The sequence below is a fragment of the Microtetraspora sp. NBRC 16547 genome (assembly GCF_030268965.1).
Taxonomy (GTDB): Bacteria; Actinomycetota; Actinomycetes; order Streptosporangiales; family Streptosporangiaceae; genus Microtetraspora.
Genome location: NZ_BSSE01000001.1, coordinates 115,344 through 173,014 on the forward strand (window position 1 = coordinate 115,344; position 57,671 = coordinate 173,014).

General features: G+C 71.8%; 46 protein-coding genes and 1 pseudogene (2 of these 47 cut by a window edge). 18 read left to right on the forward strand and 29 right to left on the reverse strand.

Features of this window, described 5'->3' with window-relative positions; genetic code table 11:
• Positions 1-1,121 carry the 5' portion of an adenosylhomocysteinase gene (gene ahcY, locus QSK17_RS00485; RefSeq protein ID WP_285702320.1) on the reverse strand. Its footprint begins 307 nt before the window's first position, so only the first 1,121 of its 1,428 coding nucleotides appear in the window; its start codon is at positions 1,119-1,121; the stop codon falls past the left edge of the window.
• Positions 1,122-1,322: 201 nt separating this feature from the next.
• Here ahcY and QSK17_RS00490 point away from each other — a divergent pair, with 201 nt between their 5' ends.
• The 3 genes from QSK17_RS00490 to QSK17_RS00500 all read left to right on the forward strand — a co-directional run bounded on the left by QSK17_RS00490 (position 1,323) and on the right by QSK17_RS00500 (position 3,899).
• A complete protein-coding gene (locus tag QSK17_RS00490) occupies positions 1,323-1,655 on the forward strand; it encodes a MerR family transcriptional regulator (RefSeq protein WP_285702321.1) in 333 nt (110 codons plus the stop codon).
• Between the two features lie 334 nt (positions 1,656-1,989).
• Complete coding sequence (locus QSK17_RS00495) at positions 1,990-3,192, forward strand: sensor histidine kinase (protein ID WP_285702322.1); 1,203 nt, start codon at positions 1,990-1,992, stop codon at positions 3,190-3,192.
• A complete protein-coding gene (locus tag QSK17_RS00500; protein ID WP_285702323.1) occupies positions 3,189-3,899 on the forward strand; it encodes a response regulator in 711 nt (236 codons plus the stop codon). The genes QSK17_RS00495 and QSK17_RS00500 overlap by 4 nt, the downstream gene beginning before the upstream one ends.
• A gap of 87 nt (positions 3,900-3,986) precedes the next feature.
• On the opposite strand, the gene QSK17_RS00505 is transcribed toward QSK17_RS00500, so the two are convergent.
• The 5 genes from QSK17_RS00505 to QSK17_RS00525 form a co-directional block, all read right to left on the reverse strand.
• Positions 3,987-4,916: a cation diffusion facilitator family transporter gene (locus tag QSK17_RS00505; protein ID WP_285702324.1), complete on the reverse strand. Its 930-nt coding sequence runs from the start codon at positions 4,914-4,916 to the stop codon at positions 3,987-3,989.
• 33 nt (positions 4,917-4,949) lie between these two features.
• Entirely contained in the window at positions 4,950-6,107 is a 1,158-nt protein-coding gene (locus QSK17_RS00510) for an SIS domain-containing protein (RefSeq protein ID WP_285702325.1), read from the reverse strand.
• 76 nt (positions 6,108-6,183) lie between these two features.
• On the reverse strand, positions 6,184-6,357 hold the full coding sequence (locus QSK17_RS00515) for a Trm112 family protein (protein ID WP_082776566.1): 174 nt from the start codon (positions 6,355-6,357) through the stop codon (positions 6,184-6,186).
• A 7-nt stretch (positions 6,358-6,364) separates the two neighbouring features.
• Positions 6,365-7,720, reverse strand: a complete 1,356-nt coding sequence (locus tag QSK17_RS00520; RefSeq protein WP_285702326.1) for a phosphomannomutase/phosphoglucomutase — start codon at positions 7,718-7,720, stop codon at positions 6,365-6,367.
• Positions 7,721-7,810: 90 nt separating this feature from the next.
• Positions 7,811-8,176: a DUF3499 domain-containing protein gene (locus tag QSK17_RS00525; RefSeq protein WP_285702327.1), complete on the reverse strand. Its 366-nt coding sequence runs from the start codon at positions 8,174-8,176 to the stop codon at positions 7,811-7,813.
• A gap of 126 nt (positions 8,177-8,302) precedes the next feature.
• Here QSK17_RS00525 and QSK17_RS00530 point away from each other — a divergent pair, with 126 nt between their 5' ends.
• Positions 8,303-8,761: a metallopeptidase family protein gene (locus tag QSK17_RS00530; RefSeq protein ID WP_285702328.1), complete on the forward strand. Its 459-nt coding sequence runs from the start codon at positions 8,303-8,305 to the stop codon at positions 8,759-8,761.
• A gap of 63 nt (positions 8,762-8,824) precedes the next feature.
• Here QSK17_RS00530 and QSK17_RS00535 read toward each other — a convergent pair whose 3' ends face one another.
• From QSK17_RS00535 to QSK17_RS00550, 4 genes are all read right to left on the reverse strand, one after another.
• Complete coding sequence (locus tag QSK17_RS00535; protein ID WP_285702329.1) at positions 8,825-10,294, reverse strand: DUF5719 family protein; 1,470 nt, start codon at positions 10,292-10,294, stop codon at positions 8,825-8,827.
• On the reverse strand, positions 10,291-13,134 hold the full coding sequence (locus QSK17_RS00540) for a glycosyltransferase (protein ID WP_285702330.1): 2,844 nt from the start codon (positions 13,132-13,134) through the stop codon (positions 10,291-10,293). Before QSK17_RS00540 ends, QSK17_RS00535 begins: the two co-directional genes overlap by 4 nt.
• A gap of 174 nt (positions 13,135-13,308) precedes the next feature.
• Positions 13,309-13,566, reverse strand: coding sequence for a WhiB family transcriptional regulator (locus QSK17_RS00545; protein WP_285702331.1), 258 nt, complete (start codon positions 13,564-13,566; stop codon positions 13,309-13,311).
• Positions 13,567-13,759: 193 nt separating this feature from the next.
• Entirely contained in the window at positions 13,760-15,682 is a 1,923-nt protein-coding gene (locus tag QSK17_RS00550) for a hypothetical protein (RefSeq protein ID WP_285702332.1), read from the reverse strand.
• A 168-nt stretch (positions 15,683-15,850) separates the two neighbouring features.
• On the opposite strand from QSK17_RS00550, the gene cofD reads away from it, so the two are divergent.
• On the forward strand, positions 15,851-16,801 hold the full coding sequence (cofD, locus tag QSK17_RS00555; protein WP_285702333.1) for a 2-phospho-L-lactate transferase: 951 nt from the start codon (positions 15,851-15,853) through the stop codon (positions 16,799-16,801).
• Between the two features lie 104 nt (positions 16,802-16,905).
• Positions 16,906-18,189: a coenzyme F420-0:L-glutamate ligase gene (locus tag QSK17_RS00560; protein ID WP_285702728.1), complete on the forward strand. Its 1,284-nt coding sequence runs from the start codon at positions 16,906-16,908 to the stop codon at positions 18,187-18,189.
• A 31-nt stretch (positions 18,190-18,220) separates the two neighbouring features.
• On the opposite strand, the gene QSK17_RS00565 is transcribed toward QSK17_RS00560, so the two are convergent.
• From QSK17_RS00565 to QSK17_RS00585, 5 genes are all read right to left on the reverse strand, one after another.
• A complete protein-coding gene (locus QSK17_RS00565; RefSeq protein ID WP_285702334.1) occupies positions 18,221-20,854 on the reverse strand; it encodes a bifunctional FO biosynthesis protein CofGH in 2,634 nt (877 codons plus the stop codon).
• A gap of 70 nt (positions 20,855-20,924) precedes the next feature.
• Complete coding sequence (locus QSK17_RS00570) at positions 20,925-21,938, reverse strand: DNA-3-methyladenine glycosylase family protein (RefSeq protein WP_285702335.1); 1,014 nt, start codon at positions 21,936-21,938, stop codon at positions 20,925-20,927.
• 323 nt (positions 21,939-22,261) lie between these two features.
• Positions 22,262-23,365: a mannose-1-phosphate guanylyltransferase gene (manB, locus tag QSK17_RS00575; protein WP_285702336.1), complete on the reverse strand. Its 1,104-nt coding sequence runs from the start codon at positions 23,363-23,365 to the stop codon at positions 22,262-22,264.
• A gap of 150 nt (positions 23,366-23,515) precedes the next feature.
• On the reverse strand, positions 23,516-24,460 hold the full coding sequence (locus QSK17_RS00580) for a lysylphosphatidylglycerol synthase transmembrane domain-containing protein (RefSeq protein ID WP_285702337.1): 945 nt from the start codon (positions 24,458-24,460) through the stop codon (positions 23,516-23,518).
• A gap of 10 nt (positions 24,461-24,470) precedes the next feature.
• A complete protein-coding gene (locus QSK17_RS00585; protein ID WP_285702338.1) occupies positions 24,471-25,316 on the reverse strand; it encodes a class I SAM-dependent methyltransferase in 846 nt (281 codons plus the stop codon).
• A 193-nt stretch (positions 25,317-25,509) separates the two neighbouring features.
• On the opposite strand from QSK17_RS00585, the gene QSK17_RS00590 reads away from it, so the two are divergent.
• Complete coding sequence (locus QSK17_RS00590; protein WP_285702339.1) at positions 25,510-26,457, forward strand: lysylphosphatidylglycerol synthase domain-containing protein; 948 nt, start codon at positions 25,510-25,512, stop codon at positions 26,455-26,457.
• On the opposite strand, the gene QSK17_RS00595 is transcribed toward QSK17_RS00590, so the two are convergent.
• The 4 genes from QSK17_RS00595 to QSK17_RS00610 form a co-directional block, all read right to left on the reverse strand.
• Positions 26,427-27,503 carry a glycosyltransferase family 4 protein gene (locus QSK17_RS00595; protein ID WP_285702340.1) on the reverse strand — a complete coding sequence of 359 codons (1,077 nt, stop codon included), beginning with the start codon at positions 27,501-27,503 and terminating at the stop codon, positions 26,427-26,429. The genes QSK17_RS00590 and QSK17_RS00595 overlap by 31 nt on opposite strands.
• Positions 27,504-27,513: 10 nt before the next feature.
• A complete protein-coding gene (locus QSK17_RS00600) occupies positions 27,514-28,443 on the reverse strand; it encodes a glycosyltransferase family 2 protein (RefSeq protein ID WP_285702341.1) in 930 nt (309 codons plus the stop codon).
• A 69-nt stretch (positions 28,444-28,512) separates the two neighbouring features.
• Positions 28,513-29,307, reverse strand: coding sequence for a permease-like cell division protein FtsX (locus QSK17_RS00605; protein WP_285702342.1), 795 nt, complete (start codon positions 29,305-29,307; stop codon positions 28,513-28,515).
• Between the two features lie 152 nt (positions 29,308-29,459).
• Positions 29,460-31,565: a hypothetical protein gene (locus tag QSK17_RS00610; protein ID WP_285702343.1), complete on the reverse strand. Its 2,106-nt coding sequence runs from the start codon at positions 31,563-31,565 to the stop codon at positions 29,460-29,462.
• A gap of 203 nt (positions 31,566-31,768) precedes the next feature.
• Here QSK17_RS00610 and QSK17_RS00615 point away from each other — a divergent pair, with 203 nt between their 5' ends.
• The 5 genes from QSK17_RS00615 (at position 31,769) to QSK17_RS00635 (ending at position 40,338) form a co-directional block, all read left to right on the forward strand.
• Positions 31,769-33,280: a phospholipid carrier-dependent glycosyltransferase gene (locus QSK17_RS00615; RefSeq protein ID WP_285702344.1), complete on the forward strand. Its 1,512-nt coding sequence runs from the start codon at positions 31,769-31,771 to the stop codon at positions 33,278-33,280.
• A 412-nt stretch (positions 33,281-33,692) separates the two neighbouring features.
• Complete coding sequence (locus QSK17_RS00620) at positions 33,693-35,888, forward strand: LCP family protein (RefSeq protein WP_285702345.1); 2,196 nt, start codon at positions 33,693-33,695, stop codon at positions 35,886-35,888.
• A gap of 272 nt (positions 35,889-36,160) precedes the next feature.
• On the forward strand, positions 36,161-38,257 hold the full coding sequence (locus QSK17_RS00625) for an acyltransferase family protein (RefSeq protein WP_285702346.1): 2,097 nt from the start codon (positions 36,161-36,163) through the stop codon (positions 38,255-38,257).
• Positions 38,258-38,317: 60 nt separating this feature from the next.
• Positions 38,318-39,529 carry a glycosyltransferase gene (locus QSK17_RS00630; protein WP_285702347.1) on the forward strand — a complete coding sequence of 404 codons (1,212 nt, stop codon included), beginning with the start codon at positions 38,318-38,320 and terminating at the stop codon, positions 39,527-39,529.
• A 74-nt stretch (positions 39,530-39,603) separates the two neighbouring features.
• Positions 39,604-40,338, forward strand: coding sequence for an acetoacetate decarboxylase family protein (locus QSK17_RS00635; protein WP_285702348.1), 735 nt, complete (start codon positions 39,604-39,606; stop codon positions 40,336-40,338).
• Positions 40,339-40,401: 63 nt separating this feature from the next.
• Here the strand turns inward: QSK17_RS00635 and QSK17_RS00640 are convergent, their stop codons facing one another.
• Together QSK17_RS00640 and QSK17_RS00645 are read right to left on the reverse strand one after the other, a co-directional pair.
• Positions 40,402-41,103, reverse strand: a complete 702-nt coding sequence (locus tag QSK17_RS00640) for a hypothetical protein (protein ID WP_285702349.1) — start codon at positions 41,101-41,103, stop codon at positions 40,402-40,404.
• A 127-nt stretch (positions 41,104-41,230) separates the two neighbouring features.
• Positions 41,231-41,581: a hypothetical protein gene (locus tag QSK17_RS00645; protein ID WP_285702350.1), complete on the reverse strand. Its 351-nt coding sequence runs from the start codon at positions 41,579-41,581 to the stop codon at positions 41,231-41,233.
• A 142-nt stretch (positions 41,582-41,723) separates the two neighbouring features.
• Here QSK17_RS00645 and QSK17_RS00650 point away from each other — a divergent pair, with 142 nt between their 5' ends.
• Both QSK17_RS00650 and QSK17_RS00655 read left to right on the forward strand, forming a co-directional pair.
• A complete protein-coding gene (locus QSK17_RS00650; protein ID WP_285702351.1) occupies positions 41,724-43,715 on the forward strand; it encodes a sensor histidine kinase in 1,992 nt (663 codons plus the stop codon).
• Entirely contained in the window at positions 43,706-44,347 is a 642-nt protein-coding gene (locus QSK17_RS00655) for a response regulator (protein WP_285702352.1), read from the forward strand. The genes QSK17_RS00650 and QSK17_RS00655 overlap by 10 nt, the downstream gene beginning before the upstream one ends.
• A gap of 29 nt (positions 44,348-44,376) precedes the next feature.
• On the opposite strand, the gene QSK17_RS00660 is transcribed toward QSK17_RS00655, so the two are convergent.
• From QSK17_RS00660 to QSK17_RS00685, 6 genes are all read right to left on the reverse strand, one after another.
• The gene (locus QSK17_RS00660; RefSeq protein WP_285702353.1) at positions 44,377-45,258 is read right to left on the reverse strand and encodes a glycosyltransferase family 2 protein; all 882 of its coding nucleotides are present in this window, start codon (positions 45,256-45,258) and stop codon (positions 44,377-44,379) included.
• Between the two features lie 202 nt (positions 45,259-45,460).
• On the reverse strand, positions 45,461-46,219 hold the full coding sequence (locus QSK17_RS00665; RefSeq protein ID WP_285702354.1) for a CDP-alcohol phosphatidyltransferase family protein: 759 nt from the start codon (positions 46,217-46,219) through the stop codon (positions 45,461-45,463).
• Positions 46,197-47,237 (reverse strand): iron-containing alcohol dehydrogenase family protein, encoded by a 1,041-nt coding sequence (locus tag QSK17_RS00670; RefSeq protein WP_285702729.1) that lies wholly within the window; start codon positions 47,235-47,237, stop codon positions 46,197-46,199. Before QSK17_RS00670 ends, QSK17_RS00665 begins: the two co-directional genes overlap by 23 nt.
• Before the next feature lie 158 nt (positions 47,238-47,395).
• Positions 47,396-48,127, reverse strand: a complete 732-nt coding sequence (locus QSK17_RS00675; protein WP_285702355.1) for a phosphocholine cytidylyltransferase family protein — start codon at positions 48,125-48,127, stop codon at positions 47,396-47,398.
• Between the two features lie 119 nt (positions 48,128-48,246).
• Positions 48,247-48,870 carry a DUF5941 domain-containing protein gene (locus tag QSK17_RS00680; RefSeq protein ID WP_285702356.1) on the reverse strand — a complete coding sequence of 208 codons (624 nt, stop codon included), beginning with the start codon at positions 48,868-48,870 and terminating at the stop codon, positions 48,247-48,249.
• A gap of 13 nt (positions 48,871-48,883) precedes the next feature.
• Complete coding sequence (locus QSK17_RS00685) at positions 48,884-50,506, reverse strand: CDP-alcohol phosphatidyltransferase family protein (RefSeq protein WP_285702357.1); 1,623 nt, start codon at positions 50,504-50,506, stop codon at positions 48,884-48,886.
• Between the two features lie 104 nt (positions 50,507-50,610).
• Here QSK17_RS00685 and QSK17_RS00690 point away from each other — a divergent pair, with 104 nt between their 5' ends.
• On the forward strand, positions 50,611-52,017 hold the full coding sequence (locus QSK17_RS00690) for a bifunctional cytidylyltransferase/SDR family oxidoreductase (protein ID WP_285702358.1): 1,407 nt from the start codon (positions 50,611-50,613) through the stop codon (positions 52,015-52,017).
• A gap of 18 nt (positions 52,018-52,035) precedes the next feature.
• Complete coding sequence (locus QSK17_RS00695; protein ID WP_285702359.1) at positions 52,036-53,805, forward strand: CDP-glycerol glycerophosphotransferase family protein; 1,770 nt, start codon at positions 52,036-52,038, stop codon at positions 53,803-53,805.
• A 209-nt stretch (positions 53,806-54,014) separates the two neighbouring features.
• Here the strand turns inward: QSK17_RS00695 and QSK17_RS00700 are convergent.
• Positions 54,015-55,103: pseudogene (locus tag QSK17_RS00700) on the reverse strand (glycosyltransferase family 2 protein); the annotation flags it as partial.
• Between the two features lie 29 nt (positions 55,104-55,132).
• On the opposite strand from QSK17_RS00700, the gene QSK17_RS00705 reads away from it, so the two are divergent.
• Positions 55,133-56,629, forward strand: a complete 1,497-nt coding sequence (locus QSK17_RS00705; protein WP_285702361.1) for an LCP family protein — start codon at positions 55,133-55,135, stop codon at positions 56,627-56,629.
• 184 nt (positions 56,630-56,813) lie between these two features.
• On the opposite strand, the gene QSK17_RS00710 is transcribed toward QSK17_RS00705, so the two are convergent.
• The gene (locus tag QSK17_RS00710; protein ID WP_285702362.1) at positions 56,814-57,536 is read right to left on the reverse strand and encodes a TetR/AcrR family transcriptional regulator; all 723 of its coding nucleotides are present in this window, start codon (positions 57,534-57,536) and stop codon (positions 56,814-56,816) included.
• A gap of 99 nt (positions 57,537-57,635) precedes the next feature.
• Here QSK17_RS00710 and atpB point away from each other — a divergent pair, with 99 nt between their 5' ends.
• Positions 57,636-57,671, forward strand: partial view of a F0F1 ATP synthase subunit A gene (gene atpB, locus QSK17_RS00715; RefSeq protein ID WP_285702363.1) — the 5' portion only. It continues 753 nt past the right edge of the window; the window shows 36 of its 789 coding nt (coding positions 1-36); it begins with the start codon at positions 57,636-57,638; the stop codon falls past the right edge of the window.

The following is a 57,671-nucleotide window of genomic DNA, read 5'->3' on the forward strand; positions in this document are numbered from 1 at the left end:
GGGAAGACCCACTCGTCGACCTGCGGCTTGATGTTGTTCTTGACGATGCCGGGGATGCGGCCCAGCCCGGCCATGTCGATCTCGTTGTCGAAGTGGCCGATGTTGGACACGATCGCCTGGTGCTTCATCTGCGACATGTGCTCGGCGGTGATGATGCCGAAGTTGCCGGTCGTCGTGACGAAGATGTCCGCGATGCCGACGACGTCCTCCAGCGTGGTCACCTGGAAGCCGTCCATGGCCGCCTGCAGCGCGCAGATCGGGTCGATCTCGGTGACGATCACGCGGGCGCCCTGGCCGCGCAGCGCGTCGGCGCAGCCCTTGCCCACGTCGCCGTAGCCGCAGACCACGGCCACCTTGCCGCCGATCAGCACGTCGGTGGAGCGGTTGAGACCGTCGATGACCGAGTGGCGGCAGCCGTACTTGTTGTCGAACTTCGACTTGGTGACCGAGTCGTTGACGTTGATCGCCGGGAAGAGGAGCTGACCCGACTTGTGCATCTCGTACAGGCGGTGCACGCCGGTGGTGGTCTCCTCGGTGACGCCCTTGATCCCCTCGGCGATCCGGGTCCAGCGCTTGTCGCCGGAGACCGTACGACGGAGCGTGTCGAGGATGATGCCCCACTCCTCGGGGTCGTCCTCAGCGGCGGCCGGCACGGCGCCCGCCTGCTCGAACTCGGCGCCCTTGTGGACCAGGAGCGTGGCGTCGCCGCCGTCGTCGAGGATCATGTTCGGGCCGGAGCCGTCGGGCCACGCGAGCGCCTGCTCGGTGCACCACCAGTACTCCTCCAGGGTCTCGCCCTTCCAGGCGAAGACCGGCACGCCGGACGGGTTGTCGACAGTGCCCTCGGGACCGACGACGACCGCGGCGGCGGCGTGGTCCTGCGTGGAGAAGATGTTGCAGCTCACCCAGCGCACGTCGGCGCCGAGCGCGACCAGCGTCTCGATGAGCACGGCCGTCTGGATCGTCATGTGCAGCGAGCCCATGATCTTCGCGCCCTTGAGCGGCTGGGCGGCGGCGTACTCCCTGCGGGTCGCCATCAGCCCGGGCATCTCGTGCTCAGCGAGTCGGATCTCCTTGCGGCCGAACTCCGCAAGTGAAAGGTCGGCGACCTTGAAGTCCATGTGTGTCCCTCCGTATCAGTCGCCTGCGAGTTTAGGCGTCCCGCGCGGCACGACGCACGCCGAGAGGTGCGAACCTGACACAAGAATGTAAGGTTCACGCCTCCAGGGCTGCCAAAGGGCCGTCGCGGTGTCTACCGTTGCCAAGGGGACGTCGCGCGACGGGGCGTCGCCGGGAGTACTGGGAACGGAGCGGGGAGCCCGATGCGGATCACTGAGGCGGCCAAGCAGCTCGGCATGTCGCCCCGCATGCTGCGGTACAGGGAGGCGCTGGGCCTGCTGCCGCCCGTTCGCGACCGGGGCGCGCACCGCAGGTTCGGCCCCGAGGAACTGGAGGCCGTCGGCCAGGCCATGGAGTTGGAGCGCCGGTTCGACGTCTCCCCCGCCGAGCTGGCCTTCGCCCTCCGCGCGCTGTCCGACCCCTCGGTGGCCCAGGCCGTACGCGAACTGGGCGTGCGGATCGGCCGCATCCAGGCCCCCCGCAGGGCGCTCGACTTCGAGAAGGAGAAGGCCCTGCGGTTGCTCAGGAACCGCTGACGTTCCCGGCACGACTCCCAGTGCCGTGACCGGCAAGGTTTGCCTGGAAGGAGCGGTGTCCAGGGTGGTGCATCGCAAGGCGAAGGAGGAGGTCGTAGCGGAGCCTACGGCCGACATTCCCGGGCCCCGCGGAAAGTCCGAGCTTGCGAGGAGTTTTCGTGGGTGGGGCGACAACGCGGCGAGGTGCCGCCCTGGGCGACGCGACGGGGCAAAGATTGCCGGGAGGGGCACCAGCACCCAGGAAGGTCTGCCCGCGGCACAGGCGGCTCGGAAGGCCCGAGTTCGCTCGAAAGAGTGACGACACCGTGTCCCGACCACCGCGACAATTCCTGCCATGGATCTCACCGCGAAGTTCGACCAGGCCGAGCGCAAGGTGGCGGGCCTCGATCTCAGAAGGATCATCGAGTCGCCCTTCCTGGACATCGCCGTCGGCGTCGGCCTCTTCCTCCTCGCGCTGGACCAGCTCGGGGCGTTCGACGGCTACCTCAGCCTCCTCGGGACGCTCTCCGCCGGGCTCGCCACCCTGCCACAGATCTTCCGCCGCCGGATGCCCCTCGTGGTCGTGGGCCTGACCGCTCTCGGCGCGCTCGGTCTGCTGCTCTCTGTAGGTGGCAACCTCTTCGGCCTGAGTCACCCGGTCTACGCGTCGGGGCTGCTGTCCGCCTACACGATCTTCCGCCACGTGAGCCGAGGGGCCTCCTGGCTCCTCTGCGGTGTCACGATCTGCGGTGTCGCGATCGTCCCCGTCCTCCTCGGCGTCTGGTCCCGCTTCCCCTTCGCGATGCCTTTCGTCCTGACCACGGCTGCCGCACTGGCCGCCGCGGCGTTCCTCGCCGACGTACGGCGCAGCCGGACCGAGATACGGCAGGTCCGGGCAGACAACGTGGAGGCACTTCGCGAGCAGGCCGCCATGGGCGAGCGGGCCAGGATCGCCCGCGAGATGCACGACGTCGTGGCCCACTCGATCTCGTTGATCGCGGTACGGGCCGAGGCCGCGCCGTACACCCTCAAGGACCTGCCCGACCCGGTCAAGGCCGAGTTCGCCGAGATCGCCACGGCGGCGCGAGAGACGCTGGGCGAGATGCGCAGGCTGCTCGGCGTGCTGCGGGCCGACAGCGGCGCGGAGACCGCTCTCGATCCACAACCGGGGCTGGAGCGGGTGCGCGAGCTCATCGAACGGCACGGCGGCGAGGTGGACCTCGACATCGTCGGCGAGGAGCGGCCGCTGCCGCAGGCGGTGGACGTCTCGGCCTACCGGATCATCCAGGAGTGCCTCGCCAACGCCCGCACCCACGCTCCGGGCTCCCGGGTCTCCATCGAGCTGGCCTACCAGCCGAACCTGCTGGCCATCAGGGTGGCCGACAACGGTCCCGGCCCGGCACAGGCGGGGTCGCCGAACGATCCGGCGCAAGGCGACGTGGGCGGGCACGGCCTGATCGGGATGCGGGAGCGCGCCCTCGCACTCGACGGCTGGTTCAGCGCCGAGCCGGGGCCGAACGGCGGCTTCATCGTCCGGGCGGGACTGCCGACGGAATGACCGACCACCTGACCGACCACCCGACCGACCACCCGACCAGCCCCGCGACCACGGTCATCGTCGCCGACGACCAGCCCGTGGTACGGCGCGCGTTCGCCGCGATACTCGACGCCCAGCCGGACATCACCGTGGCCGGAACCGCCGCCGACGGAGCGGAGGCGGTGCGACTGGCCCGCGAGACACGGCCGGACGTCGCGCTGGTGGACATCCGGATGCCGGGAATGGACGGCATCGAGGCGGTCCGGCGCATGGTCGCCGACCTCCCCACCCGGCCCATCATGATCACTACGTTCGATCTTGACGACTACGTCTACGACGCGCTCGCGGCGGGGGCCAGCGGGTTCCTGCTCAAGGACGTCACGGCCGCCTCCCTCGTGGAGGCGGTCCGGGTCGTCGCCCGGGGGGAGGCCCTGCTGGCGCCCAAGGTGACCCGGCGGCTGATCGCCGAGTTCGCGCGGCAGCGCCGCAGGCCCGCCAGATCGGAGAGTACGCCGCTGACACCACGGGAGTCGGACGTGCTGTCGCTGATCGCTCGCGGCATGTCGAACGCCGAGATCGCCGCCCGGCTCGTGGTGTCAGAACACACCGTGAAGACCCATGTGGCCCGCCTGCTGGCGAAGCTGGGACTCCGCGACCGCACCCAGGCGGTCGTCTACGCGTATGAGACGGGCCTGGTCCAGGCCGGATCACGCGACTCCCCGGCGTGAACGGTCGACCCAGGTCACCGGAGCACCTCAGGAGCGGCAGAGGCCGGGTCGGCTCACTGGAGCACCGCGGGAGCCGCAGAGGCCGGGTCAGCTCACCGGAGCGCCCTTGGAGCGGTAGAGGTCAGGCTCCAGGTAGATGACCCGGGCCATCGGCACCGCCTCGCGGATGCGCCGCTCGGCCTCGTCGATCCCCTGGGCGACCTGCGCCGCCGTGTCGTCGTGCGCGACGGCGATCTTCGCCGCGACCAGGAGCTCCTCGGGGCCGAGGTGCAGCGTCCGCATGTGGATGACCCTGGTGACCTCCGGGGCGCCCTCGAGCGCCGCGCAGATCTGCTCCTCGACCTCGGGGGCCGCGCTCTCGCCGATCAGCAGCGACTTGGTCTCCAGCGCCAGGACGACCGCGATGGTGGCCAGCAGGACGCCGATCATCAGCGTGCCGACGCCGTCCCAGACGCCGTTCCCGGTGACCACGGCCATCGCCACGCCGAACAGCGCGAAGACCAGACCGAGGAGCGCGCCGAGGTCCTCCAGGAGGACGACGGGCAGCTCGGGCGCCTTCGCCCTGCGGACGAACGAGAACCACGAGTGGTCACCCTTGAGGTGGCGCGACTCCTTGATGGCCGTACGGAACGAGAACCCCTCGGCGATGATCGCGAAGACGAGCACCGCGAAGGCCCACTGGGGCGACTCCACCGGATGCGGGTCGGAGATCTTGTGCCAGCCCTCGTATAGAGAGAACAGGGCGCCGACGGTGAACAGCACGACCGCGACGACGAAGGCGTAGAAATAACGCTCGCGCCCGAACCCGAACGGATGCGTCCGCGTCCGGGCCCGCTCCGCCCGCTTGCCGCCGATCAGCAGCAACGCCTGGTTGCCCGAGTCGGCCACCGAGTGGACCGACTCGGCGAGCATGGAGGACGATCCCGTGAACACGAACGCCACGAACTTCGACACCGCGATCGCCAGGTTGGCGCTCAACGCCGCGACGATCGCCTTGGTACCGCCACCCGCGCTCACAGAAGTCTCCTCACGAATCGACCAGAACGGATCCTATTGGGAGATCCTGGCCCGAAGTTCAGTGATGGCCGACATGGGCGCGGGATCGAGACCATAGCCCAGAGCCAGATAGACGCTGGCGAAATCACCCAGGCAGATCAGCGTGGCCAGCCGCTCGAACGGGTGGTCCCCCTCGGACGCGACCTCCGAGACCGGGACGCCACGGTCCTGCGCGAGCCGTACGGCGGCCTGGCGGCGCTCGGCCACCTGCGGGTGCTCGTCGGTGTCGCGCAGCACGAACAGCCGGAGCCGCGCCTGCGGCCCGGACGACTCGTCGTCCGCGAAATCGTGGAAGATGTCCCGAACGGCGAGGGGACCGTCGAAAACGCCCGCCTGGTTGTGGGCGGCCTCCGGAAGTTCTCCCCAGACGGCGGGATATCCGGCGTGCTCGGCGAGCCGTCCCGCCAGCCGGTGCGCCGCCACGGCCGCGAGCGGTGAGGAACCCCAGATCACCGGGATGCCGTCCGCGAGCTCCATGGCGAGCGTCTTGCCGGGGTTGATGAACGAGTCGCTCGCCGGCCGGCACCGATGCGCGATGTCCTCCAGGCGCGCCGCGGCGGCCTCGAAGACCGGCTCGCCCACATCGGCCAGGCCGAACGCGGACGCGGCGACGAGCAGCGGCACCGCGAGGCCCCACATCGTCGCACGCGGCTGGCCCGCCACGGTCGAGATCGGCACGAAAGGCGCTCCGGCCTGCGCCGCGAGGGCGCTGAGCGGCGTGTCCGGCGGGCCCGCCGCGAGCAGCGTGCATCCGCGGCGCACCGCCTCGGCCCCCACCGCCAGGGCCTCGTCGCCCCGCCCGGTGAACGACACCACCATGACCAGGTCGGCCGCGCCGACCCAGCCGGGAAGCCGGTAGCCGCGGACGGTCAGGACCGGCACGGGCGTGCCCGGCCCGCAGACCGCGTCGAGCACGTCTCCCGCGATCCCGGCGGCGCCCACGCCCGCCACCACCAGCGCCCGCGGCCTGCCCTGGCCGGCCACCGCGGCCGCGCCCGCCTCCACGGCGGCGCGGTACGCGGTGCGCACCTGAGCGGCGGCGGACGCCACGGTCCGCAACATGCCCGACGGGTCGCCGTCGGACAGGTATGCCTGGTCGTCGAGCCTGCTCGGGTCGAACCGCGATGTGGGCGATCCGCCGGGCCGGCTCACGCCTCCTCCTCGCCCTGCGGCTCGGAGTGGCGTTCGCGAATGGCACCGTGCCTGTCGGTGCGCTCGCTCCGGTCGCTCACGCCTTGCGCGCCTCGTCCACGAGCAGGACCGGGATGTCGTCCCGGACGGGGTACACCAGCCCACACGACTCGGACGTGCAGGCCAGCTCGTCGGCGTCCGTGGACGCGCGCAGCGGGGACTTGCAGGCCGGGCAGGCAAGGACGTCCAGCAGCCAGTCGTCGATCTTCAAATCTGTGTCAACTCCTTAGGGCGGCGAGGGCCTCGTCCCGCACGGCCGCCATCTTCTGCTCGTCGGCCGCCTCGGCGTTCAGGCGCAGCAGCGGCTCGGTGTTGGACGGGCGCAGGTTGAACCACCAGTCCCGGCCGCTCACCGTGAGGCCGTCCAACTCGTCGAAGGTAACACCCTCGCGACCCGCGAAAGCCCCCCGCACCGTCTCCAGGGCGGCCGCCTGGTCCGCGACCGTGCTGTTGATCTCGCCGGACGCGGCGTAACGGGAGTATCGCTCCAGGACCTCCGACAGCGGCCGGTCCTGGCCGCCGAGCGCGGCGAGCACGTGCAGCGCGGCGAGCATGCCCGAGTCGGCGAACCAGAAGTCGCGGAAGTAGTAGTGCGCGGAGTGCTCCCCGCCGAAGACCGCGCCCGTGCGGGCCATCTCCGCCTTGATGAACGAGTGACCGACGCGGGTGCGGACCGGGACGCCGCCGTGCTCGCGCACGATCTCCGGAACGCCCTTGGAGGTGATCAGGTTGTGGATGATCGTGGCGCCCGGGTGCCTGGCCAGCTCCCGTACGGCGACGAGCGCGGTGATCGTGGACGGGGAGACGGACTCGCCCCGCTCGTCGATCACCCAGCACCGGTCGGCGTCGCCGTCGAACGCGATGCCGATGTCGGCGTCCTGCTCGACGACGGCCTTCTGCAGGTCGACCAGGTTGGCCGGCTCGATCGGGTTGGCCTCGTGGTTGGGGAAGCTCCCGTCGAGCTCGAAGTAGAGCGGGGTCAGGTCGATGGGCAGGCCGTGGAACACCTCGGGGACCGTGTAGCCCCCCATGCCGTTGCCCGCGTCGACCACCACCTTGAGCGGCCGGATGCCGGAGAGGTCCACGAGCGTCTTGAGGTGGGCGGCGTATCCGGCGAGCAGATCCCGCCCGGTGACGGTGCCCGCCCCGGGCGATCCGCCGGTCCTCGCCTCCAGCAGCTCGGCGGCGCGGTCGCGGATCTCGGTGAGGCCGGTCTCGCTCCCGATCGGCACCGCGCCGGCGCGGCACATCTTCATGCCGTTGTATTCGGCCGGGTTGTGGCTGGCGGTGAACATCACACCGGGCAGGCCGAGGCTGCCGCTGGCGTAGTAGAGCATGTCCGTCGAGCCGAGGCCCGCGTTCACCACGTCGGCCCCGCGCGAGATCGCGCCGCGCGCGAAGGCGGCGGCCAGCGGGACCGACGACTCCCGCATGTCGTACGCGATCACCAGGGACCGCGCCCCCGTCACCTCGGCGAAGGCCGCCCCGACCGCCTCAGCGGTCCGCTCGTCGAGCTCCTGCGGCACGACGCCGCGGACGTCGTACGCCTTGAAGATCCTGGTGAGGTCGCCCACCGCAGCCCCCCGCTCGTTTCGTATGCCGGGCCCGAGCCTACAAGGCGCCGCCGACAGGACGCGTGTGATCCACTGCCGGCCGCGCCACCGTCACCGCTCGCGATTGGGCTGCGCGGACTTGAGGACTCGGAGGTGGCCGCGACGGCCGACCTCGACGGCCTGGCCGATGGGTTCGCCCGCGGCGGGCGCGGGACGGGCGGCCTCGCGAACCGCGTTGGCGAGCGCCTCGAGATCGTCCCCGCTCGGGGAGCCGGGCTCGGACGGGAGCCGCACGACCTCCCACCCCCGGGGGGCGGTGAGCCGTTCCGCGTGCTCGGCGCACAGGTCGTAGCAGTGCGGCTCGACGTACGTCGCGAGAGGGCCGAGAACCGCGGTCGAGTCGGCGTAGACATACGTGAGTGTGAAGACGGCAGGCTGCCTGCAGGCGGTACGGGAACAGCTGCGGACGGGGCTCACGGAGGGACCGTATCCGGTCCGCGTTCACATTGCCACCACCCCGCCACTCTTAACGAGCGTGTCGCCACAATCCGGACACCGCCTCGCCCTCCCTACGGCTCGCTCCCGCTCCTTTAAGCTGGCCGCGTGAGCGAGCGAAGCGGAGATTCCCGGCGGCGGGTGCGGCGGCGCGACCGGCACGGTCGCGGGATGCGCGGTCCACTGGCGCCGTCGCATGTCCCGATCGCGAAGTCGCGCGGCGAACGCTTCGACGATCTGGTCCTCGACGCGGTGGACCGGCTCAAGCCTCGATGGGGCAGGCAGCTCGCGACGGTGGAGTTCGCGGTGGAGGAGGTGCCGCTGCCGAACGAGCTGATCGACGGCCCGGCGCGGCTCGACACCGACCCGATCCCCTTCGGCAGGGCGGAGTCGGCGGCGGGCTCGGATCCCGCGGTCGTGGTCGTCTACCGCCGCCCCCTGGAGGCCAGGGCGCGCGACCGTGACCAGCTGGGCGCGATGGTGAGCGACGTCGTGGTGGAGCAGGTCGCCAGCCTGCTCGGCCTCACTCCGGAGACGATCGACCCCGGCTACGACGACCGGCACTGACCGGCACTGACCGGCGGACCCTGACCGGCGGACCCCGACCGGCTCCGGGCTACTGGCTACGGGCTACGGCAGGACGACGCCGGGCCATTCCACGGTGGCCGGCACGATCGCCCACGTCCTGGCCAGCGCGAGTGGCTGCGCGGTGAGCAGCACGCCCTGGCCGGTCTCCTCGCTCAGCACGCGCGCGCCGTACACCGGACCGGATCCGGGGGCCGGAACGATGTGGACGGCGAAGCCGGAACCCGCGCCGGGAGGCGGGGTGAGCTTGATCTCCTTGCTCCGGGCCGCGGGCAGCGTCACCTCGACCGGCGCGGTCGGGGCGCCGTGCTGGGGCAGGAGCTGGATCCGCACCGTCGCCGCGGTGAAGGGCGCGGACAGCACCAGGCGGGACTCCTGCTTGCCGCCTCCCCTCCCGGGTCTCTTGCCGGGACCGCCGTCGGCCACCACGCTGCCGAGGTCGATCGGCGCCGCGCCCGCGGTGAAGGCCACGTCCTGCATGGACCCCGTCCCCGTCATCTTCATGCCGGCGACGATGGGCTCGTCCGAGGTCAGGACCAGGGCGCCGGGCTGCCCACCGACGCCGGTGGTCAGGTCGAGCGTGGTCGTGGAACCGGCGGGAACCTCCACGGACTCCTTGTTCTTCAGCGCGTAGGAGCCGTCCTTCAGCACCGCCTTCACCTGCACGACCGTGTCCCGCTCGCCAGGTGCGGCGACGTACAGCTCGCGCTGGCCGGCGAGTCCCGGGATGCCGGGCACCACCACCCGGGTGGACGGCGGCGCGGCGATGGGGAGCCAGTCCACTCCCTTGCCCTCGCCCAGGGACTCCCTGATCGCGGCGGCCACCCGGCCGCCGCTGGTCGTCACCTGCACGGCCATCACCAGGGGCGACGGCGCCAGGTCCCGCAGCTTGACCTCGCGGTACTCGCCGGGTTTGACGACCAGCCCGTTGCCGCGGTCGGAGAGCACCGGCCCCTCGCCCGCGTAGATCATGACGGCGACGTCAGCCGGGGCCGCGTCGGAGTTGGCGAGGTGGAGGGTGACGTCGGCGGCGGCGGGTCCCGGGCCGATGAACCAGGCCTCCGCGCCGGGCTCGACGCAGCGCACGCCGGACAGCCCGCGCTGGGCGCCCGATGTGACCTGGGTGGTCTGCGCCGCCTCCAGGCCCGCCGCCATCGCGCCCATCCCGTCGACTGTGACCGGGCGGGTGCGCACCGGCACGTTCTGCCGCCACAGCGCGCCCACCTTGTCGAGCGTGGCCAGCGGCTTGCCGCCCTTCATCGGGGCGACCGTGGCGGCCCCGCCGTCGTTCCCGCTCGGCGTGCCCTGCCCGCCCAGGGGTGTGACCGCGGTCATGCGGCCGCCGCCGGGGTCGGGGCAGACCATGGACACGGACTCCACCGCGACCTTGACCTGCTGGGCCGCTTTCTCCGGGACGGGCGCGGGACGGCTGACGAAGGCCACGCCGTACAGCGCCCCGAGGGCGACCAGCACCAGGGCGAGCAGCCCGAAGCGGTTCTCGATCAGGCCCTTCATGCCGGCACCTGCTCCTCGGGGTTCCTCGAACGCCTCCGGGAGGGCCGGGTCGGCTCCGGGGCGTCGCCGTAGTCTTCCACCTGCTCGGCCGTACGAGCGCCGGGCGAGGCCAGGACCAGCACGAGCGCGACGAGCGCCGCCTGCACCCACAGCCAGGTGCGGTGCAAGGTCTCGCCACCCGAACCGGGCGGGGGCACCGTGACGGTCCCCGCCACCCGCCACAGCCCGCCGGTCGGCGAGAGACTCACCCGTTCCAGTGCTGGTTCGGAGTCCAGCGCGCGCTGCAACGCCGTATCGACGGGCCCGGGCACGGTGACGAACTGGATGCCCTGGGCGGCCAGGGTCTGGACGTCGGCGCCGCCCCTGCCGGAGGCCAGCCCCGCCACGGCGGTGCCGACGCGGGCGGTTTCCGCCGCCGGGGAGCGCAGGTCGGACTCGCCGATGTACAGGGCGCGCCCGGGCAGGATCGTGTACGCGAGGCGGCCGCCCTCGGGGCGCAGAAGCAGCGTGCGCTCGCCGTTCGGCGACCAGGCCGCGGCGAGCGGCGGCACGGGGTCGGGCAGGTCGCCGCGCAGCGGGCCGCCCGCGCCATTGAGAATCCACAGCCCGGCGGCCGCCAGCGGCGTGGCGAACGCGACGACGACGATCAGCAGGGCGCCCATCCTGCGCAACCCGCCCGCCGCGCGGAACTCGGCGATCCGGTGCGCCGTGAGCGCGGTGGCGACGAGCAGGCCGGTGGCGGCGAACGCGAGCGGGACGCCGGGCCATTCGCCCAGCCGGCCCACCACGATCGCGAGCAGAACGCCGAAGAGCGTGACACCCCAGCCGATCGCGACGATCGTCTGGTGGCGGCGCAGCAGCAGCGCGCCGAGCGCGACGGCGACCAGCCCGGCGGTGACCCAGACAGGCGGCGTGCCCGGGCCGCCGGGGTTGAGCATGAGCAGCGCCTCGGCGCCCAGCCGCGGGTCGGCCAGCGCGGGGTCGGCCAGCCCTGCTTCGAGCAGGATGCGGCGCGGCTCCCGCACGATCTCGGCCAGCCAGGGGAACAGCAGGACGATCGGCGTGCCGAGGCCGATTCCCAGGGACAGTCCGACCCCCCGCCGGACACCGGCGAACGACACGGCGGCGAGCCCGCCCAGGATGGCGACCACGACGTAGACGAGAGGAGCGAAGGCCGTTCCGACGGCGAGGAGCAGGCCGAACCCCCACGCGGCGCGGCGGGACCCGGCGACGACCCGGGTGGCGAGGGCCGCGTAGACCGGGATCAGCACGAGGATCACCGCGGTGCCCACGCGGCCGCTCGCGACCACGCCGGTCGCCACCGGCAGCAGGGCGTACGTCGCCGCCAGCCACACCCGGGCCGGGGTGTAGGAGATCATCCGCCTCGTCGCGACGTACGCCGAGAGCCCGGCGAGCGGCACGCATCCCAGCAGCAGGACGGACACGGCCAGCCAGGTCTTGCCGAGGAAGATCGTGGACAGCGCCGCGAGGACCGCCACGTACGGCGGGGCCCAGGTGTCCGAGCCGAGGCCGGCGGAGTGGTGGTTCTCGATGTAGAGCCGCCACAGGTCGGAGGCGCCGCCGGTGACCGGCACGAGTGCGCCTCCTCCGAGCAGCCCGCCCGCGAAAAGCGACCACTCGGCGGCCACGGTGATGCCGGCGAGCAGGAGGAAGAGCAGCACTCCGGGGCTGGAGGACATCCGCTGGAACAGCCCGGAGTCGGTGAGCAGCTCGTCGCCCTCCTCCTCCGAAGAGGTGTCCATGGCGTGGTGCCGCCCGGCGGAGTCGACCGGCCCCTCACCCGCCAGGTAGCGCTGGATCATGTCGGCCAGCCGCCGCCAGGTGGCTCCGGAGGGGGTGAGCAGCCGCGCGACGGCGGCGTACCCCTGCTTCCTGCCCTTCTTGCGCGCCCTGCGCGCCTGGACGAGCCGCCCGGGATGGCCGAGGACCGAGCCGAGCGCGGCGATCTCGTCCAGGGCGTTCGCCGGTTGCTTGGCCAGGACGAACAGGACCGTGCGGAGCAGCGAGCCGGTGATGTTGCGGAACACGGAGCGGACCAGCGCCCAGAAGGGCAGGTTCGCCATGATCACAAGCAGCGCGTTGCGCCGGTCGATCCGGCGGGGGTGGTCGTCGCTGACGGCGATGCGCCTGCGGCGCCGGGACGCCGCCTCGGCGTGCCAGGCGACGGCGGCGGTCACGTTGAGCACGCGGTGCCCGGCGACCCTGGCCCGCCAGCACAGATCGAGGTCGTCGCGGAACAGCGGGAACCGCGGGTCGAGCCCGGCGAGCTCCTCCCACACGTCGCGGCGGATCAGCATGCCCGCGGTCGAGACGGAGAGGACGTCCAGCACACCGTGGACGCCGTCGTGCTGGCCCTGGTCGTACTCGCGGGGCTCCAGACCGGTGTCCCTGCGCCCGGAGCGGCCGACGGTGACGCCGATCTCCAGCAGGACGCGCCGGTCGAGCCAGTCGCGGAGCTTCGGGCCGAGGATCGCGGCCTTGGGGTTCTCGTCGGCGGCGCGCAGCAGGGCGTGCAGCGCGTGCGCGTCCGGCGCGCAGTCGTCGTGGAGCAGCCACAGCCACTCCTGCCCGCCGGAGGCCCGCGGGAGCCGCCGCACGACCTCGTGCACCGCCTCGCCGAATCCGGTGGACCTCGGCAGGCTCAGCACACTGCTCGGTCCGAACGCCTCGGTGAGGAGCCGGCCGCTGCCGTCGCGGCTGCCGTTGTCGACGCCCGCGACGCGGTCGAGTGGCCGGGATTGGCGGAGCACCGCGTCAAGCGTCTCCTTGAGCCAGCGGGCGCCGTCGTGAGCGACGACGATCGCGGTGACGGAGTGCACGTGGATGAATCCTCGGGGGTTGTCCCACCATCTCAGCAAGTGTCACGAGATCGTGGGGAATATCGGCTTAACGCGCGACAACCCTACGGCACCCCCGGCTCACCCGATCACGGGAGAGCCGAATCGGTCGGCGCGGTTGGCGGGGTCACGCGTCGACCGCGTGACCCCGCCATCTCACACCGCCTGGCGCTTGATCCTGCGCCGTTCCCGCTCTGACAGCCCACCCCAGATGCCGAACCGCTCGTCGTGTTCGAGCGCATACTCAAGGCACTCCGCTCTCACCTCGCACGAGCGGCACACCTTCTTGGCCTCTCGGGTCGAGCCACCCTTCTCCGGAAAGAACGCCTCCGGGTCGGTCTGAGCGCACAGCGCACGCTCTTGCCACCCAAGATCCTCACCGTCGAGCGCCTGTGCCATGACCAGTTCGGCCATTGCACACCTCCCTGTCGCTCGCCAGCCCACAATGGAGCCCCCCATGGAACGCCTTCCTGGTTACCCAGTTATTGGAAGGCGTAACAACATGTCTGTAATTACACGCGCGTGGCGCGTGTGGCGTCAAGCGGCATACCGATACCCGGGGAAAGACCAGCTTTCCCCGGTTTCGCGACCCTTGTGTTCAGCCGTGTCAGCGTTGGGAACCGTACCAAGGGGCCTGCGGATCAGCTCCGTGACCTGCCTGTTCTGTGCTCACACCTTCCTCAAGCTTTGCCTGGGACCGCTCGGGGGCATAGATCGCAGTCGGGTCGATGGTGTCCTCGCGACGCAACGGCCCGCTGAGCGGGTCCCCCTGATAGAGGCTCGCGTCGAAGCGCATGGTCTGGTCGCTCGGAGCGGAGTACCGGGAGGAATCGGGCGTCTGGTCGCTCGGAGCGGAGTACCGGGAGGAATCGGGCGTCTGGGCGTGGCCGAGCGGGTTGTCGTAGTACTCGGGGTAGTCCTGGGGCGCGGTCTGGGATCCGGCGTAGTCCGCCGGCTGCGCGTGCTGCTGGTAGTTCTGCGCCTGCTGGTAGGCGGCGGCGAGTTGCTGCTCGCGGGGGTCCACGGCCTGCTCGTACGGCCGGGACGGGTCGAACCCCTGGGCGGGCTGCTCGAACGAGGACGCCTGCTCGGCCGCCTGGTTGTGGCCGAACTGCCCGCCGGAGTAGCCGGAGAACGACGCCGGGCCCTGCTGGCCGTACGGCTCGGCCTGCTGGCCGTACTGCTCCTGCTGGTGCCCGAACGGCTGGGCCTGCTCGGCGGCCGGGTAGGCGGACTGGCCGAAGCTCTGATCGGTATAGCCCTGGTTGGCGTAGCCGGGGGCCTCGATCTGGGGGACCGGCGGGAACGAGGAGTTGTCCTGCTGGGCACCGAAGGCGCCGTAGCCGGCGGCCTCGCCCTGCTGGCCGGCGTAGCCGTGCTGGTCGAACATCGGGCCCTGCGGAGGCTGCGGGTACCCGCCCGTCGCCTGTGGGAACGCCTGCGGGACGGGCTGCACCGGGGGCTGCGGCGCCTGCTGCACCGGCTGGACCGCCTGGACCGGCGGCGCGGGCTGCACCGGCGGCTGGGACGGCGCGTGCTGCGGCTGCGCGGGCTGCTGGCCTCCCGGGGAGGGCTGCTGGGAGGGCTGCTGCTGGCCGTACGGCACGACGGCGGCGGGCTGCTGCGGCTCGGCGTATCCCTGGGGTTCGGAGCCGTAGCCCTGGGACTCAGGGGCGTGGCCCTGGGAGCCGAAGTGACCGACGGGCTGCGGCTCCTGCGGGGGGTAGCCATGGTTCGCCGGCTGCGGGGCCGGTGCGTACCCGTCCTGGAAGCCCTGAGCGGGCGAGGCGGACGAGGCGGCGTAGGGCTGCGACTGACCGTACGCGGGCTCGTTCTGGGCCTGACCGAAAGTGGGGTCACCCTGAGCCTGACCGAAGGCGGGCTCGTTCTGGGCCTGGCCGAAAGCCTGCTCACCCTGAGCCTGACCGAACGCGGGGTCGCCCTGACCGGCGACGTAGGCCTGTTCGACCTGCGTCGGCGCGTAGGAGGGCGCCCCCGACGCGCCCTGAACCGGCTGCATCAGCTGCGCCTGCTGAGGGTTGTATCCGGCGAAACCCTCGTCCGGGAAGCCGAAGAACCGCTCCTCGGAGCGGGCCGCCCCTCTGCGCGGCACGTCGGCGCCGATGGAGCTCCGGGCGAAGAGCATGCCGACGGCGGCGAGCGCGACCTGGGGCAGCGCCAGGATCAGGTACTCGATCTTGTCACCGAACGACCCGCCGGCGAAGAACCCGCCGATCGTGGCGACCAGGCCGAGCAGGGCGGCCAGGCCGAGCAGGGCCATGGTGCCGAGGTTGACCAGCCGGGCCCGCGCGGTGGGGTCGCCCGCCCGGGTCACCAGCAGCACCGCGGCCGCGGCCAGCGCCGTGTTCAGGGGGCTCACGAACGCCGACAGATAAGCCATGGCCCGCATCGTGAACGACGCCGAGCCGAAGAAGAGGTGGACGACGCCGAAGAGGACGTTGGTGGCGACCACCGCCAGCATGATCCACGCGGCAGGCTCGCGCAGCCGTCCGGAATCTACCTTGAGCACCACTACCCCCAACGCCTTCCAAAAGACACTCGGGGAAGTTTGGCACAAGAGCGACTTTAGTGTCGGTAGACCCAAGAACCTCAGACAACTGCAACTGTTTCTTAGCTCACATTCTGCCCCATAAGAGGCGTGTGCCGCCCGCCTGCCACCTGGTGCGAGACTGGCGGCATGCGCATCGTTTGCCTCGCCGGCGGGATCGGCGGCGCCCGTTTCCTGCGCGGCCTCAAGGCGGCCTGTGCCGCCTCGGAAGAGCCCGCCGAGATCACCGTCATCGGCAACACCGGGGACGACATCACCCTGTTCGGCCTGCGTGTCTGCCCCGATCTCGACACCGTGATGTACACCCTCGGCGGCGGCATCAACGAGGAGCAGGGCTGGGGCCGCACCGACGAGACCTTCACCGTCAAGGCCGAGCTGGCCGCCTACGGCATGGAGCCCCAGTGGTTCGGTCTCGGTGACCGCGACTTCGCCACGCACATCGTGCGTACCCAGATGCTGGCCGCGGGCTACCCGCTGTCCCAGGTCACCGAGGGGCTCTGCGCGCGCTGGCAGCCCGGCGTCCGCCTGCTGCCCATGACCGACGACCGGGTCGAGACCCACGTCGTCGTCGAGGACGAGCAGGGCAGGCGCGCCATCCACTTCCAGGAGTGGTGGGTGCGGCTGCGCGCCTCGATCCCGGCCCACCAGATCGCCCTCGTGGGCGCGGACGAGGCGAGCCCGGCGCCCGGCGTGCTCGACGCCATCCGCGAGGCCGACTTCGTGATCCTGCCGCCGTCCAACCCCGTGGTGAGCATCGGCACGATCCTCCAGATCCCCGGCATCAGGTCCGCCCTCTGCGAGAAGACCGTCGTCGGCGTCTCCCCCATCATCGGCGGCGCGCCGGTGCGCGGCATGGCCGACGCCTGCCTGGCCGCCATCGGCGTCGAGACGAGCGCCCAGGCCGTTCTGGAGCTGTACGGCTCCGACCTCGTCGACGGCTGGCTCGTGGCCGAGGAGGACAAGGCCGTCTCCCTTTACGGAGTGACCGTCGAGGCCCGCCGCCTCCTCATGGACTCCCCCGAGGCGACCCAAGACATCGCCGCCGGGGCGGTCGCGCTCGCCCGCGGCCTCGCCTCGTGACCGCGCGAGAGGATGGACCGTTGACCCCGACCGAGCCCCCTGCCGAGCCCACCACCGTGCCGCCTGCCGTGCCCACCACGGTGCTTCCCGCTGTGCCGCCTGCCGTGGCCCGGATCACCATCACCGGCGTGCCCGGCCTGCCCGAGATCCGGCCGGGCGACGACATCGCCGCCCTGGTGGCGGACGCCGTACCCGACCTGGCCGACGGCGACATCCTCGTGGTGACCTCGAAGATCGTGAGCAAGGCGGAGGGCCGGGTCCGGCGCGGCGACAGCCGTACCGACGCGATCGCGGAGGAGACCGCGCGGGTGGTCGCGCGGCGCGGCGACACGGTCATCGCCCAGACCCGGCACGGCTTCGTGATGGCCGCCGCCGGGGTGGACGCGTCGAACACCGAGCTCGGCACGGTCCTGCTGCTGCCCGAGGACTCCGACGCCTCCGCGCGGCGGATCAGGAAGGGCGTGCGGGCCCGGTCCGGCGCCGACGTGGGCGTGATCGTCTCCGACACCTTCGGGCGCCCCTGGCGCCACGGGCTGACGGATGTGGCGATCGGCGCGGCGGGGGTGCGGCCCCTGGACGACTTCCGCGGCGCGACCGACGCGTACGGTAACCCGCTGCGGGCGACGGTGACCGCGCTGATCGACGAGATCGCGGCGGCGGCCGAGTTGGCCAAGGGCAAGCTCGCCGGGGTGCCGGTCGCGGTCGTACGCGGGCTCGGCGACCTCGTCACCAGCGAGGACGGCCCCGGCGCGCGCGTCCTCGTCCGGCCCGCCGACGAGGACATGTTCCGGTACGGCTCAGCCGACGTCGTCTTCGCCCGCCGGACGATCCGCGAGTTCTCCGGCGCTCCCGTGGACCCGGCGGCGGTACGGCGGGCGGTGGCAGCGGCCGTGGCCGCCCCGGCGCCGCACCACACGACACCGTGGCGGTTCGTCCTCCTGGAAACCGCGGAGGCGCGTACGGCGCTGGTCGACGCGATGCGGGACGCCTGGATCGCGGACCTGCGCGGCGACGGCTTCTCCGAGGAGTCCATCGCCAAGCGGATCAGGCGCGGGGACGTGCTGCGTAATGCCCCCTACCTGGCCGTTCCGTGCCTCGTGATGGACGGCTCGCACACCTACCGCGACGACAGGAGGAACGCCGCCGAGCGCGAGATGTTCGTCGTCGCGACCGGCGCGGGCGTGCAGAACTTCCTGGTCCAACTCGCGGTGGAGGGCCTGGGCTCCGCATGGGTGTCGTCCACGATGTTCTGCCGTGACACGGTGCGGGACGTGCTCGGCCTCCCGGAGAGCTGGGACCCGATGGGCGCGGTCGCGATCGGCCACGCCGCCGCGCCGCCCAGGGACCGGCCGCCAAGGGACGCCGCGGACTTCGTCGTCACCCGCTGAGCCGCCCGCCGCCATGGAACCGCAATCACGCTCACGCGATGGGCAGGGTCCTCCTGACGCTCCGGCAGACGCCGTCGCTGCGCTCCGCCGCAGCGAGCCGCTCGGAGCCGGGCTCGCCGTACGACGTGGTGCGCTGGCGCAGCGGGCGGCCCGTGGGCGCCACCATCGCGGCGATCTCGCTGATGGTCTTGTAGGAGCCGTTCTCCGAGCCGGCCATCCGGCTGATGGTCTCCTCCATCAGCGTGCCGCCGAGGTCGTTCACGCCTCCGTCGAGCACGGCGCGGCAGAGGTCGTCGCGGAGCTTGACCCATGAGCACTGGATGTTGGGGATCGCACCGTGCAGCATGATCCGGGCCAGGGCGTGCACGGCGCGGTTCTCGCGCGCGGTCGGCCCGGGACGTGCCACCCCCGCGAGGTAGATCGGGGCGCTGTGGTGCACGAACGGCAGCAGCACGAACTCCCGGAACCCGCCCGTCTCCTCCTGGATGCTCCGGATGAGCCGGATGTGCCGGACCCAGTGCTCATGCGTGTCGACGTGGCCGTACATCATGGTCGAGGTCGTCGGGATGCCCACCTTGTGCGCGGTGGTGATCACCTCGATCCACTCCTTCGCCGGGAGCTTGCCCTTGGTCAGCACCCAGCGGACGTCGTCGTCGAGGATCTCGGCGGCCGTGCCCGGCAGCGAGTCGACCCCCGCGTCCTTGGCCGCGTGCAGCCATTCCGCTATGGACAGGTTTGTACGGCTGGCGCCGTTGATGACCTCCATCGGCGAGAAGGCGTGCACATGGATGTCCGGGCAGCGTTCCTTGACCGCGCGGGCGATGTCGAAGTAGGCCGTGCCCGGCAGGTCGGGGTGGATGCCGCCCTGCATGCAGACCTCGGTGGCGCCCGCGTCCCACGCCTCCGCGGCCCGGTCGGCCACCTCGGAGAGCGACAGCGTGAAGGCGTCGGCGTCGGTGCGGCGCTGCGCGAACGCGCAGAACCGGCACCCGGTGTAGCAGACGTTGGTGAAGTTGATGTTCCGGTTGACGACGTAGGTGACGTCGTCGCCCACCGCCTCACGGCGCAGCCCGTCCGCGATCCGGGCCAGCTCGTCGAGGCCCGCGTCGTCCGCGCCCGCGCCGTTCTGGTCCCCGGCCAGGCCGAGCAGGGCCAGCGCCTGCTCGTCGGTCAACCCCGCGGGGTCGCTCTCCGCGACACGCAGCGCCTCCCGGACCGTCGCGGCCAGGCCGCCGCCGCCGTTCGCGGGGCGGGGCAGCCGCTCGCGGAGGGCGTCCCAGTCGCCGTAGACGCTGTCGAAGTCGGCCCGCCGATCGGCGGTCCGCCCCTCGGAGTCGATCGCGATGTGCAGGTCGGCGCGGCCCGTGCTCCGCGGCGCGCCGGAGGCTCCCGCGTCTGCCTGAGCGTGGGCCTGGAAGCCGCCGTCGGGCTCCTGCCACGGCCGTCCCTCCGGCACGACGCCCTCGCGGGCCAGGCCGGTACGGGGATCGGCCAGGGCGGCGACGTGCTCGCGCAGCCGGGGGTCGAGCCACGGCTCCCCGGCAAGCACATATTCCGGATATATCGTCAGGCGTTCCCGGAGCTCGAACCCGGCGGCGGCCGTACGCGCGGCGAGGTCGTCGATCTGCGGCCACGGGCGCTCGGGGTTCACATGGTCGGGGGTGAGCGGCGAGACGCCGCCCCAGTCGTCGATGCCCGCGCGGATCATCAGCGTGAACTCGGCGTCGACCAGGTTCGGCGGCGCCTGGATCCGGACCTTCGGCCCGAGCACGAGCCTGGCCACGGCGATCATCGCGGCGAGCTCCTGAAGGTCGGCGTCCGGCATGCCGCGCATCGCAGTGTCCGGCTTGGCGCGGAAGTTCTGGACGATCACCTCCTGGATGCCGCCGTACTCCCGTGCCACGCGGCGGATCGCGAAGATCGCCTCGGCGCGGTCCTGGACGGTCTCCCCGATGCCGATCAGGATGCCGGTGGTGAACGGCACGCTCGTGCGCCCGGCGTCCTCCAGGACGCGCAGCCGTACGGCGGGGTCCTTGTCGGGCGAGCCGTAGTGCGCCTGGCCCTTCTCGGTGAAGAGCCGCTCGGACGTGGTCTCCAGCATCATGCCCATCGACGGCGCGACCGGCTTGAGCCGCTGGAGGTCGCGCCATGTCATCACGCCCGGGTTGAGGTGCGGCAGCAGGCCGGTCTCCTCCAGCACCCGTACGGCCATGGCCCGGACGTACGACAGGGTGTCGTCGTAGCCGTGGGCGTCCAGCCACTCGCGAGCCTGGTGCCAGCGGTCCTCGGGGCGGTCGCCCAGCGTGAACAGGGCCTCCTTGCAGCCCATCGCGGCCCCCTGGCGGGCGATCTCCAGCACCTCGTCCGGCGGCAGGAAGGGGCTGTCGAGCTTGTGCGGCGCGGTCGCGAACGTGCAGTAGCCGCAACGGTCCCGGCACAGCCGCGTCAGCGGGATGAAGACCTTCCTGCTGTAGGTGACGATCCCCGACCGGCCCACCGCCGCCAGCCCGGCGTCCCTGACCCGCGAGGCGTGGTCGAGCAAGGTTTCCAGGTGCTCGCCTCGGGCGTGCAGCAGGACGGCGGCCTCCGTGACGTCGAGGGCCTTGCCGTCACGGGCCCGAGCCAGTGCGCGCCGCAGCGCGGCGTCTGTGGGGTTCGCGCTCATGGGCTGCACATTACGTCGCGATGGAAAACCCGCCCTCGCCGGGGCCAGGCAGATCGTGCGGTCAGCGCGGTCAGAACGACCGGTAGTCGCGAACGGGCATCCGCGGTCCGCGCGACGGCGGCCTGCGGCCGCTGAGCGCGATCAGCCACGTCACCCGGTGACGCTGGCCCCGGAACGGCTCCAGGAGCTCCAGCATGGCGGCGTCATCCACCTTCTGCCCGGTCAGCGCGTAGCCCACCAGGCCCGACAGGTGGAAGTCCCCCACGCTCGGCGCGTCGGGATCCCCGTGGGAGCGCTGGCGGACCTCCGCCGACGTCCAGACCCCGATCCCCGGCAATGCCCGCAGCAGGCGATCCGCCTCGGCGAATCCCCCCGCCGGCGAAGTCACGGTCGCTTCCAGCTTCGCGGCGTGCGAGCCGGCATTGATGATCGTCCGCGCGCGTACGGCCTCCGCCCCGGCCCGGTGCCACTCCCAGGACGGGATCCGGCACCACACCTCGGGCGGCGGGATGACGATCATGCCCTCGGGCGCGGGTCCGGGGGCGGCCTCGCCGTACTTGCGCAGCAGCCAGCGCCAGGCGCGCCACGCCTCCCTGCCGACGACCTTCTGCTCCAGCACGGCGGGGACCAGCGCCTCGAAGACGCGCAGCGTCCGGCCGACCCGCAGGCCGGGATGCCGGGAGGCCAGCTCCCCGACGAGGGCGACGGTACGCGCTGTGCGCGCGTCGCCTGACGCGGCCGCCCGCGCCAGCGTGTCCGCGAAGGCGGAGACGTCGTCATCCGCTCCAAGCAGCGAGGGCAGCGTGTCCAGCAGCCATTCCGCACCCGGTCCCCACGCCTGTCCGAGCACCTCTCCCGCCGCGGCGGTGATCCGCAGCGTGCCGGGGCCGTCCGGAGTGCGCGAGGTCCGCCAGATCGCGCCGTCGGGGGTGCGGCGCCAAATGGGGTCCCCTCCCCCGTGCCGATGCGGTGACAGGGTCAGGGCGACGTCAAGGGACGCCACGGGCCGCCACCGGCGCTCCCGCGTGCTCGTCGCCGCACCCGTCACCCGGCCTGTCACCTTGCCCGTCACTTGGCCCGTCACTTGGCCCGTCACTTGGCCCGTCACTTGGCCCGTCACTTGGCCCGTCACTTGGCTCGTCGCAGCGCCGGTCACCGCACCTGTCATCGCGTCCGTCATCGCGTCCGTCATCACGCCTGCCGCCCCACCGTCTCAACGTACTCGGACGCCGCCGCTCACCTGTCCGCCGCGGACGGTCACGGGAGGCCGTGGGCGCCGAGGTGGCCCGGGGCCTCGGGAGGGCCCAGAGCCCGGGCTGGGCGTGGCGAGCCGGGGGGGTCGCGGAGCCGTGGTCGCGGAGCCGTGGCCGCGGAGCCGTGGCCGCGGAGCCGTGGCCGGAAGGCGCGTCAGACGTCGCTGGAGAACCGGACCGAGCACTCGCCCAGCGTGACACCGGGCCAGACGCGGGCGCCGGCGGCGAGCTCGTTGCCCGGGCCGATGACGGCGCCGTCGCCCACGACCACGTCACGCAGCACCGCGCCGGTCGAGATCCGGGCTCCCACGCCGACGATCGAGTCGATCACAGTGGCCCCCGGCTCCACCACGGCGCCGTCGCCGAGGACGCTTCCCTGGACGCTGGCCCCCGCCTCGACGCTCACTCCGGCGCCGACGACCGTCCCGCCCCCGACCTTGGCCTCGGGCGAGACCGTCGCGCCGTCCAGCAGGAGGACCTCGCCCACCGGCCCCGGCAGGGCATGCGACTCCAGCTTGCCCAGCACGAGGTCGGCGGAGCCCTGCACGAAGGCGGCCGGGGTCCCCACATCGAGCCAGTACGACGCGTCCGAGTACCCCAGGACCAGCTCACCGGCCTCGATCAGGCCGGGGAAGGTCTCCCGCTCCACCGAAACGACCTGGCCGGGCGGGATCGAGTCGATGACCGAGCGCTGGAAGACGTAGCACCCGGCGTTGATCCGGTTCGTCACCGGATTGGGCGTCTTCTCCAGGAACGCCGTGACGCGGCCGTCGGAGTCGGTCGGCACGCAGCCGAACCTGGACGGGTCGTCGACCTCGGTCAGGTGGAGCGTGGCCGCGGCGCCGCGCTCCACATGCATCCTGATCTGGTCGGAGATGTCGTGCCCGGACAGGATGTCGCCGTTCAGCACCAGCACCGGGTCGTCCGGACCGCAGGTGAGCGCCTGGGCAGCGTTCCGGATCGCGCCGCCGGTGCCCAGCGGCGTCTCCTCCGTCATGTAGACGATGTCCAGCCCGAGGGCGGAGCCGTCGCCGAAGGCCTCAGCGAACATCGAGGCGCGGTAGGAGGTGGCGAACACGATCCGCCGCACCCCGAACGAGCGGGCCTTCGCCAGTTGGTGCGCGAGGAACGGAACCCCGGCCGTCGGCAGCAACGGCTTCGGCGTAAAAAGCGTCAAAGGCCGCAAACGCGTACCTTGACCTCCTACCAGAAGAATCGCCTCATAATGGGCCGACTCCGGCAAACAGCTCGTCCTCACAGTGGCGAGGTTAGCCTAACGATCCGCAGGACGCCGGGCGGAAACCAGATGTGCCCGACCGGAGACCGGCCCATGGAATTCCGCTGGCCTGGCAAATGCCCATGAATCACACAAAGCCGCCGGGCGTGGACGTGTCCCGGATCACGCCCGCTATTCCATCGGCGGATCGTCCCGTCCGGACGTGACCCCGGACAGGGCGGGGGTCGCCCGCCGCGCGGAGATCCCGGCGAGGCCCGCGCACACGAGGTCTCCCACGGAGACGATCAGCCGCGAGCAGAGCGTCGCGGCGATCGCGGCATCCTGGTGGAGCACGGGCGCCAACGCCGCGATCATCGCGACCTCGCGCACTCCGGCGCCCGCGGGCGCGACCACTACGACGAAGCCCAGACACCAGGCCAGCGCGAACGCGCCGACGCTCAGCAGCACCGCCTTCGGCCCCGTCGCGCTGAGGCCGTGGACGATCAGCGCGAGATGCGTGCCATACGCGGCCCAGCCGCCGAAGGCCCAGCCGCACGCGACGAGCACGCCGCGCCGGGTCAGCGGCCGCTCCAGCGGCGGCTTGCGCAGCAGCCGGAGCCCGCGATTGATGCCCCAGTTCACCACGGACGGATGCAGGGCGGCCGCCAGCACCGGGATCAGCAGCAGCAGCCAGGCGAACCTCGCCACGGAGCCGCCCGCGAGCACCGGCAGCGTCACGGCCGCCGTCAGGAGCCCGCTGCCGAGGTAGACGGGATAGGTCAGGAAGAAGGCCGCCGCGCTGCGCGACCTCGGGACACCGTGGTCACGGCCCATCTCCATCTGGGCCAGCACCGGCCAGAGCGACCCGGGGATGTACTTCCCGAGCTGGCCGACGAAGAAGATCTTCGCGGCGTCCGGGAACGCCAGCGGCGAGCCGAGATCGCCGAGTAGCGCCCGCCACATCATCATCCCGCAGCCCAGGGCGGCGATCACGGCGAGCAGGGATCCGCCGAGCTCCGGCCAGGACAGCCGCGCGAAGCCCTCGGACACCTCGGTCCACCGGCTCGCGACCGCCCAGACGCCGAAGCCCAGCGCGACGGCCAGGAAGAGCAGCCGGACGACCTTGCGCCCGCTCACGGTGCACCGGTCATGGCGTGCGCACCGGCTCGGGCGGCTGGGGAAGCACGGGCCCGCGCGGGCGGCGCGGCGTCCTGGTCGCGACCCACAGGTACGTCGGCACGATCGGCAGCAGGGCCTTCAACGCCCCGCGCGGCGCGCGCTCCAGGGTGCTCTTGGCGACCCGCCCCACCGCTCCGGGGAACAGCTCGCCGCCGGCGAACCGCTCGGGCGAGGCCAGCACCGGGAACGTGTAGTCCCACACGTGGAAGTCCCCGAGCATCCTCCGCAGGCCGCCGCGGGTGCGGAACCGCTCGTAGTAGCTGTCCGCCCGGCCGAACGCCCGCACGTAGCGGTCGGCGGCGGCCGGCGGCAGGTAGGACAGGAACGGCAGCTTGTAGTGCGGCTCCATGACGCCGAGCCGGTTGCCGAGGCCCAGGTAGAGCACGCCGTCGTCGGCCAGCACCCGGTGCATGTCTTTGATCACCGCGTCGGGGTCCACCACGTGCTCGTAGATGTGGTTGAACACCAGCACGTCGACCGAGCCATCGGGGAACGGCAGCGCGCCGCCGTCCGCGCACACGAACTCGACCCGCTCGCCGAACCGCTCCGCGGCCTTCCGCAGCCCGGGGACGTCGATGTCCACCCCGAAGGTGCGGCTCGCCCCCGCAGCCGCGAGCTCGTCGGCGATGAACCCGGCGGAACAGCCGATGTCGGCGACCGTCAGCCCGGCCAGCGGGCGGGCGGGATCCTCGGCGCCCAGGAAGTGGCCGAGCACGGCGATGATCTTGGCCGCCTTGCGGCGGCGCTTCTCCTCGTCCAGCATCGCGGACTGGAACTCGGAGTACTCCAGCTGGGCGGCACGTTGCCTGCTCACCGGTCGCTCACCACTCCCCTGCCGCGCGGCCCGATCCGGTCGCCATGCCAGGCCGGCCGCCGCTCATCGGCCCGCTCAACGCTCCTCCGCTTCCCACGCCGCCCAACAGTACCGGCGCGCCAGGGCCGGCTCGGCCCGCCTTGTGGACAACTCACCCCTACCAATCAGTAGCTTCGGACCGTACTCTTGGCGGATGCTGAGCCGCCTGCGGTCGAGCCGACTGATCAGGGGCCTCCTGGCCCTGATCGCGCTGGGGTTCCTGGGATACGGCCTGGCCAGGAACTGGACGGAGACGTCGGCCGCCGTCGCCCGCCTCTCATGGTGGTCGCTCGCCGGATGCCTCGCCGCCGTGCTGGCGGGCTTCGCCTTCATGCTGCTCGCCTGGATGGCCGTCCTGGGCGGGCTCGGCTCGCGCCTGCCGTTCCGGGTGGCCGCCCGCGTCCTGTATGTGGGGCAGCTCGGCAAGTACATCCCCGGATCGGTGTGGGCGTTCGCGGCCATGATGGAGCTGGCCCGCGACCACGGGGCGCCCCCTCGGCGCACGTTCAGCTCCACGGCGCTCGCCCTGGTCACGTCGCTCGGCTGTGCCCTCACCCTCGCGGCGGCCACGCTCTCCCGGCAGATCGCCGGCCAGGCATGGCAACTGCTGACGCTGATCCCGCTCATCCTCGTCGGCCTGCACCCCCGCGTGCTGACCTGGGGTCTGAACCTCGCCCTCAGGATCGCCAGGAAAGAGCCCCTCGACCGGGTGCTCAGTGGGGCCGACATGGTCAGGGCCGCCACCTGGACGATGATCGGCTGGCTCTGCTACGGCGTCCATCTGTGGGTCCTGGTCGCCGACATGCGCCCGGGCGGCCTCTCGCTCTACGCCGTCGCCGCCGGGGCGTACGCGCTGGCCTGGGCGACCGGGATCCTGACGGTCGTGGTCCCGGCGGGCATCGGGGTGCGCGAGGGGGCGTTGGTCGTGGCCCTGGCGCCCGTCCTGGACACGCCGAGGGCGCTGGTGGTCGCCGTCGTGTCGCGGGTCGCCTTCACGCTGGGCGACGCCGCCTGGGCCGGGCTCGGCTTCCTTCTCGCCCGCACCGTCCCGCGTCCCGCCCTCCCTCTCGGTCAGGAGAGCCCGAACAGCGTGTCGAGGTAGGCGGCCCAGAACGGCTCGGGATCGACGGCCTTGACCCCTTCGGCCAGCCGCCGCGCCGTACCCGGCTCGTAGAAGCGGGTGATCGCCTCCGCCAGCGCGTCCACGGAGCCGGGCTCGACGAGCAGGCCGTCCACGTCGTCGATCACGTTGTCGGGAAGCGCGCCGACCCTGGTCGCGATCACGGGGACGCCGTGCTCGTGGCCGAGCCAGACGTTCTGGCTGGCCGTCGCCGATCGGTACGGGAGCACGAGCGCGTCGGCCCGCGCGAACAGCCCCGGCACGTCGTCCGCCGCCACGTATCCCGGCCGCAGCTCGACCCGGTCGCCCAGCCCGAGCTCGCCGATGAGCGCCCTGGTCTCCTCCAGGCCACCCCAGAACTCGCCCGCGACGGTGAGGCGCACGTCCGGGACCCGGGCGAGCGCCCGCAGCAGCAGGTCGAGCCCCTTGTACGGCCGGACGATGCCGAAGAACAGCAGCTCCCGGCGCGACTCGCGCTCCCGCGACGTGGGGCCGCCGACCGCGGGCAGGTGCGGCGCGAGCGCGGACTCCGCAACCGGGACCCCGGTGAGCCCGCGGGCCAGCTCCGCCTGCTGCTCCGAATGCGCCAGGACCGCGTCGACCCGCGCGAGCAGCGCCTTCATCAACGGCCGGTCGTACGGCTTGCGCTCGTGCGGCAGCACGTTGTGGCACAACGCCACCACCCGGGTCCGGCGGCGCAGGCCGTACAGGATGCCGAGGTAGGCGGGCACCTGCACCGGGCTGAGCACGGCCAGGATCACGAGGTCGGCCTCCCGCAGGCGCCGGCCGCAGCGGACCCAGCCGTCGGGCCGCCGCCAGTCGAGCTCGCGGCGCGTCCGGGGGTACGGCTCGCCCTCCGGCGTGTCGATCGTCTGCTGACCGGGATAGAGGAAGGAGGGGTACTGCGCCTTCCACGACTCGATCACCACGTCGTGGCCGCGCGCCCGCAGCCGGTGGGCGAGCTCGGTCGTGTGCTGGGCGCCCCCGCCCTTGTAGGGGTAGGTCGGGCCGACGATCGCGATCCTCATCCTGCCGCCGTCACTCGGCCCGTGAGCGGACGATCAGGTCGGCGAGCAGCGCCAGCGAACCGATCAGCATGCCCGAGATGAAGAGCACGATCGTGTTGCTGGTCAGGTAGAAGCCGTATTTCACCACGTCGTAGAGCCCCTTGGCCAGCGCGACGCCGACCAGCCACAGCGCGGGCGGCATCAGGACCTTCAGCGGGTTGAAGTACATGATCATCCGGAGCACCTGGAGGATGTACCGGTAGGCGTCCGAGACGAAGCTGAACTTCGACTTGCCGGCCCGCTTGGCGTAGTCGATCGGCAGGTAGTAGACGTCGTGCTGGTTCGACAGGAACGCCAGCGTGATCGTCGTGACGCAGGAGAACCCGGGCGGCAGCAGCCGGAGGTACGGCCTGGCGACCGACTTGCGGAACGCCCGCAGGCCGGAGTTGAGGTCGGGGATCTTCTGTCCGGCAAGCCGTTCCGCGACCTTGCGGATGAACCATTTGGCGGGCACCCGCAGGAGCTTGTGCGAGCCCTCCTCGGTGGTCCGCGCGCCGACGACCTGGTCGATGGTCGGGTCCTTCTCCAAGATGGAGACGAGCTCGGGGATGCGCTCGTTGGGGTAGGTCATGTCGGCGTCGGTCCACACGACGATCTCGCCGCGGGCCTCCTGGGAGCCGATCCTGCGCACCGTTCCCGATCCGCCGTTGCGGTGGAATGCCTTGACCCGCATGTGCGGGAACCGCGGCGCGGCGTCCTGGAGCCGGGCGAGCGTCTCGTCGCTGGAGCAGTCGTCGACGGCGAGCAGCTCGTAGGTGTAGCCGCTGGAGTCCATGGCCGCGCAGATGCGCTCGACCTCGTCGATCACGTGGTCCTGCTCGTTGTAACAGGGCAGGACGATCGTCACGTACGGGTTATCGGCGGGGATCACGGCGCTTCCAGAGGTATCGGGCGTGCTCACGACGGGCAAGGGTACTCTGCCCCGGCGACCCCCCGGCCCCGCATCGCGATCTCGTACGGTCCCGGACGGCTACGGCCGCGCCACAGCGGTCACACCGGCCACTCCGGCCATGCCGGCGAGTGACTTCTCGACCTGCGGATACGTACCGGTATCGGCGAGCTTGAGATAGAAGGCCTCCGGCAGTTCGGCGAGATCGCCACCCCCGAACGGCATCATCCACTCGGCGTGGTCGCGCACCTTCGCCGCGTGCGCCGGGTCCTCGACGTAGATCTTCTCCACGCCGGGCAGCGCGCGGATCCGGTCGAGAACGGCCTCCTTCTCGCTCTCGGTGGCCCGAGCGCGCCCTTCACATCGCTTCGCGAACCGGTGTGCGGCGTCCTCCGGGCAAAGGGTGACCGAGACGTCCGCCTTCCCCCACCAGAAGTTGTCCCGATGGGTGTCCACGACGCCTACCCCGGGCAGGTCGGCCAGCTCGCGGAGCAGCGCGCGCCAGTCTCCCCGTGCGAGGGTGCCTCCGTAGGCGACGTCGGGCATGTTGTCCACGGTGATGAGTTCACCGACCCGATAATCCTGACGCGCGATGGCCAGTGCCTCCTCACGCGTCCGGCGCCCGTACGACGTGATCTCCGGGAGCGACGCGAGTGCGCGCTCGATGCCTCGCGTCTCCTCGACCGTGGCGGCACCGCCGCCCTCGCACCTTTCCCACCCACGGGCGCTGTCGTCCTCGCAGAGAAAGATGAGGAAGGTGCCCGTTTCGGGCCAGGGGCCCGCTGGGGGCGGCAGCAGCGGCATGTGACGGCTGTAGGCCACGACCCCGGCGATGAGGAGTCCCACCGGGACGACCACCGCGATCGGCTTCCACACGCGCGAATTCCTCAGCCGAGAACCGAGGCTCCACCACCGGCTGGCCGGTCTCGGTTCCCGAGAAGGCTCCTTCCCGAAGGACAACTCCTCGCCTTCCGGGATATCCGACGACGAATCCATGCGGCAGACCCTAGCGCCATGATCGCTCAGAACTATCGGGGCTCGACCATCCAGACATCGACTTTGAGGGACCAGACGGCGTCGGGAGGGTCGGCCAGCGACCGCTCGTCCTGAGTGGTGTCCAGCCGCAGCACCTGGGTGGCCGTGCCGTACGGCGCGAGCTGGTCCTCCTGCGCGGCGACCAGCACGGGACGGCGGCCCGTCTCCCGCACCTCGCCGATCAGCCTGCGGACGTCGAATCCCAGCGCCACGCTCGATCCCTTGGGGTTCTTGATCCGGGCAGTGGGGATGCCGCACTGCCCGCGCACGAGCTGGGTGAACCTGTCCCCGGTGACCCTCTCCACGATCAGCACGGACGCGTCGCGGGGGATCGCCGCGCACATCCGGGCGATGGCCGCGGCCTCACCCCGCTCGACGGGCGAGAACGCGGTCCCGATCGAGGTCACGACAGGGGGGACCACCAGCAGGAGGACGCCCGCGGTCATCGCCAGACGGGTGCCGCGCCCCGTGATACGGAGGCGGTCGCGCGCCCACCGCAGGCCCCAGACCGCGAGCAGGATCAGCCCCGGGATCACGACCGGCACCAGCCGCCGCGCCGCGAACGGATGGTCCGGGGTGATCGCGGGACGCCAGAGCGTCGTCACGGTCGTCCAGCCGATGATCGCCAGCGGCAGCAGCCACTCCAGGCCCCTCCCCCGGGCCAGGCGCCGCGCGAGTACGGCGGCGGCGATCGTGGCCAGCACGACCACCGGCACCCCGACGTACCAGATCACCCAGTAGAGGGAGTCCTCGTAGTAGAGCCGGGTGCCGTCCACCGGGAGCCGGTTGGCCATCTGAGCTTTCTGGATGAAGTCCGCGGTGAGCTGGTCCTCCTGGGTCACCGCCACGCGGCGCACGGTCTGCAGCCAGGGCCGTACGGCGAAGCCGGCCATGACGAGCACGACCAGCGCGGCGGACCACTCGGGCAACCGCGGCCACCTCCGCGCCCCGGGCAGCCTCCTCGTCACCCCGCCGGACCGCCTCTGAGAGGCCCGCCGGGCGGCGACCCGTACGGCGATCCGGGGAGCGAGAGCCGTGCCGACGGCGGTGACCACGACGACGGCGGCGCAGATCGCGAGCAGCGGGAGCAACGACCCCGAGAGGTACTCCAGGTAGGGACGGGCCAGCAGATAGCAGGCGGCGAACCCGCAGAAGCCCCCCACCGCCAGACCGGCCAGGAGCGGCGCGCCCAGCCGTCCGTCCGGGAAGCGGCGCGACGGATCCGGGCGCGCGAGCTCGGGCGACGGCGGCCCGGAGATGCGGCGCAAGGCGATCAGCAACCCCGCGTACGCGAGGACCGGGAGCACGTCGCGCAGGCCGTCGATCCGGACGAGCAACGCGAGGCCGAAGACGAGCCCGGCCAGCCCCGCCGCGGTCAGGGCGCCGCTCCCGGCCCGCAGCCGGCGGCGGGCGTCGAGCAGCAGCGTCATGCCGCCGAACAGCAGGATCAGCGACGGGATCTCGCTGAACGTCGTCCGCGATGTATAGAGGATCGGCATGCTGACCGCGAAGACCAGCGCCGCGAGCGGCGCCCAGCGGCCTCCGGCCAGGCGGGCGACCGTTCCGGCGAAGACGAGCACCGCCAGCGCCCCCAGCACCGGCGGGACCAGCAGGAGTCCGGGCACGCCGCCGAGCCAGTAGCCGATCCCGTCCAGCATCGGCGGGCCCGGCATGAACTGCGGCACGATCGCGCCGTGGAAGTCGTAGAACCCCATGCTGTCGAAGCGCAGCGCGGGATCGGGACCGCCGAAGGCGCCGTCGCCGTAGGGGATGGGCAGCGACCCGTGCCGGGCCATCCAGATCGCGTACTGCGCGTACGTCGCGGGGTCGCGCCGCACGAGGAGCTGCTCGCCGTGCAGGAACCCGTTGAACAGGCCGGACGCGAGCGCGATGCCGATCACGGCCGCCGTGTGCCGCGCCAGGGCGTCCACGGTCTCGGGGAGGCGGCGCAGGCCGTACCAGCAGAGGAGGACGGCGGTCCCTCCACCGAGCAGCGCCATCGGCAGCGGACGGAACCAGCCGAGGAGGAGCAGTGGCAACCCCGCGAGCAGCCATCCGGCGAGGGCGAGCGCGGGCATGGCGGAGCCGGCGGCGAGCACCCGGCCCGCCGAGGGCCATGTCGTTCGCGGCCGGAGCCGGCCAAACCGTTTCGTCGGGATGAGCCGAGCGTAACGGCCTGCCCCGGGTGATCGGCCCAATCTGCCCGCCCCTGTGGAAACCGGAGGCGGCGCGATGTGTCATGGCCAGCCGGTAGCGTACGCCGGGAGGAACACCGGGGAGACGGGGAGTCAGGGTGTCGTGGATGGGGCGCGTCGCGCCTTGGGCTCGCCGTCACGGGTGGTTCCTGGGCGTGCTCGGGCTCGGGACGGCGCTCCGGATCGTGACCATGCTGGGGTACCGCCCCGCGCTCTGGTTCCCGGACTCCTACAGCTATGTCGTGACGGCGATGCGGCCCCGGCCCGATCTGGTGCGCCCCGCGGGCTACTCGATGTTCCTGCGGTTGTTCGAGCCCCTGCACGACTTCGGGTTCGTCACGCTCGCCCAGCACGTGCTCGGCCTGCTGACCGGCGTGATGATCTATGTGGCGGTGGCGCGCCGGCGTCGGCCGCTGTGGGCGGCCTGTCTCGCGTCGGCCCCCGTCCTGCTCGACGCGTACCAGGTCCAGCTTGAGCACCTGCTCGTCTCCGACTCGCTGTTCACGTTCCTGATCGTGGCCGCGGTCTGCGTGGCGCTGCGCCCCCTGACCTGGCGCACGGCCGTCGCCACCGGGCTGCTCCTGGCGGCGGCGACGCTGACCAGGACGGTGGCCCTCCCGCTGATCGCCGCCTTCGGGATCCTCCTGCTGTGGTACGGCCCGCGCGCCGTCGGGAACGGCGCCGGAAGCGCGGGCGGCACCGGGAGCGCGAGCGGGAGCGCGAGCGGCAGCGGGAGCGCGAGCGGGCGGGCGCGGCGCGGCCGGCTGCCGTGGCGGGTCACCGGTGTGTTCCTGGCCGCGGCGCTGGTGCCGGTCGCGGCCTACGGCGGCTGGTTCTGGGCCGCCCATCACCGGGTGGGGATCGTCGGCTCGAACGGGGTCTTCCTGTACGCGCGGACCATGACGTTCGCGGACTGCGCGGTCATGAAGCCTCCGGCCGACCTCGCGGTGCTGTGCGACGACCGGCCTCCGGCCCGCAGGCCGCCGTCGCAGGACTACGTCTGGGATCCGGACTCGCCCCTGGTCCGGCTGCCCGGCATCACGTTCCTCCGTGAAACCGACGCGCTGGCGGGGAGGTTCGCCTGGCTGGCCATCCGCAGCCAGCCGCTGGACTACGTCGCGACCACGCTGGACGAGCTCGCCCGGTCGTTCGCGTGGGGCAGGCCGGTCTATCCGGACCCCGAGGTCTACGCGTACTACGAGTTCCCCGAGAAGACCCCCGACCCGCCAGGTCGCCATCCGGCGATCGTCGGCACCATGTTCGCCGAGCAGTACCAGCGGGGCCCGATCGACACCAGGGTCGTCGAGCCGTTCGCCGGCGTGATGCGGGCCTACCAGAGCGTGGCCTTCCTGCCCGGAGTGCTGCTGCTGCCCGTGCTCCTCTTCCCGCCGCTGGCCGCCGCCGTACGGCTCGCCCGGCGGTCGGCCGCCTCCCGAGGGGCGGGATCCCGTACGGCGGAGGCGTGGCGCCTGGCCTGGGTGGTGCCCTGGGCGGTCGCGGGGCTGCTCCTGCTCATCCCGGCCGCGACGACGGAGTTCGACTACCGGTACGCACTGCCGGCGGCCCCTCTGGCGTTCCTCGCCGCCGCGCTCGCCATCCGGCCGCGCTCCCGCCGGTAAAATCCCTCTGCCGGCCCAGCACCCTGCCCCCGGGTGCCCGCCCTGTGCCCGACCCTGTTTCCGGCCCTGTTTCCGGCCCTGTGTTCGCCTTCTCGCCTTCTCGGCGCGTCTTCGCGCGTTGACCTGGAAGGTTGCTGAGAGTCGGGCATTCTTCGGCTATTTGACATACCCCGAAATATCTATGTTTAAGTATGCTTCCTGCTGGATCACCTTCGCCGAAGCAAAAGACGGGTCACGTCCCAAATCAGCGGCTACGGCATCCGCCCTCCGCGCGCGACCTAGCCTCGGCAACAAGCTGTCATGCTCACGGTCAAGGGACCGTAAAGCGAGGAGGCCACGTGTGCGTGCGAAGCAGTAGTCCGACCGGCTGTTCGCCCACACGTCCAGCGCGCCCTGTGACGAGGAGTGGCGCATGAGCGACCGCCGCCAGCATCCGGAGACGCGGGAGAACGACCAGCGGGTCTGGGGCCGCGAGGAGTCGGGCGCCCGATACGCACGGACGGACCGGCAGGACCGTTACGCCGCCGACCCGCGCGGGCGGGACGACCAGACCGGGCGTCAGGGGGCCTACCAGGACTCCCATGACGCCCCGCGCGCCCGCCGCCGGGATGGCGGCAGGGCCGCCGGGCACCCCGGCGCGCAGGATCACGGATACCGCGACCAGGGCTACCAGGACCAGGCGTACCACGAGCAGGGTTATCAGGACCCGGCGTACCAGGACCAGGGATATCGGGACCACGGATTCCGCCAGGACGAGTACGACGAGCCCGAACGCGGCCCCTGGGGTGAGCGCGAGCCCGACGACGACTACCTCGACGACCCGCCGAAGCGGCGGTGGGGCCGGCGCTCGAACGTCGACCCCTGGGACGAGCCCGACGACGAGGAGCCGCGCAGGAAGCTCTGGGGTCGGCGCAAGTCCGGGGACGAGGCCGCCACGGACGCCGGGCACGACGATGAGCCGACCGGCGCTCAGCGTGCCGGGCGCGGCGGCCACTACGAGATGGCCAGGAACGACGCGGACGACGCCGACGCCACCGCATCGGCTGCCGCCGGGCGAGGTTCCCGCCGGGCCAAGGGAAGGGGCGGCGACGGCCCCCCCGGAGGCCCGCCCGGCGGCGGGCCGCGCTCGCGCCGCCGCGACGACTCGGGCGGCGGCAAGCGCGGCCTCGGGGTGCTCGGCTGGACCAGCGTCGCCCTGACCACCGTCATGGTCGCGAGCACGCTGACCGGATACAAGATCTACCGGGACACCTTCAAACTCATCGAGCAGGAGGCGAGCGATGACGACCTGGACAAGAACCGCCCGGTCAACCAGACCGGCGCGCTCAACGTCCTGCTCGTCGGATCGGACACCCGCGCGGGAAACAACAAGAAGTACGGCCAGCACATGCAGAACGACGGCGAGCGCACCGACACGATCATGCTGCTGCACATCGCCCCGAACCGGGACGGCGCGACGCTGATCAGCTTCCCCCGCGACTCCATGGTCGCGATCCCCGAGTGCCACGACGTCAGGACCAAGGCCGTCGTCCCGGCACACTTCGGCATGATCAACTCGGCGTTCTCGTCCGGCGGCATGATCTGCACCCGCCGGACCATCGAGACGCTCACCCAGATCCACATCGACCACTACGTGAAGGTCGACTTCTCCGGCTTCAAGAACATCGTGAACGCCCTGGGCGGCATCGAGATCTGCGTGCCGAGGGACGTCAACGACAAGAAGGCCAAGCTGGTTCTGAAAAAAGGCACGCAGACAGTTCGCGGCGAAACCGCCCTCGCCTACGTGCGCACCCGCTACGGACTCGGCAACGGCGGCGACATCGACCGGATCCAGCGTCAGCAGATCTTCATCTCCCAGGTGGTCAAGAAGGCGACCAGCAGCGAGCTGCTCACCGACTTCGGCAAGCTGAAGGCGTTCATCGAGGCCGCGGCTGCGTCCGTCAAGACGGACAACAAGCTCAGCGCCGACGTGATCCTCGAGATCGCCAAGAGCGCCTCCAAGCTCAGCGCCAAGGGCTTCAAGGCCAAGACCGTGCCCTGGGAGCCGTACGTCGCGGACAAGAACCGCGTCCAGTGGAAGCAGCCGGCCGCGAACAACCTGTTCGCCGGCATCCGGGGCGACGTGGAGGTCACCGCCTCCCCGAGCCCCTCGGCCTCCGCGTCCGGCGGCGCCCCGCCCGCCGCCCCGACCGTCACCAAGCCGGAGCAGGTCAAGGTCCAGGTGTTCAACGGCACCAACACGGACGGCAAGGGCAGGGAGGTGGCCGAGGCGCTCACCGCGCAGGGCTTCCGCGTGGTCGGGGTCGGTGACGCCCGCAAACCCGACGGCAGCGACCAGCCGACGACCATGATCCGCTACACCGGCCAGGGCTGGGACCAGGCCAAGATCCTCAGCGGCAAGCTGCTGAACACCGTCCAGCCGGAGACCGGCAAGCTGGCCACCGGCCCGGTGATGCCCTTCGCGTCCGCCACGGCCCCGCCTGCCCAGGGACGGGTTTCGGGCCCGATCATCCAACTCGTGGTCGGCGCCGACTGGGAGGGTGTCAAGGTCGCACTGGACGTGGGTGACGACGCCGTGACCTCGGAAACGGACATCTGCGCCGGCTGAGGTCCGTCCTTCACAGCAATTATTGATGTCCGTTACAGGAGTGCTCGGTGAGACTTGCGTTAAGGTTGGGCGAAGCGGACGCATTCCGTGCTTCCACGTTCGCCTGACCGCACGGGACGTCCGCGCTAGCGTCTTGAACGCAGGCTCTATTTCGGATGAGCCACCTGCCCCCGCTCGGCGAACCTTGAGAGTTTCCTCCCGTGACTGACACTCGCCCATCCCCTCACGTTCCGGGTGAACCGCACGATCCTTCCGAGGACGCACCCACCGGCGTGATCGGCCGTATCACCGGCGAGTGGCCGCCGCCCGCCGCTCCGGCAGCGCCCGCCGCTCGCGGAGGGGGCACGCCCACCGGCGCCGCCCCGGCCTCGGAGGCCGAGCCGCCCGTACGGCAGGCCTGGGCGGACCCGGGATCGGCGGGCGGGTTCGCGGCATCGCAGGACTCCCCGCCGTCGACCGGGCACTTCGCGTCCTTCGGCTCTCCGGCGACGCCCCCGGGACCGGCGGGACCGGCACCGTCCACTCCGTCGGCCGCACCGGCCTCGGCGCCGCCCCAGGCCCCCGCACCTGCCTCGACGGCGGCCGGCGCCCCGGGGATGCCCACGGCGTCCGGTGGGCCCGCCGCGTCCGGCACGGCCTCTGCCGATGCCGGCCAGGGTGCCGGACAGGACCGGCCGCTGCCCAAGCGCAAGCCGCGCTCGCCACGAGCCGGAAGCCCTTCGGCGGCGGAGACGCCCGAACCGGCCACCCAGAGCTTCGACTATTTCTCCACGCCCCGCACGGCGGGCCCGGGAGCGGCCCCCGCGTCCGACCCTCTCGCCGCGTCCCCGCAGAGCTCCTTCGACGGGACCCCGCAGAGCCCCTTCGCCGCGCCGACCCCGGATTCCGCCGCCCCCGCGCGGGATCCCCTCGCCGCCTCCGCGCAGGACCCGTTCGCGGCACCGGTCCAGGACCCGTTCGCGGCACCGGCCGCCCCGGAAGCGCTGCCCAAGCGACCGCGCCGCGGGTCCGCCGAGGGACAGGCCCCGACGCAGGCGATGCCCGCCGTCCCGGCGGCCCCGGCCCAGCAGTGGCCCGAGCTGCCCGCCGACCCGTGGGACCCCTGGCGGCGCGCGGATCACGACGTCCCGCAGGGCCTCGCCGTACCGAGCACGGTGGAGCCGCCCCCCGCCGCCCCGCCCGCGCCGGCGCCCACCCCGCCGGCCCCGGACCCGCTGCCGCTGCCCGCGTGGGCCCAAGCACCCCAGCAGGCGTCGCCGTACGGCCCCGGCCCGGTTCCCGGCTTCGGCGCCACGGGCTGGGAGGAGCTGGGCCCCGAGGAAGAGGAGGAGCCCGCTCCGCAGCCCAAGCGGCAGCGCGAGCCGTACCTGGACAACGTCAAGTTCCTGCTGATCGCCCTCGTCGTCACCGGGCACGCGCTGCGCCCCACGGTCGACGTGCACGCCAACCGGGCGCTGTACATCTTCATGTACGCGTTCCACATGCCGCTCTTCGTCATGATCAGTGGCTACCTGTCCAGGAACTTCTGGAACTCCAACGCCAAGACGAACAAGCTCGTCGACACCTTCCTGGTGCCGTACGTGATCGTCGAGTTCGGGTACGCCGCGCTCCGCTTCGCCTTCGGGCACAAATGGAGCGTCTCGATCACCGACCCCGCCTGGCTGAACTGGTATCTCATCGCCCTGTTGTTCTGGCGACTGTCCACACCGGTGTGGAAACGCATGCGCTACCCGCTCGTCGCGGCCGTGGTGGTCTGCCTCTTCTCCGGTCTGTCCCAGCTCAACGGCGAATTCAGCATCGACCGCGTCTTCGGCCTGCTGCCCTTCTTCGTGATGGGCCTCGTCCTCAAGCCCGAGCACTTCGACCTGCTCAAGCGCACCCCGGTCCGGATCGCGGCCGCGCTCGTGCTCGTCACCTGGGCGGTCGCGGCGTACCTCATGGCCCCCCGCCTCAAGCTGAGCCTGTGGTACTTCAACGCCAGTTACCACGACCTGCACATGACGTGGTGGTACGGCATGGGCTTCCGGCTGGTGTTCCTGACCGGGGTCACCGTGCTGTGCTTCAGCGTCATGGCTCTCGTGCCCCGGCGCCGGACATGGTTCTCCGACCTCGGCACCCGCACGCTCTACTGCTACCTGCTGCACGGCGTCCCCGTGATGATCGGCAAGGAGATGGGCTGGCTGAAGGCCGAGTGGCTGGACGGCCCCCTCGGCGTCGCCGCCATCGTCAGCGGCAGCTTCGCGCTGGCCATCATCCTGTGTCTGCCGATCACCCGCACACTGTTCAAGTGGATGCTGGAGCCCCGCCTCACCTGGCTCTACCGCAGACCCAGGAAGATCGTGGATCAGCAGCCGGAAGTTCAGCGGTAGTTCCGCATGGATTAACGCGCCACATCCGGGCGCGACGGGATAGGACCGCACAGTCGACACATGAGGGTATGTGTCGGCACAATCGTCCACCACCCCGAGGACGTCCGGATCGCGCACAGGCAGATCCGGGCCCTGCTCGACGCGGGGCACCAGGTCACCTACGTCGCGCCGTTCACGCACTGCAACGTGACGCCGCCGCCGGAGGTCCGCGCCGTGGACGTGCCGCGCGCGGTCGGCCTGCGGCGCGGCAAGGCGCTCAGGGCCGCGCGGGCCGCGCTGTCGAGGGGCTGCCAGGACGCCGACCTGCTCCTGGTCCACGATGTCGAACTCCTGCTCGCGCTGCCCCGCAGGAGACCGGTGACGGTCTGGGACGTCCACGAGGACACGCGGGAGGTGCTGGAGGCCGAGGCGTACCTCCCGCGGCCGCTGCGCCCGGTCCTGCCGCCGCTGATCGGCGCTCTGGAGCGGCGAGCCGAGCGTCGCCTGCACCTCATCCTCGCCGAGGAGTCGTTCCGCGACCGCTTCCCCGGCGGCCATCCGGTGGTGCCCGACCTCTCCTACGTCCCGTCCGCGCCGCCTCCTCCGCCGGGCGACGACCGGCTGGTCTACGTCGGCCGCATCTCGCGGGCCCGCGGCGCCGTGGAGATGATCGAGCTGGCGCGGCGCCTGCGGCCGTACCGGATCCGGCTCGACCTGATCGGACCGGCCGACGCCGGAGTACGGCCGCTGCTGCGGGACGCCCAACGGGAGGGCCTGCTCGACTGGTTCGGGCACGTCCCCAACACGCACGCGCTCCGGATGGCCGAGGGCGCCCTGGCCGGCCTGTCCCTGACGCATGACGTGCCGGCCTACCGGCACGCCTCGCCGACGAAGGTCATCGACTACATGGCGCACGGGCTCCCCGTGATCACCACGCCGCAGCCCGGCGCCGTCGCGCTGGTGACCGAGGCCGGGTGCGGCACCGTGGTCCCGTTCCCCATCGGAAGCGCCACCGGGATCTCGGCTGCCGACAACACCGCCGGAAGCCCCGCCGGAACCGCCACCGGGATCTCGGCTGCCGACGGCACCGTCGAGGCGACCGTGCGGGCCGTGCTCGCCCTCCGGGACGATCCCGAGGGTCGCGCCGCGATGGGGGCCCGGGGACACGCCGAGGCGCTGCGCCGCTTCCACTGGCCGGTACACGCGGCCGAGTTCGTGGCCCAGCTCGAACGCTGGGCGCAGGCCCCGGACCGCATCACCGCCCGCACCCGCGGGCGCGCCCTCACCGCCTGACCGCGCGGGTACCCGTGACGCCCGAGCACGCGTACGGCTACCGCCGCGGCCCGCGGCTTGCTCTACTGGGAAACGTGAGCAGCCATCTCATCCAGGGACGCCGGGTCGACCTGCCGGTACGGATCAGGGACGCCTCGGCCGGCGCGGCCACGTATCTTGTGCGGGCCGACGCCGCCCGCGCCGTGATCGCGTACTCGGGCCTTGACGTAACCGAGGTGCTGCCCGGCAAGGCCACGTGCACGCTGGTCTTCGTCCAATACCGCGACGGCGACCTGGACGCCTACCACGAGTTCGGCATGGTGTTCCTGATCCGGCCGCCGGACGCGGGACGCCCGCCGGGACGGGGCCTGCCGGCCGGGCGGAAGAACGCCCGCGCGGCGAGACCCGGCGCCTTCGTCCACTGGCTGCCGGTCGACCAGGGGTTCACGCTGGAGGCCGGCCGGCGGATCTGGGGCTTCCCCAAGGAGCGGGCCGACATCGACCTGCGGCTGGCCACACCGTACAAGCGGTGCACCCTCCGTCGGGACGGGCGGCTGGTGCTCGACCTACTCATCCGTCCCGGCATCCCGCTCCCGCCGGGCGACCTGGTGCGCATCGACGCCTACTCACATCTGGACGGGACCACCCGGCGCGTTCCCTGGACGGCGCGCGCGAGCGGGGTCCGGGCCCGGCCCGGCGGCGCCCTGATCAGGTTGGGGAACCATCCGATCGCCAAGGAGCTGAGCGAGCTCGGCCTTCCGGGCACCGCCCTGATGACGGCGACCGCCGATCACGTGACGATGTCGTTCGACGACGCCGTCGAGGTGTGATCCGCGGCCGCTCCGCCGTTCCCCGCGCGAACGCGCGCCGTGCACGCTCAGCTCCGCCGCACGTCAGCGCGGCGCGGCCAGGAGGCGCAGGCCGACCACGGCCAGACCGACCGCTTCCAGGACCGCACCCGTGACCTCGAACCACTCGCTGCCGGCGATGAGCCCGGTCACATGCAGCACGGGCCACGCGATGACCGCGGCACCGGCCCAGAGCGGGATCACCCGGCTACGGAGGAGCGCCAGCCCCAGCAGCAGCGTTCCGACCAGGTTGCCGAGCACGAAGAGGAGAAACACCCACAGGGTCGACGGGTCGCCCTGGCTGCTGTCGAGGACGGCCGCGTAGTCCGCGGTGGAGCTTGGATGTTCCACCATGGCGGCGGTGATGTTTCCGGCCAGGACGATCCCGAAGTAGCAGATGTATCCAGCCCCCGTGAGCACCGCGCCGACGGAGCCGAGTTTCCGGCTCCCGCCTCCCACGAGTCGCTTGACACCGAGGGCCGCCGGGACCATGAGCAGACTCCCCAGCATCGCGGCGACGGTGCCGAGGCGGATCAGGCCGGGGTAGGCGGCCTCCAGGGCGAGCGCGCCCGCCCCGGTGCTGTCGCTTCCTCCGGCGCGGGTGGCCCACGCGTAGGCGCTGTTGGCGACGACGAATCCCCATGGTGCGGTGAACAGCGCCAGGGCCAGCGGGATGGCTCGCCGCGGCGGATCCGCCGGTGACGCCGCGTCGGAGGACAGTTCGGAAGGCGGGAGGGACGTTTCCATGATTCTCCTCGGGGGGTTGAGATCCACATGCCGTGCCGGATGCGAGGCGGATGCGAGGTGGATGCGAGGTGGATCCGGGCGCGGGCCGGGCCACGCGCGGTGGCCGGCACCGGCGACAGCGAAAAGATCAGCCGCGGGACCGCAGCGCCGGCGCGACCAACGCGACGCAGACGAGAGCGAGCACCACGCCGACAGAGGCCGCGCCGACCGCCTCGGCGGGCACCCCGTCGACGAAGAAAGCCGGGACCGCGCTGAGCCCCGACAGCAGCCGGGTGACGATCACGGCCACCGCGCCGGCGCGGCTGCCACGCCAGGCGAGCACGACGCCACCCAGGGTGATCAGTCCGAGTACGGCGCCCGCGACGGCGAGCGCGAACGGAGGATGCTCGCCGTCACCGAGTACGACCCCGACCATGTCGATGAGGCCGAGCAGGCCGCCCAGGATCAGCCCGACGACGAGAAGGCGGGAGCGCTTCATGAGTTCTCCTGTGAGTGGGATGAACGTGCCGATGTCCGCAGTCTCGGCGTTGCCGCGCTTTCGCGGATCGGGGCCGGCTCGGAACCCGATCTCCGTACTGACACGTATTCACCCAAGGTCACCAAGGCTCTACCGTTAGCGCGTGGCGACTCCCCGTTTGTTCGCGTACGCTGCCGCGGTCCTGGCGTGCGTGCTGGCGGGCGCCGGAGTGGCGCTGGCCGTGCTGGCCGCCGATGGGGGCGCCATGACGGCGCTCGTGACCGGCGTGGCGTTCGGGCTCCCCTCCGTCGTGCTCGGCGTGGTGGTCGCCGCCCGGCGACCGGACAGCGTGGTCGGCCTGCTGCTCGTGCTGGTCGGCGCGACGGCGATATGGCTCGGCGTCAGCGAGCTGTACCCTCTGGCGGTCACGCGGCGGCCGGACCTGCCGCTCTCCGGGCTGTACGTCGCCCTGTCGGAGGGCAGCTGGATGTTCCTGTACGTCCCGGCCGGGCTGCTCATGCTGCTCTTCCCCGACGGACGGCTGCCGGGCCCGCGCTGGCGTTGGGCCGCCGCCGGCCTGCTGGTCGTCCCGGTCCTGTTCACGTTCATCGTGGCGTTCGACCCCAGCCCGCTCCCACCGCCGTTCGAGAGCACACCACACGTTCTGCGGGCTCCAGAGGCCTACATGCCGGTGCTGTCGGCGGTGAGCATCGCCCTGTTGCCGGTCTTCCTCGGGTTGCTGATCGCGTCCGCGGCGGCGGTCGTGATCCGATACCGGCGGGCGACCGACGAGGTCAGGCGAGCGCAACTCAAGTGGTTCGCGCTCGGCGCCGGCTTCCTGCCGCTGACGCTGCTGCTGTGCTGGGCCAGCTATCTGTTCCTCGGCACGCCGGACCTGGTGGTCGCCGGACTGGCGCTGACGGCGCTGGCGATCCCGTCGGCGACCGCGATCGCCATGCTGCGGCACGACCTCTACGACATCGACCGGGCGATCAGCGCCGCCGTCACGTACAGCCTCGTGACCGCGATCCTGCTGGCCTTCTATACGGCCGCCTCCTTCCTGGTCGGCCTCGGCGCGGGCCGGACCTCACCGGCCGCGGCGGCCGCGGCCACCGCCGTCTGCGCCGCGGCGCTGTCCCCGCTTCGAATCCGGCTCCAGCGATGGGCCGACCGGCGGTTCTACCCCGTACGGCAGGCCGTGCTGACCGCCGTCGAGGAGCTGCGTGGCCGCACGCACGCCGGTCGGGCGCAGCCGGAACAATTGGAGGAGACGCTGCGCACCGCGTTGCGCGACTCGATGCTCCGTGTCGGCTACCGGCTACCCGGCACGTCCACGCTGGTCGACGCGGCGGGCACACCGATCGACCCGGCCGGTGCCCACGTGACGGAGGTACGGCTCGGCGGCCACGGCATCGGTGCGATCGTGCGCGGCACCACCGGCAGCAGGGAGCTGTTGCGCGAGGTGGCTTCGGCCAGCGCGCTGCTCGTCGAGGTGGTCCGGCTGCGCATCGAGGTCAACCGCGCGCTCGACGAGGCCGAAGCCAGCCGCACCCGGCTGTTGCACGCCGGATACGAGGAACGGCGTCGGCTCGAACGCGACCTGCACGACGGAGCACAGCAGCGCCTGGTCTCCCTGGGCATGGCGATCCGCCTGGCGCAACGTCACCTCACCGACGGCACGGTCGACGTCGACGACCTGCTGGACCGCTCGGTGGCCGAGTTGGCCGCGGCTGTCACGGAGCTGCGGCAGATCGCGCACGGCCTGCGGCCGAGCAGCCTGGACGACGGACTCGGCAACGCGCTGGCCATGCTGGCCGGCAAGGCGCCGGTGCCGGTGACGCTCGACGTCTCCGCCGACGACCTGCCTGACGACCTGCCTGACGACGTGGCCACGACCGCCTACTACGTGGCGAGCGAGGCGATGACCAACGCGGTCAAGCACGCGGGCCAGGCCGCGATCGGCATCCGCGTGAGCCGGAGGGGTGATCGGGTCACCGTGCAGATCAGCGACGACGGACCTGGCGGGGCCACGATGCGCCCCGGCGCGGGACTGGCCGGGCTGGCCGACCGGGTCAACGCCGCCGGAGGCGTCCTGCGGCTGACCAGCCCGGAGGGCGGCGGCACTCTGGTGGAGGCGGTGCTGCCATGCGCGTAGTGATCGGAGAGGACTCCGTCCTGTTCCGGGAGGGGCTGGCCCGCCTGCTCGCCGACGCGGGACACGACGTGGTGGCCAAGGCATCGGACGCCCCTGGACTGATCGCCGCCGTCGCGGCGACGGACCCCGACCTGGCGATCATCGACATCCGGATGCCGCCCGACCTCACCGACGACGGCGCCCGGGCGGCCGGGGAGATCCGCGCCACCCACCCACGGCTCGGGATCGTCCTGCTCTCCCAACACGTCGAGACCCGGCACTCCGTCGAGCTGGTTTCCCAGGGGAGGTTCGGCTACCTGCTCAAGGACCGGGTCTTCGACGTGGACGACTTCCTCGACGCGCTGCGCCGGGTCGCGGCCGGCGGCTCGGCCCTCGACCCGGAGGTCGTCTCCCGCCTGATCGGCGGGCACCGGGCGGCCGATCCCCTGGCGGCGTTGACCGCACGGGAGCGGGAGGTGCTGGCGCTGATGGCGGAGGGCCGCACCAACGTCGGCATCGCCCGGCGGTTGTGGCTCACGGACCGGACGGTGGAGACGCACGTCAGCTCGATCCTGACCAAGCTCGGCCTGGCCAGCTCAGTCGAGGACCATCGCCGGGTGCTGGCCGTTCTCCTCTACCTCAACCGGCGCTGAGTCCGCTCCCCCGCCGTGGGCGATGAACGCTAGACGATGGGCGGGCGGCCGAGGCGGAGCATCCGCCACGCCGTACGCCAGGCCATCGGACGGCGCTCGCCCGCCGACTCGCGCAGTCCCTCGCGGAAACCCTGGAACCAGGCCCTGAGCGACGCGCCCGACCGCTCCCTCAGCAGGGTGAGCGCGATCCAGTTGCCCAGATAGAGGACGGCGAGCGGCCAGGGCAGGTTCCGGCGGGCCAACCACACCCGGTTGCGCGCGTTCAGCCGGAAGAAGTCCGCGTGGCGGGTCGGCAGCACCAGCGGGTGGTACATGACGGCCTCGGCGTCGTACTCGATCCGGTATCCCTCGCCCAGCAGCCGCCAGGCCAGGTCCGTCTCCTCATGGGCGTAGAAGAACTGCTCGGGCAGCCCACCGACCTGGAGGAACGCCGACCGCCTGATCGCGCAGGCGCCGCCGAGGAACGTGGTGACAGGCGAGGAACGCTCAGGGTCGCCGACGCGCAGCCGCGGCACGTGCCGCCGCTGCACCGAGCCGCCGTCCGGTTCCATGACGCGGAAGGAGATCACCGCGAGGTCGGGCTCCGCGGCGAACCTCTCCCGGATCCGCGCCACCAGCTTCGAGTCGGCGTACCAGCCGTCGTCGTCGAGGAACAGCACGACGTCGCCGGAGCACTCCTGGACCCCGCGGTTGCGCCCTTTGGGGATGCCCGCGTTGTGGTTGAGCCGGACCTTCTTGATCGTCGAACCGGAACCGGGCCGCGACCGCGCGGTCAGCTCCGGCACGTCCGCGCCGTTCCCGACGATCACCACTTCGACGTCGCCGTCGTCCTGTGAGAGCGCGGACTCGACCGCGCGGTCCAGCTCGGCGACCCGGTTCCCCATGGTGAGGATGACGCACGAAATCTTCACCGCGTCATCGCCTCGACGCGCGGCAGCGGGCACACGATTTCATGATCACCGAGTCTGTACGGCCGAAGCATCCCGGACCTGTCTGGTTTACAGCGAATCAAGGGTATCGGAACAGCCGCCGAACCCCCGTCAAACACTCCGACGCGGCAGGCGGCTCCTCGGTTCCCCGATTCGCCTCCCGTAAACCACGCGGACGCCGGGCTCACGACAACCGCCGCGACGCCAGGATGCTGACGAGATGCAGGACGAGCTGGAGTCCGGCGATCACCGCGCAGGCCACGGTCAGGATCCGCGTCGCGGGGAACCAGAGGTCGAGCACCGCCGCGACCACCACGATCAGGGACAGCTCGACGGCCTGGATGACGCGGTGGAAGCGCAGCGCGGCGGCGACCTTCCTGGCCGCACCGAGGCGGCGCGACTGGAAGTGGCCGGCGGACGCCTCGGTGGCGGCGACCAGGCCGGAGCGCGCCCTGGCCACGTCGACCAGGTCGGTCTCCGCTTTGATCAGGATCGCACCGAGGGCGGCCGCGACGCCGAGCACGGTGTACCAGTCGGGCAGCACCTGCGACGCGCGGAAGCCCAGGCCGATGAGCAGCGCAGCCTCGGCGAGGTAGTGGCCCACCCGGTCGAGGTAGACACCGGTGATCGAGGTGCGGCCGGTCCACCGGGCCAGCTCGCCGTCGGAGCAGTCGAGCAGCAGGTAGATCTGGATCAGCACCGCGGCGCCGACGGCGGCCCAGATCCCGGGAATCGCGAGCACGGCTCCCGCCAGCACGCCGCACAGGATCATCAGACCGGTGACCTGATTGGGCGTGATGGGGGTCTTGGCCAGCACCCATGTCGCGTAGATGGACAGCTTCCGCATGTAGAGCAGGCCGGCCCAGTGCTCGCCGCTGCGGCGGTCCATTGTGGTCTGCGGCTGCGCGACCGCGCGCAGCTCAGCGACCGACGGCGCGGACATAATCCTCCACCCTCGTCCTGACCTCGGTCTCCGACAGCCGGAGGTGTTCGAGGATGGTATATCTGCCGGGCCGCGTCGATGGCGCCAGCATCACCGCGGCGATGAACTGCTCGGTCGTCAGGCCGAGGTCGCCGGGGGTGACGGGCAGCGAGTGCCGCCGCAGGCAGTCGGTGACCTGATCGAGGCGCTGGGCGTCCTCTCTCAGGAAGAAGCAGAACGCCGCGCCCACACCGGCGAGTTCGCCGTGGTTGGACGTTCCGGGAAAGAGCTGATCCACGGCATGAAGGATCTCATGGTCGCCACCACTCGAAGGACGGCTCGACCCCGCGACGACCATCGCCATGCCGGAAAGGATCAAGGATTCGGCCAGGACGGTGAGGAACGCGTCGGACTCAATCGAGTCGCCCCGCCCGATCACCGCCTCGGCGGCCGTGCGCGCCATGGAGACGGCGACGCCGTCGATCGGCTCGCCGCGCTCGGCGTTGCTGAGCTGCCAGTCCTCGATCGCGGACAGGTTGCTCACCACGTCGCCGACCCCGGACCGGACCAGGGCCGGCGGCGCGTCGTGCACGAAGTCGAGGTCCACCATGATCGCCAGCGGCATGGGCACCCCGAAGGAGGGCTTGCCCCCGTCGTGGACGAGGGAGGCGACGGGCGAGCAGATGCCGTCGTGCGAGAGGTTGGTGGCGACCGCGACCATCGGGATGCCGGCAAGAGACGCGGCGTATTTCGTCGCGTCGATGGTCTTGCCCCCGCCGATGCCGATGACCGCCTCGTACGCGCCCTTGCGCAGATCGGCGCCGAGCGAGACGGCGGCGTCCACCGAACCGTCGGGCACCCGGAAGACCCGGGCCTCACCGAGGGACGGCGCGATCACCTCGGCGATCTTGTCTCCCTGGCTCACCCCGACGGCGACCGCCACCCGGCCGGAGGTGGCGACCCGGCTGTCCGACAGCAGCGCACCGAGCTGCGCGATCGCGCCCCGCCGTACCTCCATCGTGAGGGGGGCGGGGAGCATCCTGGCCAGAATCGGCAAGTGGGTCTCCTTAGGCGACGAGAGCTAGTGCCCCGACCGGCAGGATCTGCCCGGAAGGAGCGGCGTCCAGGGGGGTGCATCGCGCGGCGGCGGGGTGCCGCTCCGGGCGACGCGATGGGGCGGAGAGCGACCGCAGGGGACTAGTAGCGGCAGGCGATCTCGCGAGCCTTGGTCAGGTCGTCATGGTTGTCCACCTCGACCCAGTCGACCTTGCCGATCGGAGCGACCGAGATCTTCTCGCCCCGGCCGACCATCTCCTGGTAGCCGTCCTCGTAGTAGAGCTGCGGGTCGCGCTCGAACGTGGCGCGCAGCGCGTCGGCCAGCCGCTCGGCCGCGCCGGGACGGATCAGCGTGGCGCCGATGTACTCGCCGTACGCCTCGGCCGGGTCCATCAGCTTGGTGATGCGCTTGAGGCTGCCGCCGTCGAGGGTGACCTTCATCTCCTCGTCGGCCAGGGCCTTCACGTCGTCCACCGCGAGCAGGATGTCGCTGGTGGCCTCCGCCGACAGCAGGGTCTCCTCGACCGAGACGGGGTGCACGGTGTCGCCGTTGACCAGCAGCGCGCCCTGGGCGAAGTGGTCGCGCGCGCACCACAGCGAGTAGGCGTTGTTCCACTCCTCCGCCTTGTCGTTGTGCACGAGGGTCAGCTTCACGCCGTGCCGGCGCTCCAGGTCCGCCTGGCGGTCGTGTACGGCCTGCGCCTGGTATCCGACGATGACGACGACATCACGGAGGTCCACCGCGGCGAGGTTGCGCAGGGCGATGTCGAGGATCGTGGTCTCGCCGTCGACCGGCACGAGCGCCTTGGGCAGCGTGTCGGTGTACGGCCGCAGGCGGCGTCCGGCTCCGGCGGCCAGCACCATTCCCAGCAACGTGCACTCCTAAGGTCGAGCGACTGACAGTAACCCCAAAGATTAGTTGCCTTTGTGCCCTGATCGTGTAATCCGTACGTGGGCCGGGGTTCATCAGGCGCGGCTCCTGAGGTGCCGGATCAGTCTCCGGCACCGAGGTCGGCCGCCTCGACGCCGGAGCGCGGCGCCGCCAGCCAGCAGGTCAGGCTCTCCCAGCAGAACAGACCCCAGAGGTAGAGGCCGAGCAGCGCGAACGTCGCGGTGACCAGACCGACGGCGCCGCCGATCGCCACGACCAGCATCCGTCCGTCCCAGCCGAGCCCGGCCAGCGGCAGCCACGAGGGCGGGTAGACGTGCTGGCGCACCCGGTACACCGTGTCGTAGTGGTGGAACACCATCGCGCCGAGGAGCGCGAAGATCAGCAGGGGCGGGACGTTGTGCGCGAAGCCCACGCAGGCGACGAAGCCGTACTCGGTCAGCCGCAGGATCGGCGGGACCAGCCAGTCGAGCCGCCCGTCGTGCCGGTGCGAGCTGCCCGGACCGGCGAGCAGCAGGGCCACCGCCGGGGCCAGGACCGCCAGGCCCTCGGCGCCCGCGACCCCGACGAACAGCAGCATTCCGGTGACGAAGGCCCCCGTGACGGCGGGCGGCAGCGGCGGGAGCTGCCCCGCGACCAGCAGGCCCATCGCCCGGGACAGCGCCCCGTCGTCGCGGTAGGCGACGACCGCGCTGCGCGGCACCGGCGTCATGTGCACGGAGATCATGCCCGCTCTCCCGTCATGTGAGGGACCTGCCGACCCGCCCGGCAAGGGTGTAGACGAGCGCGCCCGCCCCCCAGACGAGCAGGGCGAGGAACGTCACCCTGGCGTTGAACACGGCGGCGGTGACCGCGATGAGCGCCATCCGCTCCCCGATCGGCAGCACGACGACCTTCTTCGCCCATCGGGTCGCGGTGCCGAGGTCGAGCCGCCGGGAGAGACCGATCACGCGGCCTGCGACCGAGACGCCGGAAGCGCCGCCGGGAGTGCCACCGGGCCCGTGACCGGACGCGCTCTGGGCGGCACCGCCGGGGAGGGCGCCGCTGGACGCGCCGCCCCTCGCATCGTCGAGGCGGGGCAGGTCCGAGGCGACGGAGAGCGGAAGCGGCGGGCGGTCCCAGTCGCCGCGGGCCCTGGCGTCCGCCAGGGCTCCGGCGTACGAGAAGTCGATCATGTGCCGGAGGGCCTGCACCAGCATGGCGGCGACCGCGAGAGCCCAGATGCCACCCGGCCCGGTCACCCCGGCCGCGGTGCTGCCGGCGTACCCGATGGCGAGACCGCCGTAGACGAGGTATTCCTTCACCCGGTCAAAGGTGGCGTCGAGCCAGGAGCCCAGCGGCGAGAAGCTCCGGGTGTAGCGGGCGAGCTGGCCGTCCACGCAGTCGAGCACGAACGACAGGTAGAGCGCCACCGCGCCGACGACCTGACCGGTCCGCTCCCCCGCCGAGAACCAGATCGCGGCGATGGCGGCCAGGCCGACCGAGACTCCGGTGACCGCGTTGGGCGTCATGCGCAGCCGCGCGGCCAGCCGTACGAGATGGGGGGACCAGGTGCTCACGCAGTAGGTGGTGAACAGGCCGTCGTCGGACTTGACCGCGGCCCGGAGCCTGGCCGCGCCCTCGTCCACCTCGGCCAGCCGGCGCACCGCCTCGTCGGCCGCGGCCTGGCTCCCGGCCCGCTCACAGTGCAGGCCGCCGAGCTGCGCGGCGCGTACGGGGACCCCGGCGCGGACCAGACCGGCGAGCAGCAGGTCGGCCACCTCGGTGTCGCCCGCGCGGCCGAGCCTGCGGTTCTGGGCGAGGTCGGCGAGCTCCTCAGCCACGTCGGCGAGGCTCGCCAGGTGGGCCTCCCCCACCTGGAGGACGCCGCGAAAGGTGGCGTCCGGCGACTCGACCCGGTGGAAGGAGTTGCCCGCCGCCACAATCCGTCCCCGCTCGGTCCGCACCGGCGGGAGGAGCGGGGTGGCGGAGCCGGGCGCGACGAGCGCGGCGGAGCCGTGTGAGGGATCGTCGATCATGACGGCCAGGGCCTCGGTGTGGGCGACGAGATCGCCGTAGAGCACGGCCACGGGATGGCTGGAGGCGCGGGCCACCTTGGCGACGGAGCGCAGGTCGTCGGCGAGACCGCCGCCGGTGTCCTCGGCCCGGGTCATGACCTGGACGTCACGCACGGACAGCGTCCGCAGCTGGACGGTGAGGCGATCGAGGAGGCTCGTCCTCGCGGACGTGACGCCGGATGTCATGCCGACCGTCATGCCGGCCGAGGGCGTCGTCGCGAAGACCACGACGACGGCGCCGGATGTGGTGCCGGGCGCGCCCCGGGCCGCTTCTGCCCCCATGGTCTCCCGCTCCACTCTGATCACTTAAAAGTCCACACCGCAACGTAACCGAGTGATCACTAGGTGGCAATGCCATTCGGCGGCGGTTCGCGAAGGGCCTGCGGGTATGGTCAGTGCGGGGAGGCATCATGATCGCGAAATCGCGTCTGCGCACGGTCGGAGTCGTACTGGCCGGCGGGGTCGGCCAGCGGGTGGGGTTGAACACCCCCAAGCAACTGCTGAAGATCGCAGGCAGGACCATTCTGGAACACACGCTCGGTGTGTTCGACGGCCATCCGGAGATCGACGAGGTCATCGTGCTGATGACCCCCGGCTTCACCGACGAGGTCGCCTCGCTGGTCGAGCGGAACGGCTACACCAAGGTCACCAAGATCCTCGAAGGCGGCGCGAGCCGTACCGAGACCACGTGGCGCGCCCTGCAGGCCCTCGGCGACGAGGAGTGCGACGTGCTGCTGCACGACGCGGTCCGTCCCCTCGTGGAGCCGCGCATCATCAGCGACTGCGTCACCGCCCTCGCCCGGTACGAAGCGGTGGACGTGGCCATCCCGTCGTCTGACACCGTCGTCGTGGCCGTCCCCGGGCCGCGCGGCGAGATCATCCGCGACATCCCCGACCGCTCGCGGCTGCGGCGCGGCCAGACTCCCCAGTGCTTCCGGCTGTCGGTGATCCGGGCGGCCTACGAGCGCGCCTTCGCCGACCCCGATTTCGACAAGCTCCCCGCGACGGACGACTGCGGCGTCGTGCTTCGCTATCTCCCCGACGTGCCGATCTACCTCGTGCCGGGCAGCGAGCACAACATGAAGGTCACCCACCCGGTCGACGTCTTCATCGCCGACAAGCTGTTCCAGCTCGCCGAGAGCACCGCCCCGGCGCTGACCGAGGAGGGCTACCACGCGGCTCTGCGCGGGAAGAGCCTCGTGGTGTTCGGCGGCAGCTACGGCATCGGCGCCGACATCGTGAAGCTCGCCCGCGGCTACGGCGCGACCGTGCACTCCTTCTCCCGGACCGCGAACGGCGTCCGCGTCCAGGACGCCTCTGCCGTCGAGGACGCCCTCGCCGGGGCGTACGCCGAGACCGGCCGCATCGACTACGTCGTGAACACAGCGGCCGTCCTGCACATGGGCAAGCTGGGCGAGGCCGACCACGCCACCATCGAGGAGACGATCGGCGTCAACTACCTCGGCCCGGTCAACATCGCCCGCGCATCGCTCAAATACCTGGCGGAGACCCGCGGCCAGCTCCTCCTCTACACCTCCTCGTCGTACACGCGGGGCCGGGCCGACTACAGCCTCTACTCCTCGACCAAGGCGGCGGTCGTCAACCTCACCCAGGCGCTCGCCGACGAGTGGGCCGACCAGGGCGTGCGGGTGAACTGCGTCAACCCCGAGCGCACCGCCACGCCGATGCGGTTGCGGGCCTTCGGCGACGAACCGGCCGGAACACTGCTTTCCCCGGCCGCCGTCGCCCGTACCAGCCTCGACGTGCTCATCTCCCGCCTCACCGGACACGTCATCGACGTGCGGCTGACCAGGTGAGTGGGTAGGCAGCGATGCATGGGGGGATCGTTCAGGGGAAGAAACGCCCTGCTCATCGGGGTCGTACTCGCGTCTTATCCGGCACTGATGGGCGCCGCGCTGTACCCGCTTCCGTGGGTCTTCGTAATCCTGGTGCCGGTGTCGTACGCCGCGGAGCTGGCCCTGCCGCCGCAGGCGACGGAGCGGCTCGGCCGGCTCCAGCTCGCGGCCACGCTGCGCTTCCTGATGCGCGAGATGGCGGCCGTGCTGCTGCTCGCCAGGACCGCCGGAGCCGAGTCCCCGTGGTTCGCCCTCCTCGCGGGCGGCCTGTTCCTGTTCCACTGGCTGCGCGCCGCCCAGAGCGCGCTGGCCACCTATCTGAACCGGTGCCACAACCTGAAGCCGGTCGCCACCAGGAACCTCGACGTCACCTTCCCGCCCGCGCCGCCTGAGACGCTGGTCAACTGGCGCGGCGCGCGTCTGCTGTACCTGGACGTGCTGCCCGTCGGGATGACCGCGTTCGGAGCGCTGACCGGGAAGGACTGGCTCGGCGCGGCCGGCGCGGCGGGCGCGCTCGCCCTGGAGGCCGCCGCCGTGCTGGCCCTGTCCGTCCACGTGTGGCGCGCCGCCCCGTTGGCCGACCGGCGGCGGGTCATCGCGACCGTGGACCGCCAGGTCCGCGCCTACCGGCCCGAGGTGCTGCTCTACTTCTCCGGCCCGGCCGACTCGGCCTACCAGGCCACGATGTGGCTGGGCACGCTGGAACGGATCGCCAGCCGGGTGCTGGTCGTGCTGCGGGAGCGGGAGCTGCTGGCCGCGCTGGGGAAGACGACGCTCCCGGTGCTGTGCATCCCCTCGGCCGTCGACATGATGAACTTCCGCGGCCTGGACACCGCGCGGGTCACCCTGTTCGCGTCCAATGTCGGCAACAACATCCACATGCTCCGGATGCCGGGCGTCACCAGCGTCTTCATCGGGCACGGCGACAGCGACAAGGAGGCCTCGTTCAACCCCTTCACGAAGGTGTACGACGAGGTCTGGGTCGCCGGTCCGGCCGGGCGTGACCGCTACCGCCGCGCGCGGGTGGGAGTGCGCGACGAGGCCGTCGTCGAGGTCGGGCGGCCCCAGCTCGACGGGGTGCTGCCGACCGGGCCCGGCCTGCCGTACCCGAGCGTCCTGTACGCGCCGACCTGGGAGGGGTGGACGGACGACCTGTTCCACACGTCGGTCGCCGCGATGGGACCGACACTGGTCCGGGAGCTGCTCGCCCTCGGAGTGCGGGTGATCTACAAGCCGCACCCGCTCACCGGCCACCGCTCCGCGACCGCGCGCGAGGCGCACGGCGCGATCACCCGGATGCTGCGCGACGCCGGACTCGGGGCGGCGGCCCCACCGCACCTGGTGGTGACCGGGGACGAGCCGCACCTGTACGAATGCTTCAACCAGGCCGACCTGCTGATCAGTGACATCTCCAGCGTGATCGCCGACTTCCTGGCCAGCGGCAAGCCGTACGCCGTCACGAACGTCGCCGGGCTGCCCGAGCGCGAGTTCCGGGAGCGATATCCGACCGCCGCGGCGGCCTACCTGCTCGGCCCGGACTGCGGCGAGCTGCCCGGAGTCGTGTCCCGGGTCCGCCCGGAGGACGACGTCCTCGCGGAGGCCCGGCGCGAGCTGAGGAGCTATCTGCTCGGGCCGGACCACCCGGACGCGCTCACCCGGTTCGACGAGGCCGTCACGGCCGCCCGCGCCAGAGCGGACGCGGGCGACGCGGGGAAAAGCCTCGCGACGGCGGGTGACGAGGTGGCCTAGTGCCCCGCCCGTCAATCTTTGCCCCGTCGCGTCGCCCAGGGCGGCACCTCGCCGCGTTGTCGCCCCACCCACGAAAACTCCTCGCAGGCTCGGACTTTCCGCGGGGCCCGGGAATGTCGGCCGTAGGCTCCGCTACGACCTCCTCCTCCGCCTTGCGATGCACCACCCTGGACACCGCTCCTTCCGGGCAAACCTTGCCGGTTGGGGCACTAGTCGCCCAAGTAATCCTGCGTGTAGGCCTTCTCGAGCGCCGGACGCGGCTTGCTGAGCCCGGGCGGGCTGGTCAGGAAGCCGGTGCCCCACGAGATGTGCATCGTGGCGTAGACCAGCGGCAGCCGGAGCAGGGCGGCGGCGGACAACCCGCCGCCGGTCAGCGCCGAGCCGGCCAGGACCGCCGCGAGGTACGCGCCCGGGACGAGCAGGCCGGGCCAGAAGAACGGCGAGACGACGATGCCGAGGACCATGGCGACCACCGCGGCGGGCGGCGCGAGGTAGCGCAGGTTGATCGTCCCCTGGTGGGTGCGGGAGACCACCCGCCGCCAGCGGCCGTAGTGGAAGTACTGCTTGGCCAGGGCCCGCGCGTTCGGCCGGGGACGGTAGGACACCCGCATGCGCGGCTGGAAGAAGACCAGGCCGCCGGTCTCGCGGATGCGGTGGTTCATCTCCCAGTCCTGGGCGCGCTGGAAGTGCTCGTCGTAGCCGCCGACCCGCTCCAGCGCCTCCCGGCGGAAGACGCCGAGGTAGACGGTGTCCGCGGGGCCGGCCTGGCCGCCGGTGTGGAAGCGAGCGTTGCCGACGCCGATCTTGGAGGTCATCGCGCACGCGACGGCCTGCTCGAACGGGGTGACACCCTCGGCGGCCATGATGCCGCCGACGTTGTCCGCGCCCGTCTGCTCCAGAGTCTCGACGGCGGTGGCCAGGTAGTCGGCCGGGAGCATCGCGTGCCCGTCCACCCTGGCGATGATCGGATAGCGGGACGCGCCGATGGCCGCGTTGAGCGCGTTTGGCGTGCGACCGGTGGGATTCGGCACGACGACGACGCGCGGGTCGGCCGCGGCGAGCGCGTCGGCGACCTCCTGCGTGCGGTCATGGGACGGGCCGACGCTGAGGACGACCTCGATGGGGCCCTCGTACTGCTGGGCGAGGACCTGCCGTACGGCTTCCGCCAGGTGCCGCTCCTCGTTGAGCACCGGCATGATCACCGAAATCGGCGGCCAGTCGCGCGTGGGCGGCTGGCTCGTTTGTGGCGAGTCGGGGAAGGGCTTCATGGCCTGGCTCACGCTACTGTACGTGGGGGCGGAGACGGCAACCGAAAGGTGACCGCGGCATGCGTGGCGACCACGAGGAGGACTCCGGCGTTCACGTGGGGGGCGACGGCAACAGCGGAGTCAGGCTCGCCGCGCGGCGCGCCAGACGCGGCCGCACCAGCTTCCGATCACTGATCGTCTCTGGCTCGCTCTCGGGCGCTGTGCTGCTCGGCTCCGGCGCGCTGTGGGCGATTCCCAACTACGCCGCCGGCCAGATCAGGTCGGTCGACGCCGGGACCGAGGCGTCGGCGCCCCAGGGGGCGATGAACATCCTCCTGGTCGGCCTGGACAAGCGCGACGATCTCACCCGGCAGTTGCAGAACCAGCTCCATCTGGGCCATGAGCAGGGCCAGCGCACCGACACGATGATGGTCATCCATCTCTCGGAGGACCACAAGAAGGTCACCGTCGTCAGCATCCCCCGGGACACCTGGACCGAGATTCCCGGACAGGGCACGCACAAGATCAACTCCGCCTACCAGTACGGCGGGGCCAAGCTCGCGGTGCGCACGGTCCAGCAGGCCACCGGGCTCAAGATCAACCACTACGTGGAGGTCAACGTCCTGGGGTTCATCGACGTCGTGGAGTCGCTCGGCGGCGTCACGGTCTGCACGCCGGTGGCGATCGACGACCCGAAGACCAAGCTGACCCTCCAGCCGGGGACGCACGAGCTCAACGGCGCCGACGCGCTCGCCTACGCCCGCACCCGCGCCACGGCGCGCTCCGACCTCGACCGCATCGACCGCCAGCAGCAGGTGATCTCCGCGCTCATGCAGAAGGCCATGAGCGGGGGCACCCTGACCAACCCGGTCATGCTCACCGGCCTGGTCAACTCCGCGCTTAAGACGCTCACCGTGGACGACCCTCTCAAGAAGGACCTTCTGGGCCTTGCCAACCAGCTCAAGGACGTCTCGTCGGACGACGTGACCTTCATGACCGTCCCACTGGCCGATGTGAACTACAGGACGCCGACCAACGAGTCCGCCGTGCTGTGGGACAAGAAGGCCGCGCGCGACCTGTTCCAGCGGATCGACTCCGACCAGCCGCTGAGCGGCCCGACCGCCGCGGCCTCCCCCGCCGCCTCCGGGAAGGCGTCCGCCGCCCCCTCGCCCAAGGCCTCAGCGTCCCCGGCGTTGACCGTGCCGCCGGAGCGGATCGCGGTCCGCGTGCTGAACGGCACCCTGGTCACCGGGCTCGGTGCCAGGACCAAGGCCGCGCTGGTCGGGGCCGGCTTCATGGTGCCCACCCCGCCGGGCGACACCGCCAAGCGTGACTTCACCACCACCGTGGTCCGGTACGCCAAGGGCCGCGAGGACTCGGCGCGCACGGTCGCCGCCGCGATTCCCGGCGCCGAGTTGCGGGAGGCGGACGTCCAGGGGATCGAGGTCGTCGTCGGCCAGAACCACAACACGGTCAAGAAGGTGAAGGTCGCGGTCCAGCCCGCCGCCAACCCATCCGCGACGCCCACGCCCACGCCGTCCGCCAGGACCGCGACGGAGAACATCTGCAAGAAGTGACCGGCACCGCGACCGGGCGGCGCCTCACGCCGCCTCGGGTGCCCACCGCTCCGGGCGCGGCTGCCGTACGGGCGTGAACGCGGCGGCGATCGTCCGCTGCCCCGCTCGAAACGTACCGGACGGTCGACTCGACAACCAGACTCGGCTCAGGCCGCTTGCTCAGGCGGTTTCCTCAGCCACGTCCTCAGCTCGTCGATCGTGGGAGGCCGGCCGCGAGACCGTCGAGCAGGCGTTCCAGCCCGTACTCGAAGCGCTCCTCGATGTCGGCATAGGCACGTCCGCCCTCGGTCGTCATCTTGGTGATCACGGGATAGTCGCCGCTCGCGATCACCGAGCCCAGGTAGGGCGCCTGGAGGGCCATCCACTGCTTGAGGTCGAGCCCCGTACGGCGGAGCGCCTCGGCTTCGGCCAGCTCGCTCTGCACGAATCCGTTGACGTAGGCGAAGACCGCCCCGATGAGGGTCATCATCTCGTCGACTCCCAGGCCGAATCCGTCGACGATCCCCAGTGACGCCTCCAGCAGCCGCAACCGGTTGGGGCTCGCCCCCTGACGGCTCGCGGCCAGCGGCGCCAGCCACGGATGGCGCAGGATGGTCCGCCTGGCCCGCCGTGCCATCGCGCCGAGATCGGCCCTCCAGTCACCGGAGAGCGCGGTGCCTTCCGGGAGGTAGTCCGCCACCACGGCGTCGATCATCAGCTCGATCACGTCGTCCTTGCCGGAGACGTAGCGGTACAGCGACATGGTGCCCGCGCCGATCTCGGCGGCCAGCCGCCGCATCGAGATCGCCTCCATGCCCTCCGCGTCCGCGACCCGGATCGCCGCCTCGGTCAGCGCCGCCCGGCTGAAGCTCGGCTGCGGCCCCCGAGAGGAGCGCTCGGGGCGCATCCACAGGTTTTCGCGCGCCATCGCCTTCACCGCCCCCTATTGCGTACGCCGTACCTGGTGAGTATGGTCGAAACGTATCCAGGTACGGTGTACCCAGTTTTAGAGTCCGGAGGGGCGCACATGCCGACACCCCCGACAGGAGACGTGTTCCGGGCT

Excerpts from the sequence above, each read along its gene's own strand:
- cofD (WP_285702333.1), top strand. The coding sequence starts at position 15,851 with ATGCGCATCGTTTGCCTCGCCGGCGGGATCGGCGGCGCCCGTTTCCTG.
- QSK17_RS00620 (WP_285702345.1), top strand. The coding sequence starts at position 33,693 with ATGAGCGACCGCCGCCAGCATCCGGAGACGCGGGAGAACGACCAGCGG.
- QSK17_RS00565 (WP_285702334.1), bottom strand. The coding sequence starts at position 20,854 with ATGAGCGCGAACCCCACAGACGCCGCGCTGCGGCGCGCACTGGCTCGG.
- QSK17_RS00640 (WP_285702349.1), bottom strand. The coding sequence starts at position 41,103 with ATGGAAACGTCCCTCCCGCCTTCCGAACTGTCCTCCGACGCGGCGTCA.
- QSK17_RS00590 (WP_285702339.1), top strand. The coding sequence starts at position 25,510 with ATGCTGAGCCGCCTGCGGTCGAGCCGACTGATCAGGGGCCTCCTGGCC.
- QSK17_RS00595 (WP_285702340.1), bottom strand. The coding sequence starts at position 27,503 with ATGAGGATCGCGATCGTCGGCCCGACCTACCCCTACAAGGGCGGGGGC.
- QSK17_RS00670 (WP_285702729.1), bottom strand. The coding sequence starts at position 47,237 with ATGCTCCCCGCCCCCCTCACGATGGAGGTACGGCGGGGCGCGATCGCG.
- QSK17_RS00655 (WP_285702352.1), top strand. The coding sequence starts at position 43,706 with ATGCGCGTAGTGATCGGAGAGGACTCCGTCCTGTTCCGGGAGGGGCTG.
- QSK17_RS00690 (WP_285702358.1), top strand. The coding sequence starts at position 50,611 with ATGATCGCGAAATCGCGTCTGCGCACGGTCGGAGTCGTACTGGCCGGC.
- QSK17_RS00490 (WP_285702321.1), top strand. The coding sequence starts at position 1,323 with ATGCGGATCACTGAGGCGGCCAAGCAGCTCGGCATGTCGCCCCGCATG.
- QSK17_RS00665 (WP_285702354.1), bottom strand. The coding sequence starts at position 46,219 with ATGTCCGCGCCGTCGGTCGCTGAGCTGCGCGCGGTCGCGCAGCCGCAG.
- QSK17_RS00695 (WP_285702359.1), top strand. The coding sequence starts at position 52,036 with ATGGGGGGATCGTTCAGGGGAAGAAACGCCCTGCTCATCGGGGTCGTA.
- QSK17_RS00615 (WP_285702344.1), top strand. The coding sequence starts at position 31,769 with ATGGGGCGCGTCGCGCCTTGGGCTCGCCGTCACGGGTGGTTCCTGGGC.
- QSK17_RS00535 (WP_285702329.1), bottom strand. The coding sequence starts at position 10,294 with ATGAAGGGCCTGATCGAGAACCGCTTCGGGCTGCTCGCCCTGGTGCTG.
- QSK17_RS00710 (WP_285702362.1), bottom strand. The coding sequence starts at position 57,536 with ATGGCGCGCGAAAACCTGTGGATGCGCCCCGAGCGCTCCTCTCGGGGG.
- QSK17_RS00500 (WP_285702323.1), top strand. The coding sequence starts at position 3,189 with ATGACCGACCACCTGACCGACCACCCGACCGACCACCCGACCAGCCCC.
- QSK17_RS00705 (WP_285702361.1), top strand. The coding sequence starts at position 55,133 with ATGCGTGGCGACCACGAGGAGGACTCCGGCGTTCACGTGGGGGGCGAC.
- QSK17_RS00680 (WP_285702356.1), bottom strand. The coding sequence starts at position 48,870 with ATGATCTCCGTGCACATGACGCCGGTGCCGCGCAGCGCGGTCGTCGCC.
- QSK17_RS00645 (WP_285702350.1), bottom strand. The coding sequence starts at position 41,581 with ATGAAGCGCTCCCGCCTTCTCGTCGTCGGGCTGATCCTGGGCGGCCTG.
- QSK17_RS00545 (WP_285702331.1), bottom strand. The coding sequence starts at position 13,566 with ATGGCCGAACTGGTCATGGCACAGGCGCTCGACGGTGAGGATCTTGGG.
- QSK17_RS00630 (WP_285702347.1), top strand. The coding sequence starts at position 38,318 with ATGAGGGTATGTGTCGGCACAATCGTCCACCACCCCGAGGACGTCCGG.
- QSK17_RS00495 (WP_285702322.1), top strand. The coding sequence starts at position 1,990 with ATGGATCTCACCGCGAAGTTCGACCAGGCCGAGCGCAAGGTGGCGGGC.